Origin of the sequence: Corallococcus sp. AB032C (genome assembly GCF_003668935.1) — a bacterium.
GTDB classification, from domain to species: domain Bacteria; phylum Myxococcota; class Myxococcia; order Myxococcales; family Myxococcaceae; genus Corallococcus; species Corallococcus exiguus.
In genome coordinates, this window is the sequence record NZ_RAWP01000013.1 from 57,672 (window position 1) to 114,263 (window position 56,592).

At 68.8% G+C, this 56,592-nt stretch carries 52 protein-coding genes (2 of these 52 running past the window's edge); 22 read left to right on the forward strand and 30 right to left on the reverse strand.

Annotated elements, in window-relative coordinates:
- From D7X99_RS08130 to D7X99_RS08145, 4 genes are all read left to right on the forward strand, one after another.
- A protein-coding gene (locus tag D7X99_RS08130) for an ankyrin repeat domain-containing protein (protein ID WP_121777262.1) crosses the window boundary here: on the forward strand, positions 1–194 show its 3' portion. The gene continues 1,792 nt to the left of window position 1, outside the view; the window shows 194 of its 1,986 coding nt (coding positions 1,793–1,986); its start codon lies off the left edge, out of view; it ends in the stop codon at positions 192–194.
- Between the two features lie 115 nt (positions 195–309).
- Positions 310–1,107, forward strand: coding sequence for a hypothetical protein (locus D7X99_RS08135; RefSeq protein WP_147476070.1), 798 nt, complete (start codon positions 310–312; stop codon positions 1,105–1,107).
- A 168-nt stretch (positions 1,108–1,275) separates the two neighbouring features.
- The gene (locus D7X99_RS08140) at positions 1,276–1,980 is read left to right on the forward strand and encodes a DUF1361 domain-containing protein (RefSeq protein ID WP_121777317.1); all 705 of its coding nucleotides are present in this window, start codon (positions 1,276–1,278) and stop codon (positions 1,978–1,980) included.
- 44 nt (positions 1,981–2,024) lie between these two features.
- Positions 2,025–2,558 (forward strand): hypothetical protein, encoded by a 534-nt coding sequence (locus D7X99_RS08145; RefSeq protein WP_233613194.1) that lies wholly within the window; start codon positions 2,025–2,027, stop codon positions 2,556–2,558.
- Positions 2,559–2,563: 5 nt separating this feature from the next.
- On the opposite strand, the gene D7X99_RS08150 is transcribed toward D7X99_RS08145, so the two are convergent.
- The 3 genes from D7X99_RS08150 to D7X99_RS08160 form a co-directional block, all read right to left on the reverse strand.
- Complete coding sequence (locus tag D7X99_RS08150) at positions 2,564–5,035, reverse strand: PQQ-dependent sugar dehydrogenase (RefSeq protein WP_121777264.1); 2,472 nt, start codon at positions 5,033–5,035, stop codon at positions 2,564–2,566.
- Positions 5,036–5,178: 143 nt separating this feature from the next.
- Entirely contained in the window at positions 5,179–5,832 is a 654-nt protein-coding gene (locus D7X99_RS08155) for a hypothetical protein (RefSeq protein WP_233613196.1), read from the reverse strand.
- 14 nt (positions 5,833–5,846) lie between these two features.
- Entirely contained in the window at positions 5,847–6,614 is a 768-nt protein-coding gene (locus D7X99_RS08160) for an endonuclease/exonuclease/phosphatase family protein (protein WP_233613199.1), read from the reverse strand.
- A 356-nt stretch (positions 6,615–6,970) separates the two neighbouring features.
- On the opposite strand from D7X99_RS08160, the gene D7X99_RS08165 reads away from it, so the two are divergent.
- Positions 6,971–8,257: a hypothetical protein gene (locus tag D7X99_RS08165; RefSeq protein ID WP_121777266.1), complete on the forward strand. Its 1,287-nt coding sequence runs from the start codon at positions 6,971–6,973 to the stop codon at positions 8,255–8,257.
- Positions 8,258–8,352: 95 nt separating this feature from the next.
- Here D7X99_RS08165 and D7X99_RS08170 read toward each other — a convergent pair whose 3' ends face one another.
- On the reverse strand, positions 8,353–8,991 hold the full coding sequence (locus D7X99_RS08170) for a glutathione binding-like protein (RefSeq protein WP_121777267.1): 639 nt from the start codon (positions 8,989–8,991) through the stop codon (positions 8,353–8,355).
- Between the two features lie 107 nt (positions 8,992–9,098).
- Here D7X99_RS08170 and D7X99_RS08175 point away from each other — a divergent pair, with 107 nt between their 5' ends.
- Both D7X99_RS08175 and D7X99_RS42710 read left to right on the forward strand, forming a co-directional pair.
- Positions 9,099–10,025: a LysR family transcriptional regulator gene (locus tag D7X99_RS08175; RefSeq protein WP_121777268.1), complete on the forward strand. Its 927-nt coding sequence runs from the start codon at positions 9,099–9,101 to the stop codon at positions 10,023–10,025.
- A 245-nt stretch (positions 10,026–10,270) separates the two neighbouring features.
- Complete coding sequence (locus D7X99_RS42710) at positions 10,271–10,771, forward strand: Ig-like domain-containing protein (protein WP_233613201.1); 501 nt, start codon at positions 10,271–10,273, stop codon at positions 10,769–10,771.
- A gap of 117 nt (positions 10,772–10,888) precedes the next feature.
- Here D7X99_RS42710 and D7X99_RS08185 read toward each other — a convergent pair whose 3' ends face one another.
- The 5 genes from D7X99_RS08185 to katG all read right to left on the reverse strand — a co-directional run bounded on the left by D7X99_RS08185 (position 10,889) and on the right by katG (position 18,199).
- Positions 10,889–13,288: a M20/M25/M40 family metallo-hydrolase gene (locus D7X99_RS08185; protein ID WP_121777269.1), complete on the reverse strand. Its 2,400-nt coding sequence runs from the start codon at positions 13,286–13,288 to the stop codon at positions 10,889–10,891.
- Between the two features lie 157 nt (positions 13,289–13,445).
- Complete coding sequence (locus D7X99_RS08190; RefSeq protein ID WP_147476071.1) at positions 13,446–14,075, reverse strand: hypothetical protein; 630 nt, start codon at positions 14,073–14,075, stop codon at positions 13,446–13,448.
- Entirely contained in the window at positions 14,072–15,571 is a 1,500-nt protein-coding gene (locus D7X99_RS08195; RefSeq protein ID WP_121777271.1) for a hypothetical protein, read from the reverse strand. Before D7X99_RS08195 ends, D7X99_RS08190 begins: the two co-directional genes overlap by 4 nt.
- 18 nt (positions 15,572–15,589) lie before the next feature.
- On the reverse strand, positions 15,590–15,880 hold the full coding sequence (locus tag D7X99_RS08200; protein ID WP_121777272.1) for a hypothetical protein: 291 nt from the start codon (positions 15,878–15,880) through the stop codon (positions 15,590–15,592).
- A 126-nt stretch (positions 15,881–16,006) separates the two neighbouring features.
- On the reverse strand, positions 16,007–18,199 hold the full coding sequence (gene katG / locus D7X99_RS08205; protein WP_121777273.1) for a catalase/peroxidase HPI: 2,193 nt from the start codon (positions 18,197–18,199) through the stop codon (positions 16,007–16,009).
- A gap of 180 nt (positions 18,200–18,379) precedes the next feature.
- Here katG and D7X99_RS08210 point away from each other — a divergent pair, with 180 nt between their 5' ends.
- The gene (locus tag D7X99_RS08210; protein ID WP_121777274.1) at positions 18,380–19,162 is read left to right on the forward strand and encodes an endonuclease/exonuclease/phosphatase family protein; all 783 of its coding nucleotides are present in this window, start codon (positions 18,380–18,382) and stop codon (positions 19,160–19,162) included.
- Between the two features lie 172 nt (positions 19,163–19,334).
- Here D7X99_RS08210 and D7X99_RS42715 read toward each other — a convergent pair whose 3' ends face one another.
- The gene (locus tag D7X99_RS42715; protein WP_121777275.1) at positions 19,335–19,646 is read right to left on the reverse strand and encodes a hypothetical protein; all 312 of its coding nucleotides are present in this window, start codon (positions 19,644–19,646) and stop codon (positions 19,335–19,337) included.
- A 331-nt stretch (positions 19,647–19,977) separates the two neighbouring features.
- Between D7X99_RS42715 and D7X99_RS08220 the strand changes: the two genes are divergently transcribed.
- Together D7X99_RS08220 and D7X99_RS08225 are read left to right on the forward strand one after the other, a co-directional pair.
- Complete coding sequence (locus D7X99_RS08220; protein ID WP_147476072.1) at positions 19,978–21,054, forward strand: hypothetical protein; 1,077 nt, start codon at positions 19,978–19,980, stop codon at positions 21,052–21,054.
- Positions 21,055–21,117: 63 nt separating this feature from the next.
- Positions 21,118–21,489: a hypothetical protein gene (locus D7X99_RS08225; RefSeq protein WP_121777277.1), complete on the forward strand. Its 372-nt coding sequence runs from the start codon at positions 21,118–21,120 to the stop codon at positions 21,487–21,489.
- Positions 21,490–21,556: 67 nt separating this feature from the next.
- Here the strand turns inward: D7X99_RS08225 and D7X99_RS08230 are convergent, their stop codons facing one another.
- From D7X99_RS08230 to D7X99_RS08240, 3 genes are all read right to left on the reverse strand, one after another.
- A complete protein-coding gene (locus tag D7X99_RS08230) occupies positions 21,557–21,886 on the reverse strand; it encodes a hypothetical protein (RefSeq protein ID WP_121777278.1) in 330 nt (109 codons plus the stop codon).
- A gap of 127 nt (positions 21,887–22,013) precedes the next feature.
- On the reverse strand, positions 22,014–24,887 hold the full coding sequence (locus D7X99_RS08235) for a hypothetical protein (RefSeq protein ID WP_147476073.1): 2,874 nt from the start codon (positions 24,885–24,887) through the stop codon (positions 22,014–22,016).
- A gap of 102 nt (positions 24,888–24,989) precedes the next feature.
- A complete protein-coding gene (locus tag D7X99_RS08240) occupies positions 24,990–26,000 on the reverse strand; it encodes a methyltransferase (protein ID WP_121777280.1) in 1,011 nt (336 codons plus the stop codon).
- Positions 26,001–26,342: 342 nt separating this feature from the next.
- Here D7X99_RS08240 and D7X99_RS08245 point away from each other — a divergent pair, with 342 nt between their 5' ends.
- The 9 genes from D7X99_RS08245 to D7X99_RS08285 all read left to right on the forward strand — a co-directional run bounded on the left by D7X99_RS08245 (position 26,343) and on the right by D7X99_RS08285 (position 37,671).
- Positions 26,343–27,647, forward strand: coding sequence for a hypothetical protein (locus D7X99_RS08245; RefSeq protein WP_120579071.1), 1,305 nt, complete (start codon positions 26,343–26,345; stop codon positions 27,645–27,647).
- A 322-nt stretch (positions 27,648–27,969) separates the two neighbouring features.
- Complete coding sequence (locus tag D7X99_RS42250) at positions 27,970–28,290, forward strand: hypothetical protein (RefSeq protein ID WP_120581367.1); 321 nt, start codon at positions 27,970–27,972, stop codon at positions 28,288–28,290.
- 111 nt (positions 28,291–28,401) lie between these two features.
- Positions 28,402–29,427 carry a methyltransferase gene (locus D7X99_RS08255; protein ID WP_121777282.1) on the forward strand — a complete coding sequence of 342 codons (1,026 nt, stop codon included), beginning with the start codon at positions 28,402–28,404 and terminating at the stop codon, positions 29,425–29,427.
- A 22-nt stretch (positions 29,428–29,449) separates the two neighbouring features.
- Positions 29,450–30,043, forward strand: a complete 594-nt coding sequence (locus tag D7X99_RS08260) for a hypothetical protein (protein WP_121777283.1) — start codon at positions 29,450–29,452, stop codon at positions 30,041–30,043.
- An 88-nt stretch (positions 30,044–30,131) separates the two neighbouring features.
- A complete protein-coding gene (locus tag D7X99_RS08265; RefSeq protein ID WP_121777284.1) occupies positions 30,132–31,766 on the forward strand; it encodes an LVIVD repeat-containing protein in 1,635 nt (544 codons plus the stop codon).
- Positions 31,767–31,825: 59 nt separating this feature from the next.
- The gene (locus D7X99_RS08270) at positions 31,826–34,456 is read left to right on the forward strand and encodes an MYXO-CTERM sorting domain-containing protein (protein ID WP_147476074.1); all 2,631 of its coding nucleotides are present in this window, start codon (positions 31,826–31,828) and stop codon (positions 34,454–34,456) included.
- A gap of 61 nt (positions 34,457–34,517) precedes the next feature.
- The gene (locus D7X99_RS08275; protein ID WP_121777286.1) at positions 34,518–35,834 is read left to right on the forward strand and encodes a hypothetical protein; all 1,317 of its coding nucleotides are present in this window, start codon (positions 34,518–34,520) and stop codon (positions 35,832–35,834) included.
- Between the two features lie 82 nt (positions 35,835–35,916).
- On the forward strand, positions 35,917–36,795 hold the full coding sequence (locus tag D7X99_RS08280; protein WP_147476075.1) for a hypothetical protein: 879 nt from the start codon (positions 35,917–35,919) through the stop codon (positions 36,793–36,795).
- A 48-nt stretch (positions 36,796–36,843) separates the two neighbouring features.
- Positions 36,844–37,671 carry a crotonase/enoyl-CoA hydratase family protein gene (locus D7X99_RS08285; protein WP_120596603.1) on the forward strand — a complete coding sequence of 276 codons (828 nt, stop codon included), beginning with the start codon at positions 36,844–36,846 and terminating at the stop codon, positions 37,669–37,671.
- A 214-nt stretch (positions 37,672–37,885) separates the two neighbouring features.
- On the opposite strand, the gene D7X99_RS08295 is transcribed toward D7X99_RS08285, so the two are convergent.
- Both D7X99_RS08295 and D7X99_RS08300 read right to left on the reverse strand, forming a co-directional pair.
- The gene (locus tag D7X99_RS08295) at positions 37,886–38,380 is read right to left on the reverse strand and encodes a hypothetical protein (RefSeq protein ID WP_121777288.1); all 495 of its coding nucleotides are present in this window, start codon (positions 38,378–38,380) and stop codon (positions 37,886–37,888) included.
- A 696-nt stretch (positions 38,381–39,076) separates the two neighbouring features.
- Positions 39,077–39,814 carry a class I SAM-dependent methyltransferase gene (locus tag D7X99_RS08300; RefSeq protein ID WP_121777289.1) on the reverse strand — a complete coding sequence of 246 codons (738 nt, stop codon included), beginning with the start codon at positions 39,812–39,814 and terminating at the stop codon, positions 39,077–39,079.
- 75 nt (positions 39,815–39,889) lie between these two features.
- On the opposite strand from D7X99_RS08300, the gene D7X99_RS08305 reads away from it, so the two are divergent.
- On the forward strand, positions 39,890–40,915 hold the full coding sequence (locus D7X99_RS08305; protein WP_121777290.1) for a methyltransferase: 1,026 nt from the start codon (positions 39,890–39,892) through the stop codon (positions 40,913–40,915).
- A gap of 50 nt (positions 40,916–40,965) precedes the next feature.
- Here the strand turns inward: D7X99_RS08305 and D7X99_RS08310 are convergent, their stop codons facing one another.
- From D7X99_RS08310 to D7X99_RS08380, 15 genes are all read right to left on the reverse strand, one after another.
- Positions 40,966–41,481: an OmpA family protein gene (locus tag D7X99_RS08310; protein WP_121777291.1), complete on the reverse strand. Its 516-nt coding sequence runs from the start codon at positions 41,479–41,481 to the stop codon at positions 40,966–40,968.
- Positions 41,482–41,588: 107 nt separating this feature from the next.
- A complete protein-coding gene (locus D7X99_RS08315; RefSeq protein ID WP_120565854.1) occupies positions 41,589–41,918 on the reverse strand; it encodes a helix-turn-helix transcriptional regulator in 330 nt (109 codons plus the stop codon).
- Positions 41,918–42,544, reverse strand: a complete 627-nt coding sequence (locus tag D7X99_RS08320) for an SRPBCC family protein (protein ID WP_121777292.1) — start codon at positions 42,542–42,544, stop codon at positions 41,918–41,920. Before D7X99_RS08320 ends, D7X99_RS08315 begins: the two co-directional genes overlap by 1 nt.
- A 75-nt stretch (positions 42,545–42,619) precedes the next feature.
- A complete protein-coding gene (locus tag D7X99_RS08325) occupies positions 42,620–43,723 on the reverse strand; it encodes a tetratricopeptide repeat protein (RefSeq protein WP_121777293.1) in 1,104 nt (367 codons plus the stop codon).
- 89 nt (positions 43,724–43,812) lie between these two features.
- Positions 43,813–44,391: a fimbrial protein gene (locus D7X99_RS08330; protein ID WP_158626955.1), complete on the reverse strand. Its 579-nt coding sequence runs from the start codon at positions 44,389–44,391 to the stop codon at positions 43,813–43,815.
- A gap of 25 nt (positions 44,392–44,416) precedes the next feature.
- Entirely contained in the window at positions 44,417–44,770 is a 354-nt protein-coding gene (locus D7X99_RS08335; RefSeq protein ID WP_121777295.1) for a hypothetical protein, read from the reverse strand.
- 165 nt (positions 44,771–44,935) lie between these two features.
- A complete protein-coding gene (locus tag D7X99_RS08340) occupies positions 44,936–45,427 on the reverse strand; it encodes a tenascin-X (RefSeq protein ID WP_121777296.1) in 492 nt (163 codons plus the stop codon).
- A 42-nt stretch (positions 45,428–45,469) separates the two neighbouring features.
- On the reverse strand, positions 45,470–45,895 hold the full coding sequence (locus tag D7X99_RS08345) for a MauE/DoxX family redox-associated membrane protein (protein ID WP_121777297.1): 426 nt from the start codon (positions 45,893–45,895) through the stop codon (positions 45,470–45,472).
- A gap of 98 nt (positions 45,896–45,993) precedes the next feature.
- On the reverse strand, positions 45,994–47,205 hold the full coding sequence (locus D7X99_RS08350) for a proprotein convertase P-domain-containing protein (RefSeq protein ID WP_121777320.1): 1,212 nt from the start codon (positions 47,203–47,205) through the stop codon (positions 45,994–45,996).
- 42 nt (positions 47,206–47,247) lie between these two features.
- Positions 47,248–48,747, reverse strand: a complete 1,500-nt coding sequence (locus D7X99_RS08355) for a methyl-accepting chemotaxis protein (protein ID WP_121777298.1) — start codon at positions 48,745–48,747, stop codon at positions 47,248–47,250.
- On the reverse strand, positions 48,747–49,427 hold the full coding sequence (locus tag D7X99_RS08360) for a RedB protein (RefSeq protein WP_121777299.1): 681 nt from the start codon (positions 49,425–49,427) through the stop codon (positions 48,747–48,749). The genes D7X99_RS08355 and D7X99_RS08360 overlap by 1 nt, the downstream gene beginning before the upstream one ends.
- 171 nt (positions 49,428–49,598) lie before the next feature.
- Positions 49,599–50,702 (reverse strand): class I SAM-dependent methyltransferase, encoded by a 1,104-nt coding sequence (locus D7X99_RS08365; protein WP_121777300.1) that lies wholly within the window; start codon positions 50,700–50,702, stop codon positions 49,599–49,601.
- Between the two features lie 38 nt (positions 50,703–50,740).
- On the reverse strand, positions 50,741–52,654 hold the full coding sequence (locus D7X99_RS08370; protein WP_147476076.1) for a hypothetical protein: 1,914 nt from the start codon (positions 52,652–52,654) through the stop codon (positions 50,741–50,743).
- Positions 52,651–53,382 (reverse strand): PIG-L deacetylase family protein, encoded by a 732-nt coding sequence (locus D7X99_RS08375; protein WP_121777302.1) that lies wholly within the window; start codon positions 53,380–53,382, stop codon positions 52,651–52,653. Before D7X99_RS08375 ends, D7X99_RS08370 begins: the two co-directional genes overlap by 4 nt.
- Complete coding sequence (locus D7X99_RS08380) at positions 53,375–54,376, reverse strand: hypothetical protein (protein WP_147476077.1); 1,002 nt, start codon at positions 54,374–54,376, stop codon at positions 53,375–53,377. The genes D7X99_RS08375 and D7X99_RS08380 overlap by 8 nt, the downstream gene beginning before the upstream one ends.
- 387 nt (positions 54,377–54,763) lie before the next feature.
- Between D7X99_RS08380 and D7X99_RS08385 the strand changes: the two genes are divergently transcribed.
- Both D7X99_RS08385 and D7X99_RS08390 read left to right on the forward strand, forming a co-directional pair.
- Positions 54,764–55,111, forward strand: coding sequence for a PEGA domain-containing protein (locus tag D7X99_RS08385; protein ID WP_158626956.1), 348 nt, complete (start codon positions 54,764–54,766; stop codon positions 55,109–55,111).
- A 56-nt stretch (positions 55,112–55,167) separates the two neighbouring features.
- Positions 55,168–56,592: the 5' portion of a protein kinase gene (locus tag D7X99_RS08390; RefSeq protein WP_121777305.1), read on the forward strand. Its footprint extends 528 nt past the window's final position; only the first 1,425 of its 1,953 coding nucleotides appear in the window; the start codon lies at positions 55,168–55,170; its stop codon lies off the right edge, out of view.

A 56,592-nucleotide genomic window follows, 5' to 3' on the forward strand; every position in this document is an offset into this window, starting at 1 on the left:
TCATCGCGGATGACCACGACGTGCAGGCCAAGGTGAAGGCACCGCATCACTTCGCCGCGGGGGACTTCGACGCCACGGACGCATCACTCAAAAAGCTCTTCGTGCCAAAGGCTTTCAACCAGGCGCGACTGGCCCGCGAAAGGCTCTTCAGCGTCCTGCGCAAGGGGGGAAGTGCGCTGCGGAGCCCGGACTGACAGGTGAGCCCGCGGACCAACATCCCGCAGTCGGGCTGTTCCGCGGGTCAGTACTCCCGCCCACCACCGGGGCCCACCTTGGGCCCGTTCGGAAAAACCATTCAGGGGGCGGTGGATGAAACAGATGAAAGCGGCGCTGTTGTTCCTGTCGCTGGGCGCGGGCATGGCCTGCACCAGCACCTACGACCCGTACTACTACGACGACGCCTACTACGATTCGTACTACGGGGCGTATGACGCGGCCTGGTCCTATGCCTGGGTCGACCCTGTCTACAGCTATTGGTACTACGCCATCGGCAAGGTGCAGGCCATGGCTGTCGACCCGGCCACGGCGGCCACCCAGCTCGCGGCGAATGCCTCCACCGCCTTCACTCCCTCCGGCTGCGCCACCGCGACCGCGACGGGCGCGACGGTGAACTACACGTTCAACAACTGTCAGGCGGCGATCTCGCTCACGCAGATCTCAGGCAGCGTGGAGGTGGTGCTCGCCGACAACCAGGGGCAGCTCGCCGCCACGGCCAACTCCACCAACCTCACCATCAACGGGGAGCCGTACAACCTCTCGCTGCAGATCGCCGGCTCCCCGCCGCAAGGCGACCAGCGCAAGGTGACCGTCACCTCCAACAGCTTCTCGCCGAATCGCTTCGATTCGCGAACGTCCACGAGCACGGTCACCTGGGTGGCGGGCAGCGGGTGCATCACCGTGGACAGCACGTCGCAGGCCACGAAGGGCGGCCTCAGCTCGACGACGACCGTGTCCGGCTACCAGCGCTGCGACCACCAGTGCCCCACGGCGGGGATGGTGCAGGTGGAGACGGCCGAAGGGACGTTCACCGCGACGTACGACGGCTCCAACACCGTCAAGGTCGTCGCGCCGAACGATGACGTCAAGACGTACAACCTGGACTGTTGAGCGCCGGGCGCGGCCAGGGGCGGACGGTGGCGTCTGGCCCTGGCCCGCGCATTGCTGAAGGGCAGACCCGAGGGCTCCAATGACGGCGCTCCGGGTCCACGCCCTTCCCGGAGCCGTTGCACCGTGGCCATTCCGACACGGTGCGCGGCTGTGGCGCCACACGCCACCATGTCCCGACCGCACTCCCCCTTCGCCTCCATCCCGAGCCGCCACGGACTGCTGCCCGCGATCCTGTGCAGCATCCTCGCGGTGGACCTGCTGGCCCTGCGGCTCGACTGGAGCGAGCGCGCCAGCTTCGCCTTCCTGTCGTGGAACCTGTTCCTGGCCTGGGCGCCGTACACCCTGGCCCTCATCGCACGGGGGTTGAGGGTGCGAGGCCTGGGCCGTCCGTGGCTCATGGCCCCGCTGGCGCTCGGCTGGCTCGCGCTGTTTCCCAACGCGCCCTACCTCGTCACCGACTTCATCCACCTGCGTCAGCGGCCCGGGGTTCCGCTCTGGTTCGACGCCGCGCTCCTGGCCCTGTTCGCCGCCACCGGGTGGCTGCTGGGCCTGCTGTCCCTGGACATCTGGAAGCGGTGGCTGGAAGAGCGCTGGGGCCGCACAGCGGCATGGGCCTTCGTCGCCGTCACCTCCGGCCTGTGTGGCTATGGCATCTACCTGGGCCGCGTGGAGCGCTGGAACAGCTGGGACGTGCTCTCGGAGCCGGACCGCCTCTTGCGCGCCATGGCCTCACACGTGAGGGATCCCCTGGCCCATCCCGCCCTGCCCTCGCTCACCCTCCTCTTCGCCCTGCTCCTGCCGCTGTCCTACGCCGGCTATGAGGCGCTCGTCGCCCGCCTGTGCCGCCAGCGCGCTACACTTCCCGGCGCCTGAGTAAGGTGGACATGGCGCCGCCAGGGTCGTCGGGAGGATGCACCGTGACAATCGAGCGCGACCTCAACGAGGCAACGCCAGCACTGCGCGCGAGGCTCGAAGCGGTCGGGGCAACGCGCTGGTCGGAGCTGGCCGGGGTGCTCCTGGCGTGGGTCCATGGCTGGGCGTGGCTGGAGCACGGAGAGACGTTCCTGAAACACCCGCGCTCCATCCAGGAGCTGAACGAAGCGCTGCGCGCCTCCCGGGCGGAGCTGGATTCGGAGGCGGGCTTCGAGGAACTGATGAACCTCGTGGAGCTCACAACCGAGACCAAGGTGATCCGCACGCAGGAGGCCCTGGGCTTCCTCACGTTGGACCAGCCGGGGCCAGAGGTGATCCGCAGCGGCACCGTTGGAGAGCGTGGGCTGGCGGCCTGGGAGGCCCCGCGACGTGATGCGCGGGGCCTGGTGTTCTACGCCAATCTGGAGCGGCCAGACGGGGCGGACTTCGTGCGCATGCTGGTGGCTCCGGCCACGCGGACGATCTCCGTCGAGGTGATCGACGACGGATGGTTCGAGATCGCCGCGTATCTGGGTTGAGGGGGCTACCGGAACCACCCGAACCCGGCCACCGCGTCACCGTCGTGCTCGTAGTACTCGACGACGACGGTGTGCTCACCGGCGCGCATCCAGCGCGCCTGCGTGTAACTGGTGGAGGATTGGTCCTTCCAGCCATTGATGATGCGGCTGCCGTCCACGAAGACCCGGATGCCGTCATCCGCCTGGGCCATGAAGAAGTACAGGCCCGTCGCGAAGTAGAACCGCCCCGTCCAGCGCACGGAGAAGTCATCCGGGCCCACGCCCTCCACGGGGCTGCCTGACCACCAGTAGTTCCTGAGCGGTGCCCCCTCGCAGCGCACCGTCACCGGGACGCCCGCCAGCTCCCGGTTGGCGAAGTACTCCGCCCGGTACTGCCCGGCCGGGCACTCCGCGGGAGCGATGGGTTCGAAGGAGGCCGTGACGCCCACGTCCTCCGTGCCCACCAGGAGGGTGTGCTCCGCGGCCCCGCCGTTGGACCAGCCGACGAAGCCTTGGTTGCCCTGGGGCGACGGCGCGAAGAGCGCGTGCGAGGAGCCCGCGACCACGGAGCGCACCAGCGGTGACGGGCTGGCCGTCCCGTCGAACACCACCTCCAACCCGGGAGGCGACGTCTCCAGCGTCACCTGCACCTTCAGGGGCAACAGCGTCACCATCCGGCTGCCCGCCAGCCCCGCGGAGTCCGTCGCGGTCAGCGTCAGTTGGAAGCGCACGTCGTCGCCATGGTCCGGGATGGTGAAGCTCCCGCCAGGCCCCTGGCCTTCTTCATAGGGATGGGAATGGCACGCGCCCGGCGTGCAGTGCACCAGCGTGAGGGTCCACGCCATCCGGTCACCCGGGATGGCGCCGTCCTCCGCGTCGCTCGCCGAGCCCGCGAACGTCACCACGTCCCCCACCTTGAAGCGGAACGTCTCCGACGGCGCGTGGATGGACACCACCGGCGCCAGGTTCCCCACGGAGATGCGCACGGAGGCCGTGTGGCTGCCGCCATGTCCGTCGCTGACGGTCAGCCGGGCCACATGGAGGCCGGCCATCTCGTACAGGTGCTCCGGGTTCGCCACGCCTGACACGGAGTTGCCGTCACCGAAGTCCCACACGTACTGGAGCGTGTCGCCGTCCATGTCGCGGGAGCCGGCGCTGGAGAAGTACACCCGCAGGGGCGGCACGCCTTCGCGCGGCGTCGCCGAGGCCACCGCGACCGGCGGCGTGTTGTTGGCCGGGTAGCGGATGCGGCGCAGCTCTCCCGCGAGGATGTCCACGAAGTGAAGCTGGGAGCCCGGCCCGCTGCTCAGGTCGACGACACCGCCCGCCTCGGTGGCGAAGAGCGCCACGCTGTCCGGCACGAGCTGATCATTGGCATCCACCCGCAGCATCCGGATCCATTGCTGGGTGTAGTCCGCGAAGAAGTAGGCACCCCGCCACTGCGCCGGGAACGCCGGGTCCTGGATGAAGGCGCCGCCCGTGGATGTCTGGCCCTCGGCATGCGTCCAGGAATACAGCGGCGGCCGCACCGCGTCCGGCCCCTTGGCATACAGCGCCTGGCACACGGGCTTGGGCTCATAGCCGCGCTGGCGCCCCGGCCCCTCGTAGCAGGGCCAGCCGAAGTTCGCGCCGGGCGTCGCGACGTTGATCTCCTCGTGGTCGCCCCAGCCGACGTCTCCCACGTAGGGCGTGGCGGTGCCGGGCCGCAGGTTGAAGCGGTAGGGATTGCGCAGCCCCAGCGCCCACACCTTCGAGCGGTTGTCCTGGCCATTCCCACTCCAGAACGGATTCGACGGCACACCCGCGCCGGTGCGCGAGACGCGCAGGACCTTGCCCGCCAGCGAGTCCGGGTCCTGCGCCCGCAGCGCGTCGTCATCCACCGCGTCAAAGCGGGCCCCGTCCCCCAGCGACACGAAGAGGGTGCCATCCGGCGCGAACCGGACGTTGCCCACGGAGTGCGACGCGCTGTCCGAGGGGATGCAGTCCGAGCCGGGAGGAAGGTCCTTGCAGGAGCCGGCCACCGCGGTGCCCAGCAGCACCGATTCGCTGTCAGGCGAGGCCGTGTCCCCTACCGCCGTGTACCGCGCCAGGCGCCCCGTCTTGGGCCCGTCGTCGTCCGTGGCGTCGTCGTCGTAGGTGTAGAGCAGGTAGACGTAGCCGTTCTGCGCGAAGGCAGGGTCCACCGCGAGCCCCAGCAGGCCCCGGTCATGGTGGTTGTTCACCCGCGCGCTGACGTCGAGGAAGGGCGTGGCCACCAGGACGCCGTCCTTGACCAGCCGGACCACCCCCGCCTTCTCCGCGACGAGGATGCGCCCATCCGGCAGGTGGGCGAACGTCGTGGGGTAGTGCAGGCCTCCCACCACGAGCTCGGACGAGAAGCCTCCCGGCAGCGCCCGCGCGGCGGGCCCTGGAGCCCTGGCCCCCGCCAGCAACACCCAGCCCAGCCCGAGGCAAAGACAAACGGCGAATGGATCCGGCCAGCGGCGCGGCAAGGACATGGGCCCCCTCCAACGGGTGCGAAAAGAGTGGGCGCAAGCTGGTGCCTCCACTCCTTCCAGCCACCCGTCCCGGGGCCATGGACCGCTGTCACCTTGCGCGCGCCACCCCAGCCGAAGAGGGCCGAGCGCTCGCCGCCCTCACGTCAACGACGGGAGGTGCGTCCCCAGCGGAGCGTCAGTCCGGCGTAACCGGTCGGCTGACGGCGGCCGTCCCTCACGTCGAACGGAAGCTCGATGCCGCCCTCCGCCCGAAGCTCGAGCGAGGGATTCAGCCGGTACGCCACGCCCAGCGAACCGCCCGGCGCGACCATCAGGTGCGAGCCGCCGAGCCTGCCCTGGAAGACGGTGAGCGGGCCCGCGAAGGCCCCCATCAGTGAAGCGCCTCCGGTCAGGGTCCACCTGGCATTGAGCCGATAGTCGACCAGCGTCTGGCCTCCCAGACGGAAGTTGACGGGCTCCGTGCCGTTGTTGGTGATGGGCACGTACCAGACGCCCGCGCTCGGGGCGACAGACACAGTCCAGGGTGAGCGCTCCATGAGCCGATGCCGGGTCCCGAGCTCCAGGCCCAGCAAGGAGAGGCGTCCGCCCCAATCCCAGTTCTCGCCAGCGCCCTTGCGAAAGGTGAGTTCGGGGTTGGGCAGATACGCCCGCTCCCGGCCGCGCTCGAAGGCAATCGTATTCACGGAGACGCCCACTTCGGTCGTCCCCACCGGCGTCGTCGCCGCGCCCAGGTTCCGCGCGCCGCTCAGACAGCCGGGGGCACAGAGGAGCAGCGTCCCCATCCACAGGGTCCGCATGAAAGGCCTCGGCGTCATTGCGGCCATGCGAAGCGCACCCAGACCGGTTGGTGGTCGCTCCCGGAGGGACGCTTGTCCACGCCGCGCTCCACCGGAGTGAGCCCCTTGGCGAAGACGGAGTCGAGCGGCAGTCCGCCGATGACGGAGTCCACGGTGTCCCCCACCCCTTCGGAGGCCCACTGGAAGCCCCACCGCGAGAACAGCTTCACGGTCTGCGTCAGGCTCCCCGGGTCGGAGGTGTTGAAGTCGCCAGCGATGACCTGCGACGGCGCCGCGCCGTCGACCGCCTGGATGACGGTCTCCGCCTGATCCAGCCGCGCGCCCAGCCCGACGATGGGGGTCGCGCTGTGCACGGAGACCACCTGGAAGGGCGTTCCCCGGATGTCCACCGTCGCGGCCACCCCGATGCGGTGTTGCTGGTGATACGGGTCGTCGTGGGGAAGGTTGATCTTCTGGTCCGCGGTGATGGGCCACCGGCTCAACACCGCGTTGCCGAAGTCATCACCGTCCTTGGCCACGGAGGCGGGGTAGTACACGTAGGACATCCCCAGCTCCCGGGCGATCCGCTCCACGGCGGGAGCGTCCATCTCCTGCATCGCGATGACGTCCGCCTCCGAGAGCGGAGGGCTCGACAGGGACGCAACCGCCTCGGTGACCTGCTCGGCGAAGGCAAGGTTGTACGTCACCACGGTGACCGAGGAGGGGTCCTCCACGGCGACGGGTTGCACGGGCCGGAAGTCTCCGCTGTAGCGAGGCCCCTCCGCGTCGGAATAACCCGCCATGAGGGGGCACCCGGTCAGGAAACCGAGCATCAGGAGCGCCCCCAGCCAGACGGCCGGGCGTGCTTTTTCGCACCGCATGGACTGACTCATTCCGGCAACGAACGCCGCGCAACCCCCAAGACTTCCACGGGGATGAGGCCAATGCCTGCATGCTCGGGAGGGGACACAGTTCACCATTGGCCGGTGCGCACGCCTACCCTCCCTGCGAGCACGGCCTGGAATGCGCGCGCCAACTCTCGCGCGAGACCCGGGCCCCGTATTCGCGCTGGCCCACTGCCTCTATCTCTTCGCCTCGCGTGGCAGGCCGAAACCTTCCGCGCCCGCCGTCCTACCCGCGGTACCCACGAGGCAGCTGAATGAATCAGGAACAGTTCTCCATGCAGGGGCAGCAGATGTTCGCCGAAGCCCTCAAGGCTCGGATCGTCGACGCCGTGCACGAGCGCGTCGTGTCCGGCCTGGAGGAGCGGATCGGCTCGGAGATCCGCGAGCGCGTCGGCGACGCGATTCGCGGTGCGGTGCGTGAGCGCATGATGAACATGCCGCAGGGGGAGGGGGGCGGGACGCAGTTCGACACGGAGCAGATCGCCGAGGCCATCCACAACCGCCTCACCGACGTCATCCATGAGCGCGTCGTGAGCGGCGTGCACGAGCGCGCCCGCGAGGTGCTCCGGGAGCGGCTGGGCGAGGCGCTGCGCAGCGCCCTGGCCGAGAACTGGATGAGCATGCAGCAGGGGCACGGGCACTTCGACCCGCAGCGCATCGCCGAGCGCGTGCGCATCAAGCTGGAGGACGCCCTGCGCGACCGGCTGGGCACCGTCGTGCGCGAGCGCGTCCGCGACGCCATCCGCGAGCGGCTGGGCGAGGCGCTGCGCTCCGCGATGTCGGAGCGGAGGATGGGCATGGAGGGCTTCGGGATGGACCCGGAGCGCATCGCCGAGGCGCTCCGCACCCGGCTCGCCGACAACGTGTCCGAGCGCATCCACACCGTCGTGCGCGAGCGCATCCGCGAGGCGCTGAAGGAGCGGCTGACGGACATGCTGCGCTCCGCGCTGTCCGAGCGCCGGATGCAGATGGGCCAGATCGACCCGGAGCGCCTCGCGGACACCCTCCGCGACCGCCTCGCGGACACCCTCCGCGAGCGCGTGCAGAGCGGCCTGCGTGAGCGCGTGCGCGACGCGCTGCGCGAGCGGCTGGGCGACGAACTGCGCGCCCGGATGAGCGAGCGCACCCAGGGCGTGATGGGCTTCCAGCCGCAGGGCGTGGGGATGATGGACCCCGAGCGCATCGCCGAGGCGCTCCGCGGGCGCCTGGTCGACGCGCTCCACGAGCGGCTGTCCAGCAACCTCCGCGAGCACCTGCAGGAGGCGCTGCGCGACCGGCTGGGTGACGCCCTCCGCGAGTCACTGGGCGCCGTGGGCGGGATGGGTCACACGATGCGGGGCGGGTTCGGGGAGCAGCACATGGGCGGCTACCAGGCGCAGGGCCCGGGCCCGGTGGACACGGAGTCCCTCGTGTCCGCCATCCGCGAGCGCGTGGGTGAGGACCTCCGCGAGCGCATGGCGAACATGGTCCGCGACCGCGTCGCCGAGGCGGTGCGCAAGGAGCTGAAGAACGGCCCCGGCACCCAGCCCCTGGCCTCCTGACAGGCAGCTCGCCCTGAATTGAAGACTCCCTCCCCTCCTCCATCGCCTCAGGAGGAGGTGGAGGGAGTTGCAGTCTGAGGACCGCGCCACCGCCGTCACGGACGCGGCTGGCGCTTTTCGAGCTGGGCCATGTAGAGCTTCCGCTCCTCGGAGAAGGCCTTCGCGACGCTGGGCCGCTCCAGCATGCGCGCGAAGTACGCGCTGAGCTCGGGCCACTTCTTCAGGTCGATGGGCGTCGCCACGCACCAGCCGAGCACCGTCGCCAGGTACGCGTCCGCGACGCTGAAGCGCTCCATGAGGAACTCACGTCCGGTGAGGTGCTTCTCCAGGTAGGCGAGCCGGCCGGTCCCCTTCTCCAGCGCGTAACTCCGGGCGCCTTCGGTCGACGACGCGTCGAGGAGCGGGGAGAACGTCGCCTTGTGCAGTTCGGTCCCGATGAAGGACAGCCACTGCTGGAGCCGCACGCGCCCCCGGCTGTCGGCCGGCGCGAGGTCCGCCTGGGGCAGCGCCCCGGCCAGGTATTGCAGGATGGCGGCATTCTCCGTGAGCACGTCCCCTTCGTCGGTGCGGAGCGCGGGGACGAGCCCGAGCGGATGCACCTCCAGGTAGTTGCTCCCATCGAGCGTGCGCTTCGTCTTCGAGTCGACCTCGATGTACGTCGCCTCCGTGCCCGCCTCGTAGAAGCAGATGCGGGTGGCGGCGGAGCAGGACAGGGGAGAGAAGTAGAGCTGCATGGGATGTCCTCCAGGACGTCGAGCGTGGGCCTTCGCGGAAGAAGCGAGGGCCACTCTCCGCCTCCGGATGGGATGCGTCCAACGCATCGTTGGCATAGACTCGATGCATGGAAGACATTGCCCCGCCCTCCCCCCGCCTCGACGTGCGCGACCTGCGCGTGGTGCTGGCCCTGGCCGCCGCCGGAACGACGGCCAGGGCCGCGGCCGCGCTGCACCTCACGCAGCCGGCGGTGAGCCGCGCGCTGCTCGCGGCGGAGGAGCGGCTGGGCGCGCGACTCTTCGACCGGACCCCGCGCGGGCTCGTGCCCACGCCAGCGGGGCAGGAGCTCGTCGCGGGCGCCACGCGGATCCTCGTGGAGCTGGGCGACCTGGAGCACCGCGTGCGCGCGCCGGTGGCCCCGTCCATCCGCCTGCGCCTCGTGTGTGAGTGCTACACCGCCTATCACTGGCTGCCGTCCGCGCTGGTGACGCTGCGCAAGAGCCTTCCGGGCCTCCACCTGTCCCTGGCGGTGGAGCACACCCAGGACCCCGTCCCGGCGTTGGTGGCCGGAGAGCTGGACGTGGCGCTCCTGACGACGTCGACCGTCCCTCGCGCCGGGCTGGAGAGCCGGCCGCTCTTCTCCGACGAGATCATCTTCGTGGTGGCCGCGTCGCACCCGTTGGCGTCCCGCCGTGCGCTCACCCGGGAGGACCTCCGCGAGCACATCGTTCTCACGGGGCAGACGCCCGCGGCGGAGTCGCACTGGTTCATGACGCAGGTCTTCGGCCGCGAGCGGCCCCGGCTCCGCGTGGAGCGGCTGCCACTCACGGAGGCCATCCTCGACGTGGCCCGCGCGGGCCTGGGCGTCGCCGTGCTCTCCGAGTGGATCTCCACCCCGCACCTGGGCAAGGGCGACCTGGTCGTGAAGCGGCTCGCGTCCGGGCCCTTGCGGCGGCCGTGGAGGATGGCCTGGAGGAAGGAGGTCGGAGACTCCGCGCTCCGCCTCCTCGCCGCGCTCGAGTCCACGGTGCCCCGGGGACTCGCGGTGGGGTAGCGTGCCGTGGCTGTCCGCAGCGGTGCCACACCACTCCCAGAGGTGTCTATTATTGACTTCGTGAGGAAGGCGGGAAAGACCTTGCTCGCCGTTGCCACGGGCGCTGTCTTGTCATTCAGCGCCACGCAAGCCCTTGCCACGCCTCCTGATGCTCCCGCGCCGTATGAATGTTCCGCCTGCATCGAGCAGTGCATCGAAATGGGCTTCAGCTCTGGCTGGTGCACCCGCACGGAGTGTTACTGCCATTGAGATTCTCCGGCGGCCCGGTGGCGCCCTCCGACTTCGTGCGCGACAACCTTCCGCGGTGGGCGGGACAGGACGCCACCACGCGGACGCTCGTAGCGCGGCTGCTCGAAACGTGGCCAACGCTGGCGGACACGCGGGTGCTGGGCAACCGCTCCTACTCGCTGGCACTTCGCGCCACGGACAACGCGGGCAACGTCCAGACGAGCACCCGCAACCTCATCGTCGACAACCAGCTGCCCTCGTCCGTCCTCACCTCGCCCGCCAACGGGGCGGTGGTCAGCGGCAATGTCACGCTGACGGCCAACGCGAGCGACACCCAGGCGATGCTCCAGGTCATCTTCGAGATCGACGGCGTGGCGACGTACTTCGTCGGGGCCAGCCCGTACACCCGGACCTGGAACACCGCGGGCCTGTCCGGCACGCACACGATTGTCGCCATTGCCTCTGACCGCGCGGGCAACAGCCGGCGCAGCAACGCGGTGACGGTGACCGTGCCCTGAGCTGAGTGAGACGGGCATCCGCCCTGCGCGGATGCCCGGCCTCCGGGTGAGACGTCGTCAGTAACCCTGGTCGGCGGGACACCAGTTCAATGACAGGCATCCGGGATTGGCTGCCGGTCAGGGCGTGGGGCCGGGAGGGGCCTCCGCCGCCGAGCCATCCAACCGCAGCGTCCGCGTCACCCGCGTGCCCTCGTCCAGTCCCTCTCCAAAGGGCACCGGCATGCTGTCCTCCGGGCGCGCGGGCAGTCCCTGCGTCACCGACGCAGGCACCGCGTAGGTGTGCTCGCCCACCCTCACGGTGGGGCTGCCGCTGGCCGTCAGCTCCAGTTCCAGGTCAAAGCCGCCCGTGGACGGCACCCAGTAGCGAAACAGCACGCCCTGGGCCGCGTTGCGAGTCCGCAGCGTGTCGCCCGGGGCCTGCTGGCCCGCGAGTCGCGCTGAAAGCACCGCGTCCCCGGGCAGCACCTGCACATCCACGAAGGCCGCGTCCGGGCGGGACGGGGTGATGTGGAGCGACACCTTCCGGCGCCCCCCCTCCCCTGCCTCCAGCCGCGACTCGACCGCCGGCCCCCGCACGTCCTCCCCTGGTGTAGGCGCGGGCGCGTTCCAGAAGGGCCCCTTCACCTCCGGCAGCGCGTCCATGGCCTCCCGCTTCGGATCGCCCCCCAGGTACGCGCGCGTCCAATCATTGAGCACGGGATCCGAGGACACCCAGCGCGCCGTCCTGGCGTCCGCGTCCACCAGGTACAGCAGGCCCGTGGGGCGCGGGGTTCGCGCGTCGAAGCGCTGACCCACGGCGAGCGACACCAACAGGCCCAGGCCGAGCAGCGCGGCCCCGCCCGAGGCCCACGGCAGTCCCCGGCCCGCCAACCACAGCCAGCCGGGCGCGAGCAGACAGATGCCAAGCATCAACAGGTCGGAAGGCACCGCGGCCCGCTCCAAAGGCAGCACCGTGTAGAAGGTGGCCAACACGTTCGGCAGCAACAGCAGGAGCGGCAGCGCCGCCAGCCCCCACAGTGGCACGTGCCATTGGGGGAGTGGCTCCATCCCCCGGCTTCCCAGCCACAAGAGCAGCAGGACCATGCCCGCCAGGGGCCAGAGGAACAGCGCGCTCGCGCCCGGCAACACGATGCTCACCGCGATGCAGATCACCGCCCACGGCACGCATCCGCCCGCCGCCAGCTCCATCACCGGTGCGCGCCGACGGAGGTAGAGCCCGACGCCCATGGCCGCCATCACCCACAGCACCACCGCGAGGATGAAGCGCGAGTTGTCCTGCGTCTCCGAGCGGCTGAGGGCGCGGAAGCCGGGCTGGAGGGCGCGCAGCAGCGGCCACGCGAGCCGCGCGAGGCTGCTGGCCAGGAAGCCCACGAGCAACAACACCAGCGACTCCCGCAGCATGGCCCACAGGCGCAGCTGCTTGCGCTGGCGCGCCCGGAAGATGGCGAACACGAACAGGCCGCCCCAGACCACCGCCAGCGGAACGGCCCAGGACCGGGGATAGTGGATGCGCAGTGGCCCCGCGTTGAAGAAGATGAGCTCCTCGCCCTCCGGCACGGACGCCTCGCGGGAGATGCGCCGGGTGAGCGCGAGCAGCGTGTCGCCCTGCTGCTGGAGGAGTCCGTTGGAGACGGCGTCCACGGTCTCCTTGCGTGAGTGGTAGGCCTGCGTGCCCTCCACGTTGGCGAAGTTCAGCCCCTGCCAACCGCCCTGCCGCAGCGCCGTGAAGTCCGTGGCGTTCTTCATCCGCTGATACACGGCCGCGAAGAGCGAACCGGCCCCGACGTCCGGGGCCTCCTCGCCAAGCCTGCGCACGAGCCAGCCGCCGCCCGGGGAGACCTCGAACATCAGGAGAGGCCCCGCGTTGCCGCGCGCGTCCACGTTGAGGACCACGCCTGATTCGCGAGCCCAGGGGTGCGAGGCCGCGAAGGCCGTGCTGCCCAGCAGGTGCTGCTCCTCCGCGTCCGTGAAGAGGAACAGCACGTCGCCCGCGAGCGCCGGCCCCTGCTGGAGCGCCCGCGCCACCTCCAGGATGGACGCGACGGCGGCGCCGTTGTCGGACGCGCCCGGCCCCGTGGGCACGGAGTCGTAGTGGGCCACCAGCATCACGGCCGTGCCCTTCGCGCCGTCCTTCGCGCGCAGCCGGCCCACGACGTTCTCCACGTTCGCGGCGGGCCGGGGGATTCCCTGTGCGGGCGCGAAGACGGGCTCGCGTTGGATTTGAACCTCCGCGCCCACGTCGCGCAGGCGCGCTTGCAGGTAGTCGCGCACCTCCGCGTGCCTCGGCGTGCCGAGGGCATGGGGTTCAGCACCAATGAAGCGCAGGTGTTCCCGGGCGCGTTCGGCGGAGAACCGCTCCCCGGGTGCGGAGGCGGGCACTGGCGCCGGCAGGGGACTTCCGCGCAGCACCAGCAGGATCACGCCCAGGCCGAGCACCGCGGTCACCCACCGTGCTACCGACGACGCGCGAGAGGAGGCACTCCGGTCCAGGCCCGCGGTCGGGGCGGTGTCGCTCATGTTTCAATCCTTCAAGGGCGCCCAACCGTTCGGGGGCCGCGGGGGGTTCGCGGAGTCCCCGTCGAAGGGGGTGTCCATCGCGCGGGCACTCTACGTCACCCGGAATCCGGCGGACACGCCGCCGTGGCCGGCGGCAGGCACTGCTGCGCCTCCGTGTTCAGCGCCTCCGCAGCCACGAGAACAGCGTGGCGCCGCGCCGCTCCAGGTCCTGGCCCTGAAGCGGATTCTGCGCCACCCATTCGAGGTAGCCCTCCAGGTCGCCCCGGGCCTCGTCCAGCGAACGGCAACCGGCGACCACGTCCAGCAGGGCCTGTTCCGCTCGCTCGACGTGGCTCTGGGAAGAGTCCGACAGCCCTTGCACGGTCGTGTCCTCGACCCCGAGCGCCGCCACCGGTGCGAGGGACTCCACGCGAGCCTTCGCACCGGGCGTGACGAAATGAACCCGCTCGGTGGGCCCCTGGACCTCGAACTTCACCAGCCCCGTGGGGAGCGACTTCTTCCGGTACACGAAGTATTCGAGTCCGCCCCCCTTCGGAGGCCACTGCGTCGGCAGCACGGGAGCAAGCTCCGCGCCCACCATGCCCTGCCCCAGCTCCTCACGCGCCTGATCCGCGAGGGCACCTGCGGGCCTGGGTGAGGCGCACGTTTCGTCCATCGGTTTCATCGGTTGCGCTCCCTTCGCCTGCTCCGGCGCCTTCTGACGCACGTCCTGCTTCGGCGTCCGCTCCGCACACCCGAGGAGCGGTAGCACCCACAGGAGCCGTGCGACGAATGATGCGAGCCTCATACGTTCTTCACGCGCTTCTTGCGCTCAGCCTCGGTCTTCTTGCGGAGGTCCTCGGTCGTGAAGCTGGAGGGATACTCCCCCGCGAAGGCCAGGAAGTCCGTGTCCTTGACCGAGGCCTTCCGCGCCTTGTTGTTGAGCGCGGTGAGCAGCTCATCGGCGGTGGGCTTCATCACGGTCTTGTCGAGGTAGGGATCCATCACATACCCGAGCTTTGGCGCATTCTTGGTGATGGCGTCGCGAAGGTTCCACACCTTGATCTCTTCCCCCTGCTTCACGCGGGTGTTGTTCGCGGCGGTGGCAAGGGTCTGGACCACCGTCTCCACGTCCAGGTTGTAGACCACGAACGCATGGTCGATGTTCGCGTTGCCCGTGAAGACCGCATGGGAGACCTGCGCTCCAGGGGATTTGATGATGTCCGCGAGCACGGAGAATGAAACCTGGGCGTGCTCACCGCAGTGCCCGGCACCATATTGCAGCGCCAGCGCCGCGCTCTTATGGACGTTGAACCCGTAGGTGCTGCCAATCTCCCGGAGGAAGCTGACCGGCGATGACACCCATGTCGACTGGTGCAGGGTTCCAAAGAGGTCGGAGAGCAGCCGCTGGTGCCGTTCCGTCTTGAGATCCTCTCGTGCCTGGCCCCAGTGGTTCGCGGTCACCACCATGCCATCGATGTCGTCTCGAAGAGCCGTAGCCAGCACCACCGCGCTCTTGCCCTTGTGGCGGCTGACGAGGCCGGCACGGAACTGCTCGCCGCGGGCCATGTCCGTGTAGTTGACCAGGTAGGCCATCACGTTCTGTCGCCAGAGCTTGATCTCCGGCTTGCCAGAGGCCGCGTCGGTCCCCAACCGGGCGATCTTGGACCAATCCATGGCGATGAGCTTGCGCATGGCCTCCCTGCGGACGGCGTCGATGCCCGTCAGGAAGTCCAACTCGAAGGTGAGCGTGACCGCTGGCGGCTTGCCCGCGGGCCCCGGCTTCACGTCACTCTTCACCAGACGGCACGGTAGCGCCTTCAACGACTGGGTCGCCGTCTTGTAGCCGATGGTGATCTTCCCGGAGGGCACGGCGTGGGTGAAGGTATCGAGGATGGCCTTTGAATCGCTCGGGTTCGCCAGGTTGTTCGAGGCGGGCCCGGTGAGGGTCATCTGCTCCAACAGCGCGTCGAAGAAGCGCGCGTAGGTGAAGGTCAGGTCGATGGTGCACTTTGCCTTCGTCCCCGCGGCGACGAGATCCTCGAGGGCGAGGCCCGAGGTGGGCGCGGTCGTGAAGGTGTTCAGCGTGTCATTGAAGAACCGCTGACCCTTCGCCGCCTTTCGAGTCAGCGCGAGGGTCTTCGCGCTCGTCGCGGCCGTGATGGTGAATTCGGTCACCGACTCGTTGGCGAGCGTGTACGGGAACTTCTTGAGGGTCGTGCTGATGGCGTTGGCGACGTTCTCGCCTTGCCACGTCAGGATGACCGCCGGGGACAGGTTTCCAGGGTAGTTGATGATGCCCATGACGGTCTTCCCTCCCGCTCACACCAGCGGATCCGTGTCGACAGACGCGGGGACCTCGGGGGGCCAGATTCCTTCGGTTCGGTACGTCAAATCGAACGGCTCCAGGAACGACCAGGGATCCGAAGGGTTGACCGGCTTGACCACGGTCATCTGCGTCTGGAAGGAGTCGGCCAGGACATCCACCCCCGGCGCCGGAGGCGTGGCGTCCACGAGCTGGACCACCGACACGCGGGCCTGGTCGTTGAACCTCGACCAGGGAGTCGACTTCTCGCGAGGAGTGGACTCGAGCGCGGCGAGACGGTCCAGCATCCACTGTGGCTTATCATGAGGCATCACGTGGCTCCGTCAGGCGGAAGGCGCGGATGCTCGAACCTACACGCATCGGGCAGTGCCGTGCGAGGGCCCGGAAACGCGAGGTTCCGGGCCCTTCGTCGCTTAAATCGTCTTCTTCCCCGGCAGATCGAAGCGGTCCAGGTTCATCACCTTGGTCCACGCGGCGATGAAGTCCTGCACGAAGTGCGCTTCGCCGTCGCGGGCCGCGTAGACCTCCGCCAGCGCGCGCAGCTGCGAACTCGAGCCGAAGACGAGGTCGGCGATGGTCGCCGTCCAGCGCAGGTCGCCCGTGGCGCGGTCGCGGCCTTCGAACAGGTTCGGCGTCTTCTCCGAGCGCTTCCACGCGGTGCGCATGTCGAGCAGGTTCACGAAGAAGTCCGGGGTCAGCTTGCCCGGGCGCTTCGTGAACACGCCGTGCTGCGTGTGGCCGTGGTTGGCGTCCAGCGCGCGCAGGCCGCCCACCAGTGCCGTCATCTCCGGCGCGGTGAGCGTGAGCAGGCTGGCACGGTCGATGAGCGCGGCGGTGGTCGTCGCTTCGGCCCCCGCGCGGACGTAGTTGCGGAAGCCGTCCGCCGCCGGCTCAAGCACCAGGAACGACTCGACGTCGGTCTGCTCCTGGGACGCGTCCATGCGGCCCGGCGTGAAGGTCACGGCGACCTTGTGGCCGGCGTCGCGCGCGGCGGCCTCGACGGCCGCGGTGCCGCCCAGCACGATGAGGTCCGCCAGAGACACCCGCTTGCCGCCGCGCTGCGAGCCGTTGAACTTCTGCTGGATGGCTTCGAGCTTGCCGAGCACCTTCGCGAGCTCGGCGGGCTCGTTGGCCTCCCAGTCCTTCTGCGGCGCCAGGCGGATGCGCGCGCCATTCGCGCCGCCGCGCATGTCGCTGCCCCGGAACGTCGTCGCCGAAGCCCAGGCCGTCTTGACCAGCTGCTGCACCGAGAGGCCGGAGCCGAGCAGTTCGGCCTTGAGCGCGTCGATGTCCGCGGCGTCGACCAACGGATGGTTGACGGCCGGAATCGGGTCCTGCCAGAGCAGGTCCTCCTTCGGCACCAGCGGGCCCAGGTAGCGCGACCTGGGACCCATGTCGCGATGGGTCAGCTTGAACCAGGCGCGGGCAAAGGCGTCCGCGAACTTCGCCGGGTGGGCCATGTAGTCGCGGGAGATGCGCTCGTAGACGGGGTCGAAGCGCAGCGCCATGTCGGCGGTGGTCATCATGGGCGCGTGGCGCTTGCCGGCCACGTGCGCGTCCGGCACGGTGCCGTCGCCGCTCTTGCCCACGGGCTTCCACTGCTGCGCGCCGGCCGGGCTCTTGGTCAGCTCCCACTCGTAGCCGAACAGCGTCTCGAAGTAGGTCATGTCCCACTTCGTCGGCGTGGGCGTCCACGCGCCCTCCAGGCCGCTGGTGGTGGCGTGCTCGCCGACGCCGCTCTCGTAGGTGCTCTTCCAGCCCAGCCCGAGCTCCTCCACGTTCGCGCCCTCGGGTTCCGAGCCGACGTGGTGCACCGGGCCGGCGCCGTGGCACTTGCCGAAGGTGTGGCCACCGGCGACGAGCGCGACGGTCTCCTCGTCGTTCATCGCCATGCGCGCGAACGTGTCGCGGATGTCGCGGGCGGAGCCGACCGGATCCGGCTTGCCGTTCGGGCCTTCCGGATTGACGTAGATGAGGCCCATCTGCACGGCCGCCAGCGGGTGCGCGAGCTCACGTTCGCCGCTGTAGCGCTCGTCGCCCAGCCAGGTGGACTCCGGGCCCCAGTCAATGGAGTGCGGCTCCCAGATGTCCTCCCGGCCGCCGCCAAAGCCAAACGTCTTGAGGCCCATGGAGTCCAGCGCCACGTTGCCCGTGAGGATCATCAGGTCGGCCCACGACAGCTTGCGGCCGTACTTCTGCTTGATGGGCCATAGCAGGCGGCGCGCCTTGTCCAGATTGCCGTTGTCAGGCCAGCTGTTGAGGGGCGCGAAACGCTGCTCACCCGAGCGCGCGCCGCCGCGGCCGTCGAAGATGCGGTAGGTGCCCGCGGCGTGCCATGCCATGCGGATGAAGAACGGGCCGTAGTGGCCGTAGTCCGCCGGCCACCAGTCCTGCGAGTCGGTCATCAACGCGTGCAGGTCCTTCACCACCGCGTTGAGGTCGAGCGTCTGGAACTCCGCCGCGTAGTTGAAGTCCTCGATCATCGGATCCGACAGCGAGGAGTGCTGGTGCAGCATGGCGAGGTTGAGCTGGTCCGGCCACCACTGCGTGTTCGTCCGTGCGCGACGGGGGCCGTGCGCGACGGGGCACTTCGATTCGTCGTTCATGCGGGTCTCCTGGGCGGGGGGCGTCGTGTACCGAAACCGTAGGTCGGCGTCGCGATCGCCGGATTCCGGCCCTCCGGTTGGGTTTGGCGGCCGTTCGCTACCGAACCCAACTTCCGCGCCGAGCGCCTGTGGCGGACGGTTCGCTCATGGCAGCATGGGGAGGACCGGGAGACCCTGCCCATGACGGTGGACCTGCGAATCGCCTCGTACAACATCCTTGCGGATGCCTACATCAAGCCCGAGTGGTTCCCGCACACGCCCGCGGACCTGCTCCGGCCACGAAGCCGCCACGCGCTGCTGGCCCGCCGCATCGTGGGGCTGGACGCGGACATCGTCTGTCTTCAGGAGGTGGAGCCCGACAGCTTCGCCGCGCTCCAGGATGCGCTGAAGCCACACGGCTACCTGGGCGTGATGGCCCAGAAGCAGCAAGACCGCCCCGATGGCTGCGCGGTGCTCCACCGCCTGGGACAGAGCCTGGGGCACCGGGCCCACTACTTCAGGGACCGGTTGGAGGACGGACGCATCTCCGGGCACCTGGCGCTGGTCGTGGACTTCGACGTCGGCGGAGAGCGGCTGCGCGTGGCCTGCACGCACCTGCGCTGGGACCGGCCCGACAGGCCGGTGGGGCAACACCAGGGCATGCAGGAGGCCACCGAGTTGATCGACGAGCTGATCCGCAAGGATCCACAGGCCTTGTGGATCGTGTGCGGTGACTTCAATGCCCGGCCCGGAGAGCCGCTGGTCCAGGCGTTCGAAGCGGCCGGACTGCGGGATGCCTACGCGGGGCGGCATCAGCCGACCTGCAACGCGAACGGCATCCCCAAGTCCATCGACTTCCTCTTCCATTCAACCGCGCTGCGAGCCCAACCCGACGCGTTGCCAGCGCTGGAGGAGCAGACGCCCATGCCCTCGGAGCAAGAACCCTCCGACCACCTGCCCATCTCCGCGCGGCTGCTGCGCTGATAGGTGTCAGGGCAGACGCACCCGGCCCTGGGACAAGTGGCTTCATCCAACCCCCCTGGTCCTTTTCTTCTCCCTCCGTATCACTGACCTTTTCCCAAAAGGTAACGACGCGGAGGCTGTCGTGGCTGGATTCAGGAGTGGAATCGTTTGCCGCTGGAGCGTGGCGCTTCGCTCAAAGCCTCACAAGGATCCCGAACATCCGCATCAAGGAATTGTCGCGGACCTTCCCCGAGGCACGCCAGTCGAGGTGATGGGGCAACAGGGTGGATGGCTCGCAATCAAGGTAACGCTCCAGGGCAAGACGCTCCAGGGTTACGTTTCGCAAGAGACGGTCGCTCCCACCCGGCCCGACACGTCGAAAACCTACTACGAGCTCGTGCCGCATGGAGACGTACTCGTCGTCAACAAGGTCCCGGCCCGTCACCGCAACAAGGCCCGAAGCGTACTCACGGAAGCGCAGCTCCAAGAACAGTTGCAGCACCACTCCGTCCCCATCGTGTCGGAGTCGGCGATGGGTGGGCTATGTCAACAGCCTGCATCACCTCCCAGCCTTTGATCGACTCGCGGCCGGCGGATTCTCGAAGGCTCCAGGGAGTTCCGTCCCCAGCCAGAACAAGTGGCGCGGTTCCCTCGGAGAACTCTCCGCCCAGCACAAGGGACTGTTTCCTCAGCGGAACCTCAACATCATCCAGGCGAATCATCCCGTCTTCGATTTGAGTGGACCGTTCGGCGGACTCAATTCGGTGAAGACCAGCGTCCGAGATCCAGGTTCGGGAGGAGACCCCCACGCGACCTACCTGGAAGGCATGGCGGACATGCTGGGGATCCGAAGTGGCAAGTTCGTGAGAGCGCGCACCCTCCTGTTTCCGCAGCTCCCCGCCGCAGAGGGCACGGCATTGATGATGGAGGATGGATACATCTCCATCAACGCCGATCACGTCGAATCATTCCAGGCCGCGCTGAAGGACCACGCCAACTACACGAAGAAGGTCTACTCGCAGCTCGCCGACCAACTCCTGAACGCCAAGCCCGTGCGAATCAACGGCGCAACGTACCGCTCGTACCAGACGCTGCTGCATCTCCAGCAGGCGTCCGGGACGGACTTCACGGTGCGCAAGCAAATCGAGAGAGCGCTTCGTGACGTACGGCTGCAACTAGCCAACCGTGTCCGTTCCAACGGCATCAACAGGCAGCACCTCGTCCGCCTGCTCGACTTCCGTCAGCAGGTGGGCCGTGCCAATCCCCAGATGACCACGGCCCAGCTCAGGACGTGGCTCTTCCCGGAGCTGTTGATGGCACAGAGGTATGGAGGAGGACTCCGTGGAAACCTGGCGTCCGCGGGCATCTCCGGGGGACGGGGCTTGATGGGAGGGGCCTTCGTCTCCATGGCCTTCGAAGGAGGGACGATGCTGCTGAACCCATGGCCATCAGACGCCGGTGTTCGCCTGGGAAAGGTGGGGCTCGCGGGCGCTGCGTCGGGGCTGACGGGCGGAGTCACCGAGAACCTTGTCACCGGCAACATGGGAAGCGCTCTGGCGCGTCAGCTCACGAGCCGAGGAACAAGCTCCTGGATGGCCTCGGGCCTTGGCCGAGGGGTCGGAGGCGCCACGGGGGGCGGCGTGGCGGCTCCCGTCTTCTCGATGGCCATGCTGGCACTCGATGAGCAGGAACACTCGACCACGGACTATGTCGCCACGGGGACTCGGGCCGCCGTCGCGGGCACCATCAGTGGCGCGCTGTCAGCAGGGGCCATCGGCGCGCTCGCCGGCTCGGAGGTCCCCTTGCTTGGAAATGCCGTCGGCTTCATCATCGGCTTCGCCGGGTACTACATCGTGGACGCCCTGGTGGGTGATGAAGTCGAGCAAGGGATTCGCCAGTCGATGGCTCGGTGAGTTCGGGCACAGGGCCATCACGGTCCGGTGGGGTAGCGGGTGAAGAGACAGACTCCATGGTGGGTGCTCGCGGGACTGCTGTGGCTGGGAACAGCCATCATCGCCACAGGAATGGTCTTCCATGTGAGTTCACGCGAGCCCGGGTCCACGGGACAGGTGGACTGGCTGTTCGTCACACTGCTTTCGACCGCCGTCACGGGGATCGTCATCGCGATCATTCGCGAGTTCCGCGCGCGCCCCTCCCCCATTCAACGAGCCGCGCTGACCGCCATCTTCAACGCCGAGGAGCCTGGGACCATCGGCGCGGTGGTGGTGCTGAAGAACGGCACCCCGGAGGTCGTCGCGACCGTCCGCAGCCGCGATGAATACCTCGAGCTTGTAGGGTCGGGGCGACTGCCCGTGGATCATTTCGTCTTTCTGCCCGACGACGCGTGACCCGCGGCTCCTTGATGTGCCGCGGCAGATGGGCCCCCCGGAACAGGCGCCCATCCGCCGTGGAGCCTCAGTAGGCGCTGAAGCTCGCGAACTCGCCCGGCCGGAACGACCGCAGCGTGCCGAGCCACATCTGCTGGCCTGTGCAGTCCGCCGTCCGGTAGGCGATCACGTTCTCGAAGTTGCTCCACCCCACCAGGGTGCCGGCGGTGGCCGGGAACGCATGACACTGGCCGTCAGGGGCCGGGAAGTTCGCCACGGGCGTCACGAAATTGCCGCTGTAGAACGTCAGGCCCGACTCCCAGTCGGTCGCGGACTCGGCGAACGCGGCACTGGATGAGATGGCGATGCCCGCGACGGTGGCGACGGCAAGAGCAGCACGAAGAGCGGTTCTGCGCATGGCGATATCCTCCCAAGACTGGATTGTCTTTGGATCGGAGAATATCGAGAATGACTTGCAATATCGACGAGACTGCCCACACCCGCAGTAGGTCCTCTGAAGCGCATCAGCAGACATGCTTGATGCGCTACTTCAGGTTGGCGATCTCCTCCGGAGTGAGCTGCCGGTAGCCCGGCAACTTCGTGAGGTCCACGTCAGGCTTGAGGATGACGTGCTCCATCGTCCCGTACGGGTCCTTGAGGATGTCCTCGGGGCGGATGCGGACCTCGACGATGATGCGCTTCGTCGCCTGGTCGCGGCCCTTCTCGAGCCCTGGCGCCTGGTTCGCGTACGTCAGCGCCGCGCTCTTGCTGTCGCTGAGCATCTGCCCGTCCTGGGCCCCCTTGTACTTGCCCTGGAGCTTCGTGCCCTCCTGGACGCGGATGCCCCGGTAGAAGACGGCTTCGTTGCCGCCGAACTTCTCGCGGAAGAGCCGCTGGATCTCCTTGGGATCCGTCACCACCCGGCCGACACCGACCTTCGACTTGCCCGCCACGTCGCGGACCGCGTTGGACATGACGACGTCCGCCGAGTCCCGCCCCACCTGCCGCTCCAGCAGCGACAGCAGCGCTTCGACCTGCTTCGGGTCCTTGGACGCCGCCGCGGCGAGCAACGCCTCCGGGGAACCGAAGACCTCGCGGAGCACGGAGTCCTTCAACTTCCCCAGCGTCGCGCGCACCCGGGCATCACCTCCGGCGTCCTCCACCGAGCGCAGGTAGGCCGCGCGCAGGGCCGCGCCGTCCACCTCTTCGTTGGCGTACGCGCGCATCACCTTGCGCAGGTCCGTCACGGCGGTGTCGACGCCCTTCGTGCCCTGGGTCGCGGCCTGGGACAGGCCCCGGCGCTCGACGTCCACGATGCGCCCGGCCAGCGCATCGCTCACGTCGGGCAGCGTCTTCAGCTCCTTCTCCAGCTTCCCCAGGTCCTTCGCCTTGGACATGCGGAAGGCCTTCACGGCGTCCAGGAGCGGGCCCGCGGCGGCCAGGTCTAAGCCCGTCTCCACCACGGCCATCACCACCTCGGCCATGGACGGATCATCCTTCAAGAGGCCCGCCCCGTGGGCCGCGTCCTGCACCATGTAGTCCTGCGCCTTGCGAACCACCTGCGCGGCGCCAATGCCACCCGCCAGGATGATGGGCAGCACCGCCGCGCCCCCGGGGATGAGTCCGACGGCGAGCCCCATCGCGGACAGGCCCAGGTCGATGAGCTTCTCGTTGCGCTGGATCTCCGCGCCCCGGTCGTTGATGACCAGGTCCTGCACGGAGCCGGGCTGGATGCCCTGGAGCTGCTTGGAGGACTTCATCAGCACGTCGAAACCGTAGATGAGGCTGGGGTCCTGCTCGATGTTGCTCCGCGTCTTCTGGATGTCCTGCCGGCGCGTCGCGAGGTGCTTCTGGATGAGGGCCTGGATGCCCTCCGGACGAGCCTGCACCAACGTGCGCAGGTCCAGCTTCTCGTCGCGCAGGAGCGGGTGGTCCCGGGCGATCCGGTTCGCCTCCTCGCGCGCCTGGGCGCGGAAGGACCGTGCCTCGTTCCTGGCCTCCTCGGCCTGCCGGAGGAGCTGCGGCGGCTGCAGGCGCGGCGAGTCCACGGCGCCCTGCTTCAGGGTGGCCGCCGTGGTTTCAGCCTCGACGGCCTTGGCCTCGTACTCGCGCGCCTTCGACAGGCGCTGGTAGAGGTCCTGGGCCACGGCCGGGTCCTGGTACTTGTTCTGCAATTCGTAGAGCGAGTGGTCGGTCCGGACCATCAGATCCTTCGCCACCGACACGGTCTCCTTCTCGAAGGAGGTCCGGTAGTCACTCAGCAGGCCCCGGAACTCCTCGATGCTGGAGATGCCGTGCCGCTGCAGCTCCGAGGCGAGGTTGGCCCTCATCCCATCCAGCTTGTTCAGATGCTGGGTCAGCTCGTTGGAGTCCTCCGCCGCCAGGGCCGGAGGGTTGTTCGTCCGGTAGTCGTACGCCTTGAGCTCCTCGTAGAGGGCGGCGGTCCCTTCGAGCCGCTTGGAGTAGCCATCGAGCGCCTCCAACCCCTGGAGCCGCTCCGCGCGGTCGGCCCGGTAGGAGTCGATGGACTTGTCCAACGCGGCCCAGTCCGACGTGGTGCCGGTGGTCTTGCTCAGGTAGTCCGCCAGCTCCAGCGGGGACAGCTTCGACAGCGCCTCCGCGGCACGTAGGGCGGACGCGTAGTCCTTGGGCGCCGGTGCGCCCTCCTTGAAGAGGATGTCGCGCACGTGCGGAGGCACGTTCTTGAAGAGCTCCTTCGCGAGCAGGTCTCCCTCGATGTTCTTCAGGTAGGCCTTGTCCTGGGGCGTGCCTCGGTAGATGCCGTTCGTGCGCGACTCGAACTCTTTGTTGGCCTCGCTCTTGAGGCGCTTCTTGTCGCCCGGCGGCAGACCATTGAGCAGCCCGTCCACGGCCTTCTCGTCCTTCGGACTCAAGGGCTTGAGCGAAGCGTCCGTGACGTTGATCTCGTAGAAGGCTCCGTTGCGAATGGCGTCCGTGATCTCAGGCGTGCCGTTGGTCCAGCCCACCTCCTTGGCGGCCACCATGGCCTCGGCGCGCGTCCGGTCCACGCTGTTGTACTGCATGGCGAACTGGACGAGCAGCTCCCCGGGCGTGAGCCCCTTGCGCTGCTGGGCGGACAGGCCGGTCAGCTTGATGCGGAACGGAATGGAGACACCGCCGGCCTGGGGCGTCTTCTGGACGCCGCCGGTGCTGATGGCGCGCATGACCAGGGACGACGACGTCGGGGCCTCGGAGAGCGGAGCGGCGGGAGCCGTCCCCGTGAGGTTGGGGCCTCGCGACGTGGGCGTGGCGGCGAAGCTGTCCCGGCTCGCGTAGGAGAGCGGGGCGCGCTGCACGGACGCCGGAGTGGCCGGACGGCTGGGAACCGCCGTGGGCCCCGTCCCCAGCGACGTCGGAGCGCGGAAGGTGCTGCCGGCGGTGGTGCCTTGAATCCCCATGGTGTGCCCATCCCCCTCGACGAGCGCGAAATCCGCGCCCACCAGAGGGATGTCACCCCGCTGAATTCTTTTGCATTTCCCCGGCGAAAAACCGTCGGCGCCCTACCCCGCCACGGCCTCCACGATGCTGAGCGCGGCGGGCGTGGGGATGACGCGCGAGAGGCGCAGGCCCGCCTGGGCGAAGAGCTTGCGGAAGTCCTCCTCGGTGCGCTCCCGGCCCGGGAGCGAGGCCAGCATCATCACGTCGAGCACCTTGCCCCCGTGCGGCGCGCTTCCGGGTGGAATGACCGTGTCCACGACCAGCACCCGGCCGCCCTCGGCCATCGCGCGGCGGCAGTGGCTCAGGATGTCCACGCACACCTCATCGCTCCAGTCGTGGAGGATGCGCTTGAGGACATACGCGTCCGCGCCGGAATGCACCGTCTGGAAGAAGTCCCCTGCCACCAGCTCGCAGCGCTCGGAGAGCCCCTCCGAGGCGATGCGTGCCTCATCCAGGACGTGCTGGTGGTCGAAGAGCACGCCCCGGACCGACGGCGAGGCGCGAAGCACCTCGATGAGGAAGCCGCCGTGGCCTCCGCCCACGTCCACCACCTGGCGGCAGGCGCTGAAGTCATAGCCGCGGGCGATGGGGCCGTTCTCCAGGTCGGACAGGCTGGACATGCCCCGGTGGAAGGTGGCGCCCGCCGCCGCGTTGCTGGCGAGGTGGTCGAAGAAGGGCTTGCCGAAGATGCTCTCGAAGGCGTTCGTCCCGGTCCGCACCGTCTGCGTGAGCGCGCCGGTCGGTGCCCAGAAGATGTCCTGCGTGAGCATCAACACCGCGCTGCGCAGGGAGCCAGGGGCCTGGGTGCGCAGCAGGTCGGAGGCGGGGGTGAGCGCGAAGTTGCCGGCGCCGTCCTCGGAGAACACGCCAGCGCTCGCCAGCAGCCGCAGCACCCGGTACAGCGACGCCGCATCCGCGCCCACGTCTTCCGCGAGCCGGGCCGCGCTCTTCGGGCCCTGCTCCAGGTGGTCCGCCACCCCCAGCTCCGCTGCCGTGGCCAGCGCGCCGGAGACGATGAAACCAAAGCCAAGGTCGACGATGAGCTGCGCCGGATGGACGGTCGGTGAGGTCATCTCCGGGTCGTACTCCCGGTCAAATCCAGACGTCAATCCACCGGAGGAAAAGGCGGCGCCGGCCCGAGTGCTTCAAGCGTGCAAGGTGTCTTCGAGGGTTGAGTCTTCACCTGGGTCCCCATGGGTCATTGCTTCACTTGCATTCCCATGCCTCGTATTGAGCACACTGGCTGCTCAGCGGTGCATCCTGGATTTGCAATGAAAAGACTGCCAACATCCAGGGCCGTGCAATGCACTGCCGGGACTCGATGGCGCATGAGGTGGCGACGGACCCAGAGCAATTGCAGCCAAGCAATGCGACAGAGCGGCGTTGCCGTCAGGATTGAAGGATAGGGGGAGTGTATGCCTGCAACCCATCACCTTGCCGTCGTGGCTGTTGACAAGCGGGGGGTCGCGCTCACGGTGCGCACCGTGACACTGACGTCGGGCCTGTCCGTGAGACGGGCCGTTGTTGCCGCAGACGGCGCGCGCTTCGCGCTGAGCGGACTGAACCCAGGGAAGCACGAGGTGTGCCTCTCCTTTTCAGACCGGCCGGACTTCGTCCTTCCTCTTACCTTCGTGAAAGAGGCGGACGGACCGGTGCCCACGTTCTCGCACCCTGCTCCCTTCTGCTGCCCGACCATTCGAAAGACTGTCGAATCCGCCAAAGGCACGGCGAAGACCGTCTTCACCTTGACCCTTACCCTGGCCAAGGTCCACTCCGAGGTCATCCTTGTCGCAGGGTGGGACTACAGTGGAGGTGCGAATAACGTCGCCTACTGCGAAAGCTACCGCGAGGATCTCTACGCGGGGACCACGCATAGGACGGGGACGAAGAAGACCATCCCCAAGCGAATTGACGATACCACCGTCGTCACTGTCTTTGACTTCAAGTCCGGAGAGCGGAGCCGGGCTGTGAAGAGCGCATCCGGATGGTTCGAAGTGGATCGCGTACTCCAGGGAAAGGTGAAGACGCATCTGGGAAAATTCAAAGTCGCGGCAAACGTGCAGAAGCGGCACGACGACGATTCCATCTCCATCAGGCACATCTACGACTACGTTAGCGAGCTTGGCACCAGGGCGCCGGGGGCGCTGCGGGAGTTCCACATCTTCTCGCACGCATGGGCAGGTGGGCCCCTCCTCGTCGAAACCTACGAGGACGCTGCGTACGAGACGGTCGTGCACCGGGACCCTCGTGACAAGGACCCCCGGTTCAAGGACTTCGCCCCTGTCAACATGCCTCGACTGAAGGACTTCAGGGCAGCCTTCGCTGCCGATGCCATCGTCAAGGTCTGGGGCTGCCTGGCGGTCGATGATTATCGCAACCTGGTTCGCGCATTGTCCCTGGTCAGGACTGACACTGAGAAGGTCACCGTTCCCGCTTTGGATGGGACCATGACTCCCATGGCGGCCGCGGATGCGAAGAAGTACCTTCGGAACGACATCCTGAAGTTCAACTACATGTCCAAATTGTCCGCTGCTCTTGGAGGCCGCGTGAAGGTCTATGGTGCGCCTCCCGGAATGGGAGCTAATCTCCGTGCCATTCCTGTCGGCAAGAAGGTCTTCAATTACATGTACGTGGATGGCGCTACATATAAGCGCGAATACGACTTCTTCAAGAAGACCATGAGATTGGTGATCGATGACACCGGGTATCTCCTTTTCTGATTCCGGCACGCGGATCAGGCGGGTTCAGGCGTGGCTGCGCGTGGGGATGGCCATGGTGCTGCTCCTGGCTGTCCCGGCCTGTCAGGAGCCGACCCGGGGTACCGGGGCGGTGGGACACGATGGCGGGGCGGGGGGCCGTATGGATGCCCCCGCCCTGCCCGCGAGAGAACGCTCCCCGACTGTGCTAGCGCAGCCGACGGCCGGTGATGGGCAAGGCGTCGCCTCGCATGGCATCAGCGCCGCAAAGCGGCTCAAGGCAGATGCGGCTCTTGTCGTATCGGTCCGGCTCATCGCCTGTCAGGGAGACAAGGTGTTCGCGCGAATGCCCGAACCGTTGCTGGAGCAACTCCGGCCCGCGCTCGCCCAGGCCGTGGTGACGGAGGACAAGGCCCTGACGACGCCGCCCTGGGAATCCGCCCTCCTGGAAATGCAGTTCCGGGACGGTCAGGTGGTATTCGGGCAACTGGTACGCGGGGACGTGCTGCGCATGAACGAGACACGGTGGTGCGAGGGGGAGGAAGCGCAGGGCGGCGAACTGCGGCTCGATGACGGCCCCTCCTTGTTCCCCTGGTTCAAGCAGCACCTGGGACCGGTTCAAGCAAAGGAGCACCAACTCCTGCGAGAGCCGCCTCCGTCTCCCTGAAACGGGCGCTCCAGGGCAGAGCGGGATGGATGTCTGCTTCACGGTTCCCCCCGCGCCCGGTTTGCTCCCACGGCTGCCCCCGCCTTCCACGAACGGATTTAGACTCCTGGCATGACAACCATGCCCAGCGAGAATCCGTCTCCCACGCAGCAGCTCTTCGCGGCAATCAATGGCCATTGGATCACCCAGGTCATCGGCACCGTGGCCCGCCTGGGGATCGCGGACCTGCTCGCGAGAGGAGCCCGCGACAGTGATTCGCTGGCGGCGGAGCTGGGCGTCCATCCGGGCGCCTTGTTCCGGCTGATGCGCGGCGGCATCACCGCCGGCCTCTTCACGGCCACCTCCGAGCGGACCTTTGCCCTGACGCCGATGGGTGAAGGGCTGCGCGCGGGCGTCCCTGGCTCGCTGCGGGCGGTGGCCATCATGCAGAGCGACAAGTCCCACTGGTTGCCCTGGGGGCTCCTCACCGAGGCGGTGCGCACCGGCAGGGCCCCGGTGCAGGCCGCGCTGGGCTGCGACATCTGGGAGCACTTCGCCCGGAATCCCGACGAGGCGGAGCACTTCGCCCAGGCCATGGGAAATCTGTCCGGCTTGGTGGGCAGCGAACTGACACACCACATCGACTTCGCCCCCTTCGCCCGGGTGGCGGACATTGGAGGCAGCCACGGAGATCTGCTCTCACAGGTGCTGCGCGCCCATCCCTCCTGCCGTGGCATCCTCTTCGACCTGCCCCAGGTCGCCGAGGGCGCGAAGGCGGTGCTGGAGTCCCGGGGCCTCGCCGGCCGGGTGGACGTGGTGACCGGGAGCTTCTTCGAGCCCGGCATCCCCGCGGCCGAAGCCTATCTGCTCAAACACATCCTCCATGACTGGGAGGATGACGCCTCCATCACCCTCCTGCGCCGCATCCACGAGGCAGCACCCTCCGGGGCACGGCTCTTCGTGCTGGAGATGGTGATTCCGGACAACCGGAATCCAGACCCCAGCCACTTGATGGACCTCAACATGCTGGTGCTCGCCGACGGGCGCGAGCGCACCCGGGACGAGTTCCAGGCGCTTTTCACCGCCACGTCCTGGAAGGTGGAGCGCATCCAGCCCACCCGGAGCGGGGCCAGCATCATCGAGACGGTGAAGGCCTGAGCGATTGGATTAGAGTCGTGGGATGACCTCACGACTCCTGCTCCTCCTCAGCGTCTGTCTTCCCTTCACGGCTTTGGCCAAGGAGCCCAAGCCGCGGCCCTATGACATCGTCATCGTCGGCGGAGGGAAGACCGAAGCCGAAGCCCAGGCCGCGCTCGACAAGCTGAAGCCCAAGGTGCTCTGGGTCCGCCTGTCGACCACCGGGTTCCCGGGCGTGTCGAAGTCAGATGAATATCCCGGCCTCAACAAGGGGCTGTACATCGCCGTCCTCGGCCTGTGCCCCAAGGGCGGCGACACGGACATCAAGAAGCTGATGAAGGCGGTGAAGGCACACGCGCCGGGTGCGTACTCCAAGAGCATCAAGGGCCAGTACGGCAACCCCTGCCCTCCCGATTCGGCCTTCCTGCCGCCTGACGCCGAGGAGAAGCCCCTCCTGGACCGCATCGCGAAGGAGCCGAACTCGGCGGACGCCTTCTACGCCTACGCCGCGCACCTCAAGGAGGAGGGCCGGCTGGGGGAGTCCCAGGTGATGGTCGATGAGGCATTGCGGCTGAACCCGAATCACGCCGAGGCGCGGTCCCTGACGGAAGTGCTGATGGTGCTGATGACGGATTGACGCCGGATTGTCTGTCCACTGAACGCTCGGGCCACGCAGGCAGGGAGCGAATCCCTCTCACCCGGCGCAAAGCTATACACTCCCTGGCATGGCCCTCGAGTCCCCTGCCCTGCGTGCAGTCATCCTCGGTTGTGCCCTGCTGTCGTCCTCCTGCTCCGACACATCCGGGCCCCCGCCGCCTCCTCCCGAGGAACCCTGGGACGGGACCTACACGCCCCTGGTCGACCCGTCGGACTGGGTCGACCGGGGCGAGTACGCCCCCTGCGCGTTCACACCGCCTCCGGGGACCGTCGTCGACTGCGACGACCCGTCCCTCTTCGACCTGTCGAAGTGTGACACCGCCTCGCTCGCCACCTTGGAGCCGCATGGCATCTACCAGGTGGACATGCGCCACGCCTCGGGCTTCGCGGACTTCGCCGGCATCCGGGTCCCCGAGGAGGGCGGCACCGCGACCATGAACTACCTCCCGATGATGCGGAGCGCTCCGGTCACGCGGCAGCAACTCCAGGGAGGCTTCCGCTTCTCCGCGCAGTACACCTTCCGGGACACCGTCCGGAACCTGGTCTTCGCGGGCTGCGGCATCACCGCGCCCGGGCTGGTGACGGGCTGCTTCGCCCGCTGCACCGATGGCAAGGTCGCCACCTCCGGCACCTTCGAAGCCGCGCGGATGACCTGGGCGCGGGGCGAGGCTGAATCCTCGGGAGGGCTGCGACTCCTCTCCGAGACCCATGTCCAGGCGGTGCGCCCGGTGGATGTGTATGTCCACCGGGGCCACGCCTACGTCGTCTCCATTGACGACCCGCTCACGCAGGCCCCGGGAGGGCTCGCGGTGATTGACGTCCGGGACCCGAGCCATCCCGTCATCACGAAGCGGATCACCCTCCCGGGAGACTCGTACTGGAATGCGGCCTGGGCCAAGGACGACGCGCTCTACATCGCCAGCAAGAGCTCGGGCGTCATCGTCTTCGACATCACCCACCCCGAGGACCCGACCTTCGTGCGCAGCGTGCCCGGCCGCGGCCCCATCGATGTCCACACGATGTTCGTGGACGGCAACCGGCTGTACGCCGTGTCGCCAGGTCCCGCGCCCACCGGCGAGACGCTGGTCTTCGACATCTCCACGCCGCTTCAACCCGTCCTGCTCAATCGCTTCACCGCCGCCGACACGGAGTCCGCGTTTCCCTCGGCGCATGACTCCTTCGCCTACCAGGACCGGCTCTACGTCAACCACTTCAGCGCGGGCTACGTCGTCTTCGACGTGAAGGACCCGATGAGCCCGCTGGAGCTGGGCCACTACACGTTCGAGACCGACAACAGCTTCTCGACGAGTCACGCGAGCGCGGTGGGCACCTTCGCGGGGAAGACCGTCGCATTCGAGGGAGGCGAGTACCAGGGCGCCCACCTGCGCGTGCTGGACGTCACGGACCCCACGAACATCCAGCTCATGGGGCGCTACAAGCTGCGGCCGCAGACCTCCATCCACAACATGATCCTCAGGGGCACGCGGCTCTACATCGCCTGGTACCAGGAAGGACTGCGCGTGCTGGACGTCTCCGTTCCCCCACAGCCGCGCGAAATCGCCCATTTCAATACGTTCCGTGAGTCCGACATTCACCGGCGCGATGACCTGCTCGAAGGAGCCATTGGCATCCGCGTTCCCGGAGACGGCCACGTGTACGTCGTGGACACATCACGGGGACTGCTCATCTTCAACGAGCCCTGAGATGGCGCGCTGGGGGGCGAATTGGGAATGATGCCGGCCTCTTCCGGGGGATGGTGTCGATGCGTGCCGTGCTGGTGATGTGGCTGTGGGCTTCGGTGGTGGGGGCGACGGAGCTGTCCAACGAGTTCTCGCTGGAGTCGCCCCGGTACGGGCGGTTGCTGGCCAACGTCCGGGCGCCACGCGCCGCGACCGGTGGCGGCGTCACGCTGCTTGTGTGGGGCGACGAGCGGCGCGGGGAGAACAGCACCTTCGATGGCACCGGCCCGGAAATCCATGCCGCGCGCATCGACGCGGAAGGCAACGTGCTGGACCCGGCCGGCATCCCCCTGTGCACCGCGCCCTACGGACAGGAAGCGCCCGCGGTGACATGGGACGGCAAGCAGTTCCTCGTCGTGTGGCAGGACTACCGGGACAACCGCAACTACGCCATCTACGGCGCGAGGGTGAGCCCCGACGGCACCGTCACCACTCCGCCTGATGGCTTCCGCATCTCCGCCCCCATCCCAGAAATCGACGGTGAGTGGGAGGAGGCACCGATTGTGGCCTCGTCCGGAGGGGTGAGCCTGGTGGTGTGGCAGCGCGGGACCCGCAGCGTCTACGACCACGACATCCTCGGGGCCCGCATCCGCGACGACGGCACCGTGCTGGATCCCACCCCGCGGGTGTTCGTCTCGGCGTCCGGCAATCAGGCGAACCCCACCGTCGCGGGCGGTCCGGATGGGTTCCTCGTGGCATGGGGGGATGGCCGCCACCAGGTGGGCGAGACCAGCGAGTGGGACCTCTATGCCACGCGGGTGGCGCTCTCCGGCGAGGTGCTGGACGCCGCGGGCATCCCGGTGAGCGTCGTCGCCTCGAGCTACCAGGGCAGTCCCCGGGCCCTCTTCGACGGGACGAACTACCAGGTGGTGTGGAGCGACGGCCGAGACCCCTCCAACTACGGCGACTTCTATGGGGGACGGGTGAGCCTGGCGGGTGCGCCGCTGGACGGCACCGGGGTGCGCATCACGCCCGCCAGCTACGACTACAAGCAGGGCCCGGCCATCGCCTTCGACGGGACGCAGACCTGGGTCACCTGGCGCGCCGCGACCGGCTCCTTCGACGAGCGCTTCTACGGGGTGCGCTTCGGCAAGGACGGCGTGGTGAAGGACACCGCGCGGGTGCCCCTCTTCACCCACTCGGGGCAGAAGGCGCTGCATGATCTCTTCTTCGACGGCACGCGGCTGCGCGCGGTGTGGACCGAGTACGTCGGCTCGTTCGGCCTCAAGTCCGGACGCTTCGAGACGAACGGCACCGTGGTGGATGGAGAGGGCCGCTATCTGGCCTGGGGCGCCAACTTCCAGGACGTGCCGAGCGTGGCCTCCTCGGGAGGCACCGGGCTCGTGGCGTGGAGGGATCAGCTGGGCGAGGAGGCCGCGAGCACCGCCAGCATCCGGATCCAGCCGCTGAACGCCGACGGGCAGCCCATGGGCGACGTGCGGGTCCTCCCCTCCCCGACGTACGTGGTCAGTCCGAAGGTGAGCGCTGGCGACGGCGTGTACCTGGTGGCCTGGGGCGAGGGGGGCTCCAGCTATGACGTCAAGGCCCAGCGGGTGCGGGCGGACGGAACGCTCATTGATGCGCAGCCCCTCGCGCTCGCCACGGACACCAATACCGGCCCCGCCTCCGTCGCCAGCGCCGGGAACACCTTCTTCGTCGTCTGGGAGACGGCGAGCCGCCGCATCACCGGGGTGATGGTTCGCGAGGACGGCTCGGTGTCGAGCCCCATCCCGCTTCCCCGGCCTGCCTCCACCGCCCAGACGCAGCTCCAGCCGAAGGTGGCCTTCAATGGCACCCACTTCCTGGTCGTGTGGACGAACTACAACGGCGATTACGACATCCATGCCGCCCGGGTGAGCCCCACCGGGCAACTGGTGGACGCGACACCGCGGATCATCTCCGCCGCGAGTTCCACCCAGTACGAGCCGGACGTCGCCGCGCATGGCGACTTCCTGGTCACCTGGTCGGACTACCGCAACGGAGGGGGCTGGACGGAGATCCGCGCCGCGCGCGTGGCGAATGACGGCACGCTGAAGGACCCGGAAGGAAAGCGCGTCGTCGCGGGCAATTCGCTGAAGCGCTTCGCGCAGCCGATGTTCGACGGCTCCGGCTTCACCGTCCTCTGGCAGCAGGGGTCGGATGCATTCATGGGTCTCAAGCTGGCGCGCGTGTCGCTGGATGGGACGGTGTTGACGCCCGCGCCGCTGGAGGTGTGGCGCGCTCAGGACAACACGAACGCGGCGGGCATCTCCCTGCTCGCGCCCCACAAGGCGGTCATCGTCTACCAGCGATTCGACTCGGCTCCCGGCCTGTACGTGACCCGCGTGCACGGGCGGGTGCTGAGCATCACGCCGGAGGACAACAAGCTGGACGCCGGCAGCGGCGACGCGGGCCTGGACAGCGGCGTGGATGCCGGCACCGACGGTGGCGGCGGCGACACGGATGGTGGCAGCGACGCGGGCACGGACGCGGGTATGGATGCAGGCATTGACGGCGGCACGCGGCCGGACGCGGGCATGACGGTCGATGCGGGCACGGGCTCCCCGGAGGAGCCCGAGGACTCGGGCTGCGGGTGCTCGTCCACGGGCGCGCCTCTCTGGGGCTTCCTGCCCCTGGCCCTGTTGCTGCGCCGCCGCCGCTCGCGGACGGCGTAGGGAGGCTGCCGGAGCGGCGTGGTTGCGCGATGCGGCCCGGCGGGTGTCTGCTGCCGGGCCCATGTCACGCAACACGCAGTGGAAGGTGGCCGGCTTCGGTGTGTCGGCCCTGGTGCTCGTCGCCGCGCTGGTCCTCGCCAACGGCTCGCCTGAGGTTCATGAAACGCTGTCTTCGGCGCGGAGCGACCGGGATGAGTACGTCCAGTTGGCCCTGGCGGCCCTCCGCGCGGCGGACCCCACGGGCGAGCTGAAGTACGACCCGGAGCAATTCCTCATCCAACGCTTCGCCCCGGACGGCGGTCTGGGGATGTCCCTCTTCCTCGCGAACTTCTACCGCGAGTACCAAGCCACCCCGCCCGAGCGGCGCGGCGAGGTGCTCGCCCGGTTGGGGCGGGCAGGCGTGCTCCCGGAGGCCGCGGCCACCTACGAACAGGCGCGTCCCCTGCTGATGCTCGTGGTGCGCGCCCGCGACACCTTCGAGGCAGTCTCCCAGCAGGCCGGTGCGTCCTCGCCGGTGTCCTGGCGGCCGGTGGGCGAGGTGCTGGCGGAGGCGATCGTCCAGGACACTCCGGACGCCATGCGCTACGTGCCCACGGAGGAGCTGGCGCGCTGGGGCGTTTCCTACGAGCAGGCCCGCGCGGATGCGATGGCCAACCTGCGACGGATGGAGGCCGTGCCGCTCCGGCACCTGACCCTGGGCGTCTGCGCCATCTTCACGAACGACAGCTACGGTGCCTCACGGCTGCTGCTGGACGACTTGGTGCGCGGCTGCGAGGTGAAGGGCGATCCGGTGGTGGTCGTCCCCAACCGGGACACGGTGCTCATCACCGGCGCCGACGACGCCACGGGCCTGCTCACGTTGGCGGAGGCCGCGCTGGAGGGCGTCCAGGCGCCGCGCCCAGTGGACGGGAGCGCGCTGCGCCTCACCGCCGACGGATGGAAGCCCTTCCTCCCCGGACCCAAGAGCCCGGCGCGGAGCATCCTGGAGAACCTCGCGTTCACCAGCAAGGTGCGCGGCTACCAGGACCAGACCGACAGGCTCCGGAAACAACAGGAGCAGGAGCACAGCGATGTCTTCGTCGCCAGCCTCCTCCCGGAGAAGGACGCCCGGGGTCGCTACTTCGGTCAGACCGTCTGGTCCAACGAAGGCGAGTCGCTGCTCCCGCGAGCGGACGTCATCCTCTTCGTGGACGCGACGCTGGGCCCGGACGCGCCCCCGGTGGCCGCGGTCCGCTGGGACCTCGTGGTGCGCGACGCCGGAACGCTGCTGATGCCCGAGCTGGGCGTGTACCCGGAGCGCTACCGCGTAACGGGCTTTCCCTCCAAGGAACAGCTCCAGCGCTGGAAGGCGGATCCCACGGCCATGGACGTGCCCTGACGCCGATGGCGCTATGCTCGCGCGGCCCCCAACCCGGAGATGGCCCCTGGCGCTCGTTCCCCTCTACAAGCCGCAGGATCTGGTGAAGAAGGCCTCGACACAGGCCGTCTTCCCGTCCCTCACGGTGCCGGCGCCGCCGTCCCAGCAGCGCTCGCTCGTCGGGTTGAAGCGCCTGATGCACGAGCGCAACCTGGACCCGCACGGGCTGGAGGCCACGGTCTACGACACGCAGGGCTGCGTGCTCAGCGGGGCGCTGCACGAGGCCGTCGACCTGTCGGAGAACACGAACCCCATCACCGAGCCGGGCACCGGCGTCATGTTCAACGGGGACCACAACCTGCTGGCCCTGGTGGTGGGCGGCCCGGTGGTGGCGCAGTCCTTCGACGTCTATTACCTGCACTGGGGCTTCGACAGCACCCACTGCGTGCGGCTGGGCTCGCACGCGAACTACTTCGTCACCGCCGCCCTCCAGGGGTGCTCCATCTTCGTCACCGGAGACCCCGCCTCGCCGACGGTGTACCACCTGAACGCGAACTCGGCGGGAGCGAACGCCCCCAACGACGCGGCGAGGTATCAGGCGAAGGTGCAGGTCATGGAGGCTCGCTTCAACGCAGCCCGGAGGACCCTGGGCGGCAGCCAGCAGTCGTCGGCCTCCGCGTCGATGCATGACTACATGCCCGGCATGCTGAGCACGGCGGGCACGGCCCAGCTCGAATACGAGCGCGGCGTGAGCGGCGCCTCCTGGTACGACGTGGGCACGCATGGCTTCCGGTCGTTCTGGAAGGTGGACCAGGACGAGCTGATGCAGTTCGGCACCGTGTTCGGGGTGCGGGAGTCGGGGCGCTGGTCCTTCTACTTCCAGAAGCGCAGCCGCCATGAGTACCGCTACAAGACCTGGATGTCCGGCCGCGCCCGCCATGCCGAATGGAGCGCGGAGTGCCACCGGTTCTGGCCCGCCTGAGCGGCATCTGCTCAAGTGCCGTCCGCTCACTTCGCTGGGAGGGAACGGATGGACGGCACGTACAAGTCACTGCGCATCGAGAAGGCCGACGGCATCGCCGAGCTGGTGCTCACCGGCCCGGGCAAGGGCAACGCCATGGGCCCCGACTTCTGGCGGGAGATGCCCGAGGCGCTCCGAGCGCTGGACGCCGACGACGACGTGCGCGTGCTGCTGGTGCGCGGTGAGGGGCAGAACTTCACCTACGGCCTGGACCTGATGGGGATGATGGAGTCCCTGGGGCCGCTGCTCACCGGCGAGAGCAACCTGGCGCTGGAGCGCAGCCGGCTGCTCAAGCTGATTGGGGAGATGCAGCAGGCCACGGAGGGAATGGCCCGGTGTAGGAAGCCCGTCATCGCCGCGGTGCATGGCTGGTGCATTGGCGGGGGCATGGACCTCATCGCCGCGTGTGACTTCCGGTACTGCTCGCAGGAGGCGAAGTTCTCCCTGCGCGAGGTGAAGGTCGGCATCGTCGCGGACCTGGGCGCGCTGCAGCGGTTGCCGCGCATCATTGGCGAAGGGAACACGCGGGAGCTGGCCTACACCGGCGGCGACGTGGACGCGGCGCGCGCGCTGCGCATGGGCCTGGTCAACGAGGTCTTCCCCTCCCCCGAGGCCCTGCTCACGGAGGCGCGGGCGACGGCGAGGCGCATCGCGGACAATCCGCCGCTCGTCGTTCAGGGCGCCAAGCAGGTGATGGAGTACTGCGCGGACAAGTCCATCGCGGACGGGCTGCGTTACGTGGCGGTGTGGAACTCGGCGTTCCTCCAGTCACTGGATTTGACGGAGGCCTTCTCCGCCTTCGCCGAGCGCCGTCCGCCCAAGTTCCAGGGGCGCTGAGGAAAAGGGCATTCCAGGACCACGAGCGCGAGGCACTGCGCACGTGGTGAGCGCGGGCGTGAAGAAGCTCGCGCCCCTTCCGCGCGGGCGAACTCAAGAAGAAGGACGGCGGCAGTGTCTGGGAGAAGGTCCTGGATGCCGACCGTGGCATCTACTTCTCACCCAGCCGCGGTCATTCGACTGGTGGTCGGAACACCGGTTCTTCATCAAGGTGCTAGCGCGCCTGTGGAGCACTTGTCTCCCATCCGGCCATCCGCCGGATGCGTTGAATGTCTTTTAGGTTTTCCTTCCGCACAGGGTGCGCTTTGCGCAGGAAGAGCAGGTGTCTCTCTGCTTCATCCAGCTTCCGCCGCGCCCTCTCGGACTGGCTGGGAAACTGCTTGACGGTCAATGCGAACAAGCACGCAATGTGTGCTCGCCTTCCTGGATTGTCGTAGCCCATTTTTTCAGTGCGACGCAACGCGCGACTGAATTCAGCCCAGGTGCACTCGCGCCCGTAAGCGCCCAGTAGAATGTCTTCAGCCGTCCTTCGCTTGATGACAAGCTGCTCCTTCGGCGTCTTCGCCTTGCGCAGCCATGCTCGCTGGTGTTCCAGAAATGTGCGTTCGAACTCCGAGAAGGTCGCCTTTGACAAAGAGAGGTGAAGCCTACCGCTCTCCAGTGCACCAATGGGCTCGCGTTCTGTCTTCTGCGGCTGGCGGTTCTTCATCCTCCTGGACACCTTTTCCCGTTGGCAGAGCTGGGCCAAAAACCTCTGCGCGTGCAGTATTCGTAACAGGCTTTACATTGCGTCTCGTTGTGGACGCGGCCGGGCGTTGTTCCGCCTCCTTTGTCTACACACTTGTTGTAGTGCGGCTCGCATATTTCTGATCGCCAGCGTTCTCTCTCTGCTGGTGTTGGTAACTCTTCTGCCCTGGCGGGGCCCGTAGCCCCCGGCGGCGGGAGGAGAATGGGCGGTTGAGGCGGTCTTACAGGCGCTTCAGCTCCGCAACTTTCAGGGCTGTACGGATGTCTCTTGAGGCAACAGGAAATAGTAGAGTCGGTCTGGTTGCACTCAGCTTGCGCCAAGGCAAACGTCGTCCGGCCTGTTCTATGAGAATTGGCGGAGGTACAACCAAAGGAAAGCAATAGTGCTGCGACCGCCAGGTGCGAGGTGAAGTGCGCTCGGGCTGGTCTAGCTGCGATTAGGTCCCACATAACTGCTTCACCATCCGGACGGAGCGCATGTCGCCTTTTCTGGTTCCACGGAGAATCATAGAATGAAGAGAGTTCTAGTTGCGCCCCCATGACGCAAGGGCGGGGAAACGGCTCAGGCCGGAGTGGGTTCCGGTGAGCGTCAAGGTAGTTGTCGCGTGAAAGGGTTCAGCCGAGGCGTGAATCAGGCGCCCCAAGGATAGGGGAAAGCTCACCGCTCGCAGCGCAGTGCGACCGCGTGCGGGTTGTCCAGGTAGTCCTGCCAGAACTCCTGGCCATACTTGGCAATGCCCTCGGGGGAGCATTCCGGGCGCATCCAGGTAAGGTGGTGGAAGCCCGCCTCGCGCAGCGCGCTTTCGTATGTGTCCCGGCTCCAGTGGGAGAAGTGGATGGTGAAGGGCGTCTTCGTGTGCAGCTGCGCGGAGATGCCCTGCCCTTCCCTGGGCGATTCCGGGAAGTCCAACATCGTGATGCCATAGCGCGTGCTGTTGGGCCCCTTCGCGCTGAACCCGGGGTTGAAGGTGTAGGTGACGAAGCGGCCCCCGGGCTTCAGGTGCGCGTGGATGTTCCGGCACATGCGCAGCAGGTGTTCGGGCGAGTTCGCGTAGTGCAGGAGATAGACGGCCGTCACGCAATCAAAGACACCCAGCGGCGCCATGTCGGCCACGTCCGATACGTGGTACTCGATTCCCAGGGGCTGGGCCGCTTCGTGCTGCCGGGCTGCGCGAATCATCTCCTCCGAGATGTCCACGCCGGCCACCCGCTGCGCTCCCCGCGCCTGGAACTGCCGCGTGTACAGCCCGTCACCACAGGCCAGGTCCAGGACGGACTGCCCCTTCACGGAGCCGAGCGCTTTGAAGAACGTGTGGCCTTCGATGTACTCCGAACGCACCGGGAGGACATCCCAGTCCGCCACCTTCACGCCAATGTCATCGTATTGCGCCGACATTCCGCACGACCTTTCCTGGCATCCGCCTTCCACGGAAAGAGCCTACTCCGGGGATCCCGGCGTTAGACTCGCGCCATGGAAAACATGCCTGGCGAGAGTCCGTCCCCCACGCAGCAGCTCCACCTGGCCATCACCAGCTACTGGCGCACCCAGGTCATTGGCACCGTGGCCCGCCTGGGAATCGCGGACCTGCTCGAGGAAGGGGCCCGCGACAGTGATTCGCTGGCGACCCAGCTGGGCGTCCACCCAGACGCCTTGTTCCGGCTGATGCGCGCCGGCCTCGCCACGGGCATCTTCGTGGCCTTCGCCGAGCGGACCTTCGCCCTGACGCCGATGGGCGAGGGGCTGTGCTCGAACGTCCCGGGCTCCCTGAGGGAATTGGCCATCATCCAGGCCAGCCCGTCCCATTGGCTGCCCTGGGGGCGCCTCCCCGAGGCGATTCGCACCGGGAGCTCTCCCATCCAGGCCGCGCTGGGCTCCGACATCTGGGCCCACTTCGCCAAGAACCCCGACGAGGCGGAGCACTTCGCCCGGTCCATGGGGGACTGGTCCGAGATGGTCGCCAGCCAGGTGGCCCGGCACGTCGACTTCTCCCCCTTCGCCCGCGTGGCGGACATTGGAGGCAGCCACGGAGACCTCCTGGCGCAGGTGCTGCGCGCCCATCCCTCCTGCCGGGGCATCCTCTTCGAACTGCCCCAGGTCGCCGAAAGCGCGAAGCCCGTCCTGGAGTCCCGGGGCATCGCCAGCCGGGTGGACGTGGTGACCGGGAACTTCTTCGAGCCCGGCATGCCGGCAGCCGAGGCCTACCTGCTCAAGCACATCCTCCACGACTGGGAGGATGACGCCTGCTCCACCCTCCTGCGCCGGCTCCATGAGGCCGCCCCCGCAGCGGCCCGGCTCTTCGTGGTGGAGATGGTGATTCCGGACAACCGGACGCCCGACATCACCCACCTGATGGACCTCAACATGCTGGTGGTCGCCAATGGGCGCGAGCGCACCTACAACGAGTTCCAGGCACTGCTCAGCGCGACCGGCTGGAAGGTCCAGCGCCTCATCCCCACCCAGAGCGGGACCAGCATCCTCGAGGTGGTGAAGGCCTGAGTGAGGGGGCGGCGCCACGACCGCCGCCCTCTGTCACACCGTGAGAGGGATTACAGCCGGACCTGGAGCTCGTAGCGGCGGTTCTGCGCCTTCTTCGCCTCGGTGTTGTCCGGCTTCACCAGCATGCGCTCGGAGCCACGGCCTACCGCGGTGATTTCGCCGCGGGGGATGCCTCGCGCGACGAGCTCCTTGACGATGGCCTCCGCGCGCTGCTCGCTGAGCGTCTTGTTCTTCGCGGCGTCACCCGTCGAGTCGGTGTGGCCGGAGACCTCGAACTTGTAGCTTTTGACGCCGGCGGCGACGAGCTGCTTCTTCGCGTCCACGAGGGCGTTGGTGAGCTTCTTGAGCTTCGCGTCGCAGCCGGGGGCCAGCTCGGCGGTGCCCGTCTTGAAGCTGCACTGGTTCTTGCGGCCCTCGTCCGTGAGCTTCGTGTTGACGCGCTTCTCCACGGTGGACTTGCCGGCGTCACCCGCGGCCTTCTTGAGCGAATCCAGCGCGCCTTGCGCGGTGGCCACGCCCGGGACGGCCAGCAGCGATACGGCGATGCAGAGCGCCTTGAGCTTCATCCTTGGGACTCCTTGGGCTCCAGGGGGAAGGGAGCCGGAGCCAGACGCTGCCGAGGGCAGCGCGCCGCGTCCAGTGACACGGCGTGGGCCGTGGAAGCGCCTGCCGCCTACTCGCCCCGCTTTTTCTTTCCCCGCGCGACTTCTGTAGCCAGGGCGTCCAGCTTCGGCGTCCAGAACGCACGGAAGCGGTCCAACCAGGCGTCCACCTCCGCCAGCGGCGCGGCGTCCACGGCATACAGACGCCGGGCGCCATCCACCCGCACCGTCGCGAAGCCGTTGTCCCGCAGGACCTTCAGGTGCTGCGAGACCGCGGACTGCGTGATGCCGAACTCACGCTGGATCACTTCCACGACCTCGCCCGAAGCGTGCTCGCCTTCCGCGAGCAGCTCCAGGATGCGGCGGCGGACCGGATCGCCGAGGACGTCGAAGGCGTGCATCAGCCCCCTGTATAGAACGCGGCCGTGCGCTCGGCCATCCCTCGGGCCACGTCCGGCGCCTCTCCGCCCGCCACGTGGGCGTCGGCCCAGGCCTGGGCGCTCGCGCGCATGAAGGTCTTCGCCTCGTCGGAAGTCCCCCAGGACGCGGCGGCCTCCGCGGCCACGTCCTTGCCCGTCTCCAGGTACATGCCCAGGCCCAGGAAGCTCAAATCCCAGCCCACGCCCGTGGCGCCTGGACCGAACTGGCTCCAGAACTGCTCCACGTCCGCCGAGTGCACGATGTGCTCGAGCGTCAGCCGCGTGCCCTTCCCTTCCGACGCCAGGCGGAGGGTCACCCAGCTCATGCCGCCGTTCATCTCCCAGGTCAGATCGAACGCCGAGGGCTTGTCACACCGGGTGATGGTGCCTCCCGCGTTCCCCTTGATCTGATAGCGGCCGCCCTTCTGCAGCTGCCCCTCGACGGGCGCGAACCAACGCGGGATGCGCTCGGCGTTGGTGACCGCGTCCCACAGGTCCTCGATGTTCGTGGGGTACACGCGCTGCGCGACGACCACATGGGCCGGCTTGCCTTCGTAGTCACGTTCAACGCAGGTGCGGAACTGGGCGCCAATCAGGGTGTGAAGCATGTGTGGACCTCCTCCGTTCACGGAGTCACTACAGTCCACACTCATATTAGTCAAATCTAATATGACTCCAGGGCTTCAGTCGCGCTCCAGCAGGACGAACTCAAGGATGTAGGCGCGCAGCCGCTGGCGCACGTCATCGCTCATCGTCAACGTCGCTTGCGGATGGACGCGCGAGGCGAGTTCGAAGAGCACGAGCATGTCGACCATGCCGGCCTCGGCGATGTGCTCCAGGCGCTCCAGGCCCTTGTCTGGAATCGCCGCGTCCGCGTCCTTCTGTTCCTTCGCGACCTCGTAGCCCGTGAGCGCGGCGCTCAGGCACTCGAGTTCCTCGGTGGAGGTGAATTGGGTGTCACTGTCGCTGCCCGTCATCTCCTTGCGATGCGAGGGTTCTCCCAGCCACAGCGCCTTGCACGCCGCGAACGCGAGCCACGCGGTGCCGTAGTGACCGTCGTACATCGCCGCCACGCCGGACTCCGTGCGCTCGGCCATGCCGCGCGGCACCACCACGTCTGGAGTGATGACGAGCCCGAACCCGGGATACTTCTTGAGCAGCGTGCGCAGCGTGGGCAGGCGAGGGTTGAGCACCAGTGCGGAGGCGAAGGCCTCGCGGGCCTCGGCACGCCGCCCCAGCCGCGACAACGCGTGCCCCATGAAGAAGTGCCCGCGATAGTCGTCGGGGTTGAGCTCGGCGGCCTTGCGGTAGTAGCCGAGCGCCTCCTCTGGCCTGGCGGCGAAGAGCGCCGCGTCGCCTCGGAAGATCCAGGCGTTCGCGCACGTCGGACAGGCCTCGGTGGCGCGCGCGTAGAACTTCGCGGCTTCGTCGAAGCGGTTGTCCTTGAAGTGCGGCTCGGCCTCCGCGAGCAGGCGCTCTGACTCGGGGGTCTCGTGTGGCGGCGCGAGGGTGGCCGAGCCCCCTTCCCTCACGACTCGCGCATAGGGCAGCGGAGGTATCCGCTGGGGCCAGAGCGTGTCAGCCCATCCGTCCGGCGGGGAGTCCTTTTCGCCCAGTTCGTACTTCACGGGCGAAGCCTCCATGCGTTGGAGGATCTCCTGCAGCGAAAGCAGGCCCTTCTTCTCCGCGGGTGCCGCCTGCACGGGCGCGGCGGCGCGAGGGGTGGCGGGCGTCGTGGCACAGCCGAAGGTGAGCGGCAGCAGCAGGAAGAAGAAGGTGCGATGCATGGTCCGCCTTTCTGGGCGTGAGCATCGTACGCGTGCTCCCTCGCTCCGCGTCACCCGCCCCACATGCCTTCATCATGGTTCGCGCATGATCAGTCCTTCGTGTCGTCCACGAGCTGCACGGGGACACCGGGCTCCGCTGCCTCTCCGTCCACGTCCTGGAGGTCCAGCGGTCCGGTGGAGAGGACCCAGACATCCAGGGTCGCGTCTTCGTCCGTGTTGCCCACGCACGCCAGGGTGATGTCGCATGCGGGGCATGTGCCAGAGACGCCGAGCCGGGCCCTCAATGACGGATGAAGCGCCTCCACGTCGATGGGGCGCAAGTAGGTGAACCGGTAGGCATCCGCACCGATGGACACCGCTCCATCGGGGACCTCGCTCCGCTCCTGGTCGCGAACCTCCATCGGTCCTCGGCCCGCGAAGTATGCGTAGCGGTTGTCCCGCTCGGGCGCGAAGCCCACCTTCGCGAAGACCGGCTCGTAGGTCTTCGTGTCCTGGAAGTGGCGCCGCTGGAGCGTGTACCAGGCTTTCAGGTTCGACTTGCACTCCGCCGCGCGGGCACGCTGGCCGAAGCGCACGAAGTTGCGGACCGTGTTGACCGCCACCACACCCAAGCACGAACAGGCCATCAGGCCGAGGACGATGAAGACCCACTTCCGGCGGGAACTCATCCCTGTCACCTGATGACTCACGGCCTCACTCCTCGCCCGCGAAGGTGGAGACCACCCGCTCGATGACGTCGCGTCCGGCCTCGTCCGTCGCATCGGCGGTGGCCCATATCAGCCAGTCTCCGTTGACCGTCACGGCACCGTGCTTCCCTTCGGGGACCTGTTTCCTCAGCCGCGCATCCGCTGTGGTTGCTTCGCCGTAGCTATCGAACAGGTAGACCGAGGCTCGGGCCGAGCACGACGTCCAGGTCTGGCCGAACCCCGCGAGGGCTCCGAGTTCCCGGGCACTGGGGACCGGCTCGGCCGGCAGGACCGCGTCGCTGCCGGTGCCATGACGCAACAGCGCCTCACCACGCTTGAGGGACGGGGCATCCGGAGTCATGGGGCTCCTTCGCGGCAGGTGATCCTCGCCGGTTTCGTCCGCGCGCGGTGACGGACCGCTTGCACATGCGCAGAGCAGCAGTGGGAAGAGCAACGCGAGGCGTGATCGCATGGGCACATGCGATAGCACCTCCCCGCGCCGCACCGCCAATGCATTGCCCCCGAGCTACGGATCCTGCGGCACCTGCGGGCAGTTCGGCCCCGTGCAGATGGGGCCGCAGTCCAAGCACCAGCCCATCTCGTGGGCCTCGCAGAGGTAATCCCCGCACGTCAGGCTGCCGCAGTCCGACAGGCAGCTGGCCACCGTCTCGCTTCCGTTGCACAGACCATCACCGCAATACGTAGCGGGGCCGCAGTCCCACGGGCAGGTGGCGTTGGTCTCACCGTTGTTGCACCAGCCGTCGCCACAGTAGGGCAGCGGCGTGCAGTCCTCGACGCAGGTGTTGATGGACTCACCGTTGGCGGTGTCACAGAAGCCGTCACCGCAGATGAAGGCACACGGCAGACAGTTCCACGGGCCCACGCCCCCACAGGGACATTCTGAGCCGAGCTCGGACTCGCTCTGCGCCAGCGACGTGGAATCCACGTCCACGCTGCCGCACGCGGCAAGCAATCCCAACGACACCGACGCGAACACCATCAACAGACGTGCTTTCACGAAAGGCTCCCGGGTGGAGGGACTCTCAGTGATAGCACAGCCCTATTCCGCGCCGCGGGTCCGCCGCCACGCATCCACGGAGAGGTGGTCGTATTGCACGGTGGCGAGGAGGACGACGTAGAAGCCCAGGTAGGTCATCTGGATGCTCGCCGCGTTCCAGTTCTGCGCGGAGCAGGCGCCTCCAATGAGCAACATCATCAGCAGCGTCCCCGCCACGAGCACCCGCCGCACCTCCACGCCCACGAGCAGCAGCAGTCCCACCACCGCCTCCGCCACCGGGATGGCCAGGCTCACCGCGTACACCCACGCGGGCGGCAGCGGGCTCTTGTCGAAGGAGTCGCGCATGCCCGCCGCGAACGCCGTGAGCTGCGGCAGACGGAAGAGGCCGTGGAGCGCGATGTTCATCCCCAGGCCCACCCGGGCCAGGGCGTGCGCGAGGCGTGCGTTGTCTACAGGCTGCGAGGGCATCGGGAAGCCTCCAGTGGCTTCCCGTGTCCCTCTGAACGCCCGCGAGGACAAGGCTCGCGGGCGTCAAATCATTCTTCGATGGACTCGAAGGATGCGCGTCAGTCCCAGCGGCTGGTGAGCTTCAGCTTCCACTCGCGCAGCTTGCCGTTGCCCACGCCCGACGGGTTGACGATGTGCAGCTTCCACAGGCCGTTGATGGTGCCGTCGCGGGGGATGCCGCGCGTCACCGGGATGCGCTTGGGCGGCGTGCCCTCGTTGGGGCCGTCCCACAGGAGCGCCGTCTCACCGCCCGGATCCTCCAGCGTGAGCACCAGCTTGGACGGGTTGTTGTGCGCCAGGTCCAGCTCCACCGTGATGTCCTCCGGCACCGTCGCCAGGCCCACCACCGCCTGCGTCGCCGTCAGCGGCGTCGTGTTGCCCTGCAGCGTCAGGTCCGCGTACGCCGTGAACTCGCCCGACATCCACGCCGGCCGGCACCAGCCCTCCGTCGCGCCCGAGTCCAGGCCGTGGCACGCCAGCCCCTCCTGACACGGCACGAAGCGTGAGCACGACTCGTGGTCGCCCGGGATGGCCAGCGTCGTCACACAGCGGCCGTAGAGGCTGGAGGCGTCATACGGCTTGCCCTCGCAGTGGAGGTTCGTCCCGCACGTCCCCGCGCCCGTGCACGCGTCGCCTTCCTCGCCCAGCTGCGTGGCCGCCTTGAGGTTCTGCAGCGCCACCGTGTTCACGGCCGGCAGCCGGCCCAGCTTCAGGATGTCGTAGAAGGGCCGCGCCGCCACCATCGCGTTCGCCGCCGCCGCGGGCACGTTGTACGTGGACTGCAGCGCCGTCAGCGACTGCGTGTTCACCACCGCCAGCGCCCGGCGCGCCTCCGACACGTTGAACGACACGCCCTGGAACGTGCCCACCCAGCCATCCACCGGCAGCTCCACCCGGCCCGTGCCCCGGGCGTACGCCTCCAACGCCGCCAGCGCCGCGGGCCCCACCTGGGGCAGCGCGTCCACCTGCTCGACGGAGACGAAGCGCTTGTCATCCGCCGTGTGCGGGATGCCGTCCGGCCCGAAGCGGTAGTTGATGATGCTCTGCGCCGCCAGCGCGTTGAGCGGCACCTGCGTGTCCAGCACGTTGAAGGTCAGGGCGTACTCGTTGAGGAACATCACCACCCCGATGCCCGCGGGCGTGCCCGTGGCCAGCTCCTGCGTCTGCACCGCCAGCGCTTCGGCCGGCGTGTCCGACACCGCGGCAGCGCCGCAGCTCAGGAGGAGGGGAACCGAGGAAAACGACAGAAAACGACGGAGTCTGGAGTTCATGGCGTCCATGTACTCCAAGAAAGGCCGCGTGTCGGTGACCGTTCAGGTTCTCTCTTGATACAGGGCGATGACGCCGTGGACCTGGTCGGTGACCTGCTGGAGGCGATCCGCCGCCGCGTGGGTGGCCTCCACGCGGGCCACCGAGGCCTGCATCAGCGCCGTCAGGTCCGACACGGCGGTGAAGATCTGGGACACGCCCGCCGACTGCTGGCTCACCGACGCCGAAATCTGGCGGACGGCGTCCGCGTTGCCCTTCACCAGCCCGGACAGCATGGCCAGGCGTTCGCCGGAGGCGCGGATGGTCTCGATGCCCCGGCCCATGCGCTCGCCGCCCTGGCGGGTGAGGTCCACCACCCCATGGATTCGGGAGCGCGTGTCATCCAGCACCGCGCGCACCTGCTGCGTGGCCGTCACGGACTGGGACGCCAGACCCCGCATCTCCCGCGCCACCACCGCGAAGCCCCGTCCCACCTCCCCGGCCCTCGCCGCCTCGATGGCCGCGTTGATGGCGAGCACGTTGGACTGGTCCGCCAGGTCCTGCACCGTCCGGGTGATGCCGGCGATGCGCTCCGTGTACGCCGCGAGCCCCTGGATGCGCTCGGAGAGGTCCGCCGTCTGCGCGCGCAGGTCCGCCAGCCCCTCCACGCTCCGGCCGATGGCCTCCTCCACCGCCGCGCCCACGTCCCCGGCCTGCTGCGTGGCCCCCAGCACCCGGGCCGCCTGCTCCGAGGCCACGAGCGACGTCTGGCGGATCTCCTCCGCCGTCACCCGCGTCTCCTCCAGCGCGCGAGCCTGACGGGCGAGCTCCTGGCGCTGCTCGCCGGTGGACTCCGTCAGCGTCCGCACGGAGTCGCGCAGCGCGTCCGCGGAGCCCATCAGCGGCCGGACGACCTGCTCCTCCACCGCGGTGCGGGACAGCTCCAGCTGCGCCTCGCGCCGCGCGGACTCCCGGAGGTCGCGCTGGCCCTGCACGCAGGAGGCGATGAGGAAGATGTCCTCGAACGCCACCCACGCGGTGTGCTCCATCCACCGCCAGGACTCGCGGGCGTGCATGCCGAAGATGGATTCCGGCCAGAGCAGGCCGCGCAGGAAGTGGTCCGCCGCCACCACGCCGCTGAAGGTGAGCAGCACCTTCCAGTCCCGGTAGATGGAGAGCAGCGCCAGCGAGCCGAAGATGTGGAAGTGCGTCTCGATGCGGCCGCCCATCAGGTGGATGAGCAGCCCGGACATCAGCGCCTGCCCCACCGCGATGACATGCCGCGTGGACGCTCGGCCGGGCCGCGTGAGCGCGAGCGCCACCGGCAGGCCGCCCAGGAGCAGGCCCAGCCCCACCGCGGCCACCACGTGGGAGTGGACCGTGCTCTGCAATCCCTCCCAGGCCCGGGGCGACAGGTACACCGCCGCCGCGATGCCGCCCAGCCACTGCAACGCCATCAGGACCACGAAGGTCCGGTCCGTCCGCCGGCCCAATGACAGACACTGCGCATCAAACAGCTGGCGCGCTCGCTCGGACACGACTGCTTCAGACAGCTGGATTCTCATCACGTGTCATCACCCGCGGGCGCGAGGGGTGCTTCGAGGGCACAGCCAAAGACAGGCGCGGTGACGGGGCCGGAGGCCTCCGAGTCCAGGAGCTCCCGGAGGGCCCTTCCGCCCGCGCTGTCACCTTCGTGGCCCCGCGTGGGGGTGATGCCGCCGGCGAAGCGCTCCACGCCGTCCGGAGAAAAAAGGACCAGCTGTCCCGAGGTGCGCGCGCCCAGCTCGCGCGCCACCTGCCCGTCCACGTCCGCCATCACCTCCGCCCCAGGCAGGGCCACGGCGCGCGCCCACAGCTCCGAGCGCTCGAAGCCCGGCGGGGCTTCACGCGGCGCCCAGACGAACACGTGCGTGGAGAGCCGCGCGCCGTGCCGGTCCAGCAGCTTCGCCAGCTCCGACAGCGTCGCGCGGGAACACGGGCACCGCGGGTGGAGGAAGACGAGCAACGTCCACGCGCCCGGCGCCCGCGTGAAGCGCTCCGGCAACCGGACAGGGGGCGTGGCCGCGAGCCCCGCGGCATTCGCGTGCGACCACACGAGCCCCAGCCCCAGCGCGCTCGCCACGAGCCAGCCGCCCACCAACCACGGCAGCGCCCAGCGCCGGAGCGCACTGTGCTTCAGACCCTCCTCAAGGGACGCCCGGGCCGGGGCATCCGCGGGGCCATGCGAGACAACGGGGGCGGCCATGCACGGTCATGCTGAAGAGTTCCCGTGACAATGGCAACGCGGATTCAAGCAGGCAGGGTCATCCATTCCCCAGCCCGGGAATCACGACAAACCCAGTCGTCAGCCTCTTCCGGGAGAGACGCCGGCCTTCCTTGCGGGCAAGCCCGGACTTCCAACCCTGAATTCTTGTTATCACCGTTCCCAGAGCCGGATTTCGGTCCCCGCGCGGCGCACGAGCAGCGGGCTCGCGGCGCCGTCCACGGGCTCGATGCGGCCCGGAAGTGTCGCGGACTGGACGCACCTCCAACCACGCGCGGCGAGCGCGGCGTGCACCTGGGCGCCGAAGCCTCCGCCATAGGACGTGAGCAGGTGGGACGCGCGCAGCCGGTTCAGCAGGTCGCGGCCAGCGTCCTCGGACAGGTAGTAGAGCACCTCCGCGAGCAGCACCAGGTCCGCCTCCAGCGCCACGTCCTCCGCGCTGGCCTCCACGATGCGCACGCGCGCGTGGCTGCCCAACCGCTCGCGCAGGCGCGTGACGAAGCGGGGCTCGGACTCCACGGCGCGGACGTTCGCCTCCGGGAAGAGCGTCAGCAGGTGCTCGGTCATGAGCCCCTCGCAGGCGCCCACGTCCACCACGCGCCGGGGCGCGCCCGCGTCGCGCAGCGTCCCGAGCACCTTCGCGGTGAGGGCGAAGCGCTCCCCCTCGTAGGTGGATTGGGCGAAGCCCCAGGGGTCCGCGAGCTCGGAGAAGATCTCCGGCTTCGTGAGGGACAGGGCGCGCACCACGTCCGCGGCCCGCACCTCCGCGAAGGCCTCGATGCCGGGCCCGTCACGCACGGGATCCGTGCAGGCGCCCGCGCGGGCTCCGTCCGGACGCTCCCGGTAGAGCGCGTTGAGCAGGCCCAGCTTCCGCTGGAAGGACGCGTCGTCCAGCACCGTGCAGGCGGTGGGCCTGGCACCCGTGGCGGAGACCCACAGTCGCTCGAAGACGCGGCTGACGAGCAGCGCCACCTCGCGGTGCAGCGGGGCGTCCTCCTGCGGGCTGTGCGTGAAGACGCGGACCTCGCCCCGGGAGCGCTGCTCGCGGCACCACGGCCCCACCTCCGACGGGGACAGCAGGAGGTGCGTGCTCCTCGCGCCCAGGGCCCGGCCCACGGCCTCCAGCTCCCGGCCCGCGCTCCCGTCCTCCGTCACCACCGCGACGTCCGCCCCCGGCGCCACCGTGCTGAACAACCGGACCACATCCTCCGGGTGTGCCACGACGATGAGCGCCGGGGCCTGCTCGTTCTCAGCCATGTTCCGCGCTCCACATTGAAAGGGATTCCGCCAGGGGCTCAGCCATGGGCCGCGCTCCAGTCGGACACGTCCTGCGCCTCCTCCTTCGGGAAGCGGAGCAGCGGCAGCAGCTGCTCGCGGATGAGCGGCTCCCAGTGCAGCCGCTCTGACAGCGCCCAGCCCGTAGCGAGCAGGAGGCGGCCTTCGTGCGCGTCACGCGGAAGCCGCCGCACCACCTCCTCCGCCACGCGCACCGCGGTGCGCAGCTCCTCATCCCGCAGGACGCTGGCGGGCAGCGCCTTCCAGGTCTCCATCGAGTGCGCCAGGCCCGCGGCCCGAGCATCCGCCACCGGGTCCGACACCACGAGGTTCGGATGCGCGGCCTCCGACAGCCCCTGCCGCTCGCACACCGCCTTCAGCGCACGCCGGGCGCCGCTGGTCCCGGAGATGACGCAGATGGCGCCGCAGCCCAGGGCCTCCAGCTGCGCCAGGCCATAGGACTCATACAGCGACTGCCCCAGGGACACGTCCGTGGCGCGGTGCAGGTCGTCCCGCGTGAAGTCCAGACCCGCGGGCCACGTGGGCTGGTTCACCAGCGCGATGTGCAGGCCCGTGTCCTTCGCGTTGAACGCGTCCACCCGCGTCTTCAGGGCGCGCAGGTTGTCGGACGGCTCCGCCTCGTTCCACTCCGTCACCATCATCAGCAGCGCGGGCTTGCGCTCCGGCGGCAGCAGCGTGGCCAGGTGCTCGCACACGTCCACGTCGCGCCAGAGCCCCTTGCAGACCTCGTCCCGCGCGATGTGCGTGAGCAGCAGGCGGAAGTCCTTCCCCCACGCCTTGCGCGCATGGGCCAGCACCTTCGCGCGCGCGGCCTCCTTCGCGTCCCAGCCCGTCTCGATGGGCCGGTGCCCGTGGGGTACCACCGTCACCGGCTGGAGCGCATAACGCCCATCCAGGAACCGCAGCTCGTCCGCCACGGACGCGCTCACCGCGCCCACGCGGTCACACAGGTGGCCGTTGCGCAGGATTTGAAAGTTGGGCCAGGTGCTCACGGGGTACACCTGGTCCAGCGTCTTCCCCTGCTCCAGCCCCAGCCGCTGGATGTTGTAGAAGCGCGCGTCGGACGCGCCCTGCCCTGCCTCGCCGTACTCCACGAGCACGCGGGGCGTGCGCACCTCGCCCGCGTAGTACACGGTGCGGCACCAGCGCCGCCCATCGAGCAGCGCCTTGTACGCGAGCGGCAGCGACAGGTGCTCCTGCGCCAGGATGACCGTCCCCGCCCCGTCCTTCGGGCGCAGCCGCTCCAGCGCGTCGAACACGGGCTCCGCGAGCACGATGGCCAGCATCGCGTCGTGGTCCAACGCGGGCGCGTCCAGGAGGCCGTGCCGGACCGCCTTGCGGAACAGGCGGTTGACCCAGGGCGCCGCGCCCAGCCGCGTGCCGAAGCGCTGGCGCCACACGCGTGACAGCCCCCGCCACGCCGCCGGACGCGGACCCCGGCAGTCGAACGGGAGGTCCACCCCGAGCAGCGTGTGCAGCCGCGCGAGGAACTTCGGCAGCGTGCCCATCCTCACCCGGTAGCCCCGGAGCACATCCGTGAGGTCCACGAGCAGCACCTCCACCGGACCGCCCGGAGCGTCGCGCCGCCCGTAGACGAACGACACGTCGTGCTGCTCCTCCACCGGCCGGAAGACGCGCTCCCACCGCTCCGGGTTGTCCCGGCGCAGGCCGCTGTAGAACACCTCGCCGTGCGTCTCCAGGTCGCGCGCCAGCGACTCCTCCGGCGCGTAGCTCCCCAGGCCGCACGGCCGCACCGTGGGGCTCACCAGCAGCGTGCGCGGGAAGGCCTGCCGGTACTCGGGCGCGGACAGCAGGTGCTCCAGCACCACGCCCATCCCACCCAGCGTGCGCGTGGCCTCATAGGAGAGGTGCACCAGCATCTCCCCCTCCGCCCAGGGCTCCCGCGTGCTCATGGCGCCACCGTCCACACGCGCTCGGCCATTCCCCGGCCCGCGCCCAGCCGCCGCGCGTGCGACTCCACCGCGGGCAGCGTCTGGGGCTCCAGCTGGCTCGCGTAGAAGGACAGCCCGCGCAGCTTCGCGGACCACAGCGTCGTCACGTCCAGGCACCGGGGCGACAGCCCGAGCGCCCACGCGTAGTCGACGATCTCATCCTCCGGGTGGTGCGCGGAGTACGGCAGGTCCTCGTAGTAGACGACGTTGCGATCTCCGCGCAGGGCCCGCACCGCGTCGCGCACCATCAAGTGGTCCGCGTGGCTGGAGATGCCCAGCGGCACGTAGCAGACCGCGTCCTGGGACACGCTCGCCAGCACCTCGTCCAGCGCCAGCAGCACGCGCGAGGCCAGCGCCGACCGCGCCTCCTCCGACTCCACGGGGCCGCCCGGTGGCGCGCGGAGGCTGGTGTCGCGGAAGCCCAGGTGCACCAGGTCCAACCCGTGCGCCCGGGCGAATCTCCGGTCCTCGCCCATCCGCAGCGACGTCACCGCCATGGCCCGCGACGGGTCCACCGGCAGCACGAACTCCCAGCAGCTCTGGGAGAAGACCGTGACGAGCGTGGGCACGATGCCCCGGGGCACGTCGAGCAGGCTCGCGTACGCCCCCAGCGCCACGTCGTCCGGATGCGGGGAGAAGAAGACGTGCTCCGGCCCCTCGTTCCTTCCATTGCGCGCGCGCTCAGCCACGGGCGCCTCCCGCGAGCGGCGGCGCGGGCCACGCGTCCAGCGGCAGGTCGTGCAGGTCGCCCTCGGGCGTCACGAAGCCCAGGATGACCACGCGCTCACCGTCGTTGTGCACCGTGTGCCGGAAGGCCCGCACCGGCGCGTCCAGCTCGCGCGTCAGCCCTTCGGAGAAGCGGCCGGAGGTGATGAGCCAGTGCCCTTCGTCATTGGGCATGAGGCGCGGCGTGTTCCCGTCCAGCCACACCAGGCCCGGCCGGGACTCGCCCAGGTTGAAGGTGAAGAAGCTCTTGTCCGAGTGCGGCTCCGACGCGTGCGCCACCACGTCCCGCCTGCGCCGCGCGGTGCTGGGAGCGTGGTACTTCACGAACCGCACCGCCCCTTCCGTGCGGCGGCGGAACAGCCGCGTGAGCCCCCCGGCGCGCAGGCCGTAGCCCAGCTCCAGCGCCTCCAGCAGCACGACGCCCACGGCGTGACAGGCGTCGTACGCGTCCTCCGAGGCCTCCAGGAGCTCCCGCACCGGCTCCGGCACCACGCGGCGGCGGAAGACCGTCCACGTCGCGGGCTTGGCCATGAAGGCCTCGATGGGCTGCCGCACCACCGGCGACTGGGGGTACCAGGTGGCGTTGTAGCCCGTCTCGAACACCGTGGCCGCGGGCAGGAGCGCGTGCAGGTACGGATGCGCCAGCAGCGCGTGCTGGAAGGTTGCCTCGTAGCGCTCGAACAGCCCCGTCAGGGCGTGGCGCTCCAGGAAGGCCGTGGGGCGCTCCAGGTAGAAGAAGCCGCGCTCCGACAGCTGGGTGACAAGGCGCCGCGCGAAGGACTCCCGCTGGCGCGGCGTCCCGGACACGAAGTCCTCCAGCTTGAGCGGCCGGATGCCCGCGAAGCGCTGGGGCTGACGGCGCACGAGGCCGTCCCGCGCGGAGGTGACGGGTCTGGGTGGCAGGGACGGTGCCGGTGTCCGTGGCGCGGTGGCGGGCATGGGATGTCGGGTCGTCATGGGTGGGATTCAGGCTGGAACGTGTCGCAGGCTACGGGTGGCGTCTGACATGCGTGGATCCTCCCGGACCCGGACCCGGGTCCAATGCCTCTCAAACCCAGCCACCTCCCAGGTCGCACGGCACACACGCTCCGTCACTCACGCGTGCGGGGTCGCGCTCCGCGGACGGGCGCCATCCGTCCACCTGGAAACATCCCATCTCGCCTCGGGAAAATGACCCGGACCGGTGGGTCCGGAAGACACCTCCGGGTGCGCTGATTTCACCGACTTGTACGGGTGGGAACAGCGATTGCGACGCGGGGGCCGGTGCCTTGACGGAGGCCCGCGCGCGCGCGCCCAATCCCTGTCATGCCTCCGCATACGAGACGTCTGCTCATCCCGCTCCTCATGGCTGGTACCTGCGCCTGTGCCCGCGCGCCTGTCTCGCGGGACGGGGATGCCCTGGAGGCCCTGCGGGTGGAGGCCATCCGTCCGCCGATGCCGGCGCCCCGCGCGGCGCGGGTGGAGCGCCCGGTGACGACGGGGCTGCGCCTGGACGTGATGCCGGACGGTGCGCGCGTCTTCGTGGACGGCCGCGCGATGGGGCTCGCGAGGCACCTGGGGACGCTGCTGCCGCTTTCGCCCGGGGTCCACCAGGTGAGCGTCCGGCTGGAGGGCCACGCCACGTGGCGGGCCGAGGTGATGGTGGGCGACCGGCCGGAGCCCATCCAGGTGACGTTGACCGCTTCGCCGTGACGCGAAGCGGGCCGTGACGCGAACCACACCGTCCATCAGAGGGGGGAGGCACAGGCGTGAAGCTGCCAAAGAGGAAGGGCCGGCTGTTCCGGCTGCCGTTCGCGGATGCGCCGGAGTCGCGCGCGCGGCTGTGGAAGAGCATGACGGAGCACGGCCTGTTCGTTCCCGAGGACGCGCCGAAGCCCATCGGGACGGAGTTCGCGCTCCAGGTGGCCTTCCAGGGGGACGGGCCCTCCGTGTCCGGTCGCGTGCGGGTGATGGAGCACGGCGTGTCCGGCTGGGTGCGCGGCTACTTCGTGAAGTTCGTCGCGCTGGACGCTGGCAGCCTTCCCCTGCCCCTGAGCCCTCGCGAGCCGCCCGCCCTCGCGACGGTGGAGGATCCCGCCGCGAGCACGTCCGCGGGTGCGCCCGTGGGGAACGAGGCTTCGTGGCGAGAGGAGCCGACGCCGGTGGGCATCCGGCCGCGCTCCACGGTGGATGGCACGTCCGCGCTGAATGACTATTCGCACCTGGAGCTGCTGCACGCGCGCGACCCGGAGGCGTGGCAGGGCGGGCTGCGGCCGTTCGACGCGTTCGGGCCGTACCAGTTGCTCCAACGGCTGGGCGCGGGCGGCATGGCGGAGGTGATCCTCGCCCGGCGCACGATGGCGGAGGGCGTGGACAAGCTGGTGGCGCTCAAGCTGGTGTTCCAGGAGTACGCGCGGCACCCTCGCCTGTCGGAGCTGTTCCTCACCGAGGCGCGGCTGAGCGCCACGTTGCAGCACCCCAACGTCATCCAGGTGTTCGACGTGGGCAGCGCGGCGGGCCGACCCTTCATGGCGATGGAGTACGTGCACGGCCGCAATGGCTCGGACCTGGTGCAGGCGCTGCGGCAGCGCGGGCGCCCGCCGCCGGTGGCGTTGGCGGTGACCATCGCCATCGAGCTGGGCAAGGCTCTGGAGTACCTGCACGGGCAGCGCGACCTGGACGGGCGTCCACTGCACCTGGTGCACCGCGACGTGAGCCCGGGCAACCTGCTCGTTGGGCTGCACGGCGAGGTGAAGCTGGTGGACATGGGGGTGGCGTCCGCCAGCATCGCGAGCGGAAATGATCTGCTGGTGGTGGGCAAGCGCGCGTACATGGCGCCGGAGCAGGCCGCCGGAGGACGCCCGGATCCCGCGTGGGACGTCCACGGCATGGGGCTGGTGCTCTATGAGCTGCTCACGCTGCACCGGGCCTCGGAGGCCACCCGTGGCACGGACGGGCCTTCCGGATTGTTGAAGCCGTCGCAGTTCAATTCCCAGGTGACACCGGAACTGGAGCGGCTGGTGCAGTGGGCCACCGCGCCGGAGCCGTCCTCCCGGGCCCCCAGCGCGAAGGTGCTGCGGCATGCGCTGGAGCGCGTGCGGAGCACCCTGCCTCCCTTCGACCTGGTGCAGACGATGCACGAGTTGTTCGGCGAAGCGCTGGACCGGGGCCGGCGCGAGGCGGAGGTGTTGATG

Coding starts and splice junctions, on each gene's coding strand:
- D7X99_RS08270 (WP_147476074.1), top strand. CDS start 31,826: ATGCGTGCCGTGCTGGTGATGTGGCTGTGGGCTTCGGTGGTGGGGGCG.
- D7X99_RS08140 (WP_121777317.1), top strand. CDS start 1,276: ATGTCCCGACCGCACTCCCCCTTCGCCTCCATCCCGAGCCGCCACGGA.
- D7X99_RS08160 (WP_233613199.1), bottom strand. CDS start 6,614: ATGGCGGGTTATTCCGACGCGGAGGGGCCTCGCTACAGCGGAGACTTC.
- D7X99_RS08240 (WP_121777280.1), bottom strand. CDS start 26,000: ATGACCTCACCGACCGTCCATCCGGCGCAGCTCATCGTCGACCTTGGC.
- D7X99_RS08285 (WP_120596603.1), top strand. CDS start 36,844: ATGGACGGCACGTACAAGTCACTGCGCATCGAGAAGGCCGACGGCATC.
- D7X99_RS08210 (WP_121777274.1), top strand. CDS start 18,380: ATGACGGTGGACCTGCGAATCGCCTCGTACAACATCCTTGCGGATGCC.
- D7X99_RS08230 (WP_121777278.1), bottom strand. CDS start 21,886: ATGCGCAGAACCGCTCTTCGTGCTGCTCTTGCCGTCGCCACCGTCGCG.
- D7X99_RS08300 (WP_121777289.1), bottom strand. CDS start 39,814: ATGTCGGCGCAATACGATGACATTGGCGTGAAGGTGGCGGACTGGGAT.
- D7X99_RS08200 (WP_121777272.1), bottom strand. CDS start 15,880: ATGCTGGACCGTCTCGCCGCGCTCGAGTCCACTCCTCGCGAGAAGTCG.
- D7X99_RS08325 (WP_121777293.1), bottom strand. CDS start 43,723: ATGCATCGCACCTTCTTCTTCCTGCTGCTGCCGCTCACCTTCGGCTGT.
- D7X99_RS08355 (WP_121777298.1), bottom strand. CDS start 48,747: ATGAGAATCCAGCTGTCTGAAGCAGTCGTGTCCGAGCGAGCGCGCCAG.
- D7X99_RS08310 (WP_121777291.1), bottom strand. CDS start 41,481: ATGAAGCTCAAGGCGCTCTGCATCGCCGTATCGCTGCTGGCCGTCCCG.
- D7X99_RS08305 (WP_121777290.1), top strand. CDS start 39,890: ATGGAAAACATGCCTGGCGAGAGTCCGTCCCCCACGCAGCAGCTCCAC.
- D7X99_RS08135 (WP_147476070.1), top strand. CDS start 310: ATGAAACAGATGAAAGCGGCGCTGTTGTTCCTGTCGCTGGGCGCGGGC.
- D7X99_RS42250 (WP_120581367.1), top strand. CDS start 27,970: ATGCCCGAACCGTTGCTGGAGCAACTCCGGCCCGCGCTCGCCCAGGCC.
- D7X99_RS08245 (WP_120579071.1), top strand. CDS start 26,343: ATGCCTGCAACCCATCACCTTGCCGTCGTGGCTGTTGACAAGCGGGGG.
- D7X99_RS08365 (WP_121777300.1), bottom strand. CDS start 50,702: ATGGCTGAGAACGAGCAGGCCCCGGCGCTCATCGTCGTGGCACACCCG.
- D7X99_RS08150 (WP_121777264.1), bottom strand. CDS start 5,035: ATGTCCTTGCCGCGCCGCTGGCCGGATCCATTCGCCGTTTGTCTTTGC.
- D7X99_RS08170 (WP_121777267.1), bottom strand. CDS start 8,991: ATGCAGCTCTACTTCTCTCCCCTGTCCTGCTCCGCCGCCACCCGCATC.
- D7X99_RS08350 (WP_121777320.1), bottom strand. CDS start 47,205: ATGAACTCCAGACTCCGTCGTTTTCTGTCGTTTTCCTCGGTTCCCCTC.
- D7X99_RS08335 (WP_121777295.1), bottom strand. CDS start 44,770: ATGACTCCGGATGCCCCGTCCCTCAAGCGTGGTGAGGCGCTGTTGCGT.
- D7X99_RS08185 (WP_121777269.1), bottom strand. CDS start 13,288: ATGAGCGACACCGCCCCGACCGCGGGCCTGGACCGGAGTGCCTCCTCT.
- D7X99_RS08320 (WP_121777292.1), bottom strand. CDS start 42,544: ATGCTTCACACCCTGATTGGCGCCCAGTTCCGCACCTGCGTTGAACGT.
- D7X99_RS08385 (WP_158626956.1), top strand. CDS start 54,764: ATGGCTGGTACCTGCGCCTGTGCCCGCGCGCCTGTCTCGCGGGACGGG.
- D7X99_RS08220 (WP_147476072.1), top strand. CDS start 19,978: ATGCTGGGGATCCGAAGTGGCAAGTTCGTGAGAGCGCGCACCCTCCTG.
- D7X99_RS08260 (WP_121777283.1), top strand. CDS start 29,450: ATGACCTCACGACTCCTGCTCCTCCTCAGCGTCTGTCTTCCCTTCACG.
- D7X99_RS08255 (WP_121777282.1), top strand. CDS start 28,402: ATGACAACCATGCCCAGCGAGAATCCGTCTCCCACGCAGCAGCTCTTC.
- D7X99_RS08295 (WP_121777288.1), bottom strand. CDS start 38,380: ATGAAGAACCGCCAGCCGCAGAAGACAGAACGCGAGCCCATTGGTGCA.
- D7X99_RS08235 (WP_147476073.1), bottom strand. CDS start 24,887: ATGGGGATTCAAGGCACCACCGCCGGCAGCACCTTCCGCGCTCCGACG.
- D7X99_RS08380 (WP_147476077.1), bottom strand. CDS start 54,376: ATGACGACCCGACATCCCATGCCCGCCACCGCGCCACGGACACCGGCA.
- D7X99_RS08370 (WP_147476076.1), bottom strand. CDS start 52,654: ATGAGCACGCGGGAGCCCTGGGCGGAGGGGGAGATGCTGGTGCACCTC.
- D7X99_RS08190 (WP_147476071.1), bottom strand. CDS start 14,075: ATGAGGCTCGCATCATTCGTCGCACGGCTCCTGTGGGTGCTACCGCTC.
- D7X99_RS08155 (WP_233613196.1), bottom strand. CDS start 5,832: ATGCGGACCCTGTGGATGGGGACGCTGCTCCTCTGTGCCCCCGGCTGT.
- D7X99_RS08315 (WP_120565854.1), bottom strand. CDS start 41,918: ATGCACGCCTTCGACGTCCTCGGCGATCCGGTCCGCCGCCGCATCCTG.
- D7X99_RS08195 (WP_121777271.1), bottom strand. CDS start 15,571: ATGGGCATCATCAACTACCCTGGAAACCTGTCCCCGGCGGTCATCCTG.
- D7X99_RS08165 (WP_121777266.1), top strand. CDS start 6,971: ATGAATCAGGAACAGTTCTCCATGCAGGGGCAGCAGATGTTCGCCGAA.
- D7X99_RS08265 (WP_121777284.1), top strand. CDS start 30,132: ATGGCCCTCGAGTCCCCTGCCCTGCGTGCAGTCATCCTCGGTTGTGCC.
- D7X99_RS08345 (WP_121777297.1), bottom strand. CDS start 45,895: ATGCCCTCGCAGCCTGTAGACAACGCACGCCTCGCGCACGCCCTGGCC.
- D7X99_RS08275 (WP_121777286.1), top strand. CDS start 34,518: ATGTCACGCAACACGCAGTGGAAGGTGGCCGGCTTCGGTGTGTCGGCC.
- D7X99_RS08360 (WP_121777299.1), bottom strand. CDS start 49,427: ATGGCCGCCCCCGTTGTCTCGCATGGCCCCGCGGATGCCCCGGCCCGG.
- katG (WP_121777273.1), bottom strand. CDS start 18,199: ATGAACGACGAATCGAAGTGCCCCGTCGCGCACGGCCCCCGTCGCGCA.
- D7X99_RS08330 (WP_158626955.1), bottom strand. CDS start 44,391: ATGAGTTCCCGCCGGAAGTGGGTCTTCATCGTCCTCGGCCTGATGGCC.
- D7X99_RS08175 (WP_121777268.1), top strand. CDS start 9,099: ATGGAAGACATTGCCCCGCCCTCCCCCCGCCTCGACGTGCGCGACCTG.